The sequence below is a fragment of the Neopararhizobium haloflavum genome (assembly GCF_002750855.1).
GTDB classification, from domain to species: domain Bacteria; phylum Pseudomonadota; class Alphaproteobacteria; order Rhizobiales; family Rhizobiaceae; genus Georhizobium; species Georhizobium haloflavum.
The window spans coordinates 1-55,556 of record NZ_NWUC01000012.1; the positions used below are offsets into that span (position 1 = coordinate 1).

The 55,556-nt window shown below is 59.1% G+C and carries 63 protein-coding genes (1 of these 63 running past the window's edge); 28 read left to right on the plus strand and 35 right to left on the minus strand.

The genetic code is table 11. The features are described 5' to 3' along the window. The 4 genes from CN673_RS19045 to CN673_RS19070 all read left to right on the plus strand — a co-directional run. Positions 1-737 (plus strand): MFS transporter (locus tag CN673_RS19045; protein WP_503128308.1); only part of this gene is annotated, 737 nt, incomplete at its 5' end. A 530-nt stretch (positions 738-1,267) separates the two neighbouring features. Next, positions 1,268-2,803, plus strand: a complete 1,536-nt coding sequence (locus CN673_RS19055; protein WP_245410001.1) for an MFS transporter — start codon at positions 1,268-1,270, stop codon at positions 2,801-2,803. Positions 2,804-2,813: 10 nt separating this feature from the next. Further along, positions 2,814-3,356 (plus strand): TetR/AcrR family transcriptional regulator, encoded by a 543-nt coding sequence (locus CN673_RS19060; RefSeq protein ID WP_099868007.1) that lies wholly within the window; start codon positions 2,814-2,816, stop codon positions 3,354-3,356. Between the two features lie 357 nt (positions 3,357-3,713). Continuing rightward, positions 3,714-4,298, plus strand: coding sequence for a recombinase family protein (locus tag CN673_RS19070; RefSeq protein ID WP_099868008.1), 585 nt, complete (start codon positions 3,714-3,716; stop codon positions 4,296-4,298). 17 nt (positions 4,299-4,315) lie between these two features. On the opposite strand, the gene CN673_RS19075 is transcribed toward CN673_RS19070, so the two are convergent. The 6 genes from CN673_RS19075 to traA form a co-directional block, all read right to left on the minus strand. After that, a complete protein-coding gene (locus CN673_RS19075) occupies positions 4,316-4,618 on the minus strand; it encodes a hypothetical protein (RefSeq protein WP_157928959.1) in 303 nt (100 codons plus the stop codon). Beyond that, on the minus strand, positions 4,615-4,887 hold the full coding sequence (locus tag CN673_RS19080) for a thermonuclease family protein (protein WP_245410002.1): 273 nt from the start codon (positions 4,885-4,887) through the stop codon (positions 4,615-4,617). Before CN673_RS19080 ends, CN673_RS19075 begins: the two co-directional genes overlap by 4 nt. Positions 4,888-4,979: 92 nt before the next feature. Beyond that, complete coding sequence (locus CN673_RS19085) at positions 4,980-5,612, minus strand: lysozyme family protein (protein ID WP_099868011.1); 633 nt, start codon at positions 5,610-5,612, stop codon at positions 4,980-4,982. Between the two features lie 13 nt (positions 5,613-5,625). Further along, complete coding sequence (locus tag CN673_RS19090; protein ID WP_245410003.1) at positions 5,626-6,801, minus strand: conjugal transfer protein TraB; 1,176 nt, start codon at positions 6,799-6,801, stop codon at positions 5,626-5,628. Then, a complete protein-coding gene (traF, locus tag CN673_RS19095) occupies positions 6,770-7,303 on the minus strand; it encodes a conjugative transfer signal peptidase TraF (RefSeq protein WP_099868013.1) in 534 nt (177 codons plus the stop codon). The genes CN673_RS19090 and traF overlap by 32 nt, the downstream gene beginning before the upstream one ends. Next, positions 7,300-11,343, minus strand: coding sequence for a Ti-type conjugative transfer relaxase TraA (traA, locus tag CN673_RS19100; protein ID WP_099868014.1), 4,044 nt, complete (start codon positions 11,341-11,343; stop codon positions 7,300-7,302). The genes traF and traA overlap by 4 nt, the downstream gene beginning before the upstream one ends. A 113-nt stretch (positions 11,344-11,456) precedes the next feature. On the opposite strand from traA, the gene CN673_RS21380 reads away from it, so the two are divergent. Genes CN673_RS21380 through traG form a run of 3 tightly spaced genes read left to right on the plus strand, consistent with a single transcriptional unit; the run spans position 11,457 to position 13,984 of the window. After that, positions 11,457-11,810: a TraC family protein gene (locus CN673_RS21380; protein ID WP_245410004.1), complete on the plus strand. Its 354-nt coding sequence runs from the start codon at positions 11,457-11,459 to the stop codon at positions 11,808-11,810. Between the two features lie 16 nt (positions 11,811-11,826). Continuing rightward, a complete protein-coding gene (locus tag CN673_RS19110) occupies positions 11,827-12,114 on the plus strand; it encodes a conjugal transfer protein TraD (protein ID WP_099868015.1) in 288 nt (95 codons plus the stop codon). After that, positions 12,035-13,984: a Ti-type conjugative transfer system protein TraG gene (gene traG / locus CN673_RS19115; RefSeq protein WP_099868016.1), complete on the plus strand. Its 1,950-nt coding sequence runs from the start codon at positions 12,035-12,037 to the stop codon at positions 13,982-13,984. The genes CN673_RS19110 and traG overlap by 80 nt, the downstream gene beginning before the upstream one ends. A 135-nt stretch (positions 13,985-14,119) precedes the next feature. Here the strand turns inward: traG and CN673_RS19120 are convergent, their stop codons facing one another. The 7 genes from CN673_RS19120 to CN673_RS19150 all read right to left on the minus strand — a co-directional run bounded on the left by CN673_RS19120 (position 14,120) and on the right by CN673_RS19150 (position 20,564). Next, positions 14,120-15,214, minus strand: a complete 1,095-nt coding sequence (locus tag CN673_RS19120) for a flavin-containing monooxygenase (RefSeq protein WP_099868017.1) — start codon at positions 15,212-15,214, stop codon at positions 14,120-14,122. A gap of 95 nt (positions 15,215-15,309) precedes the next feature. Next, positions 15,310-15,783, minus strand: a complete 474-nt coding sequence (gene lspA, locus CN673_RS19125) for a signal peptidase II (protein ID WP_099868018.1) — start codon at positions 15,781-15,783, stop codon at positions 15,310-15,312. 2 nt (positions 15,784-15,785) lie between these two features. Beyond that, positions 15,786-16,529: a cytochrome c biogenesis CcdA family protein gene (locus tag CN673_RS19130; RefSeq protein WP_198586069.1), complete on the minus strand. Its 744-nt coding sequence runs from the start codon at positions 16,527-16,529 to the stop codon at positions 15,786-15,788. Positions 16,530-16,643: 114 nt separating this feature from the next. Beyond that, positions 16,644-17,258, minus strand: a complete 615-nt coding sequence (locus CN673_RS19135; RefSeq protein WP_099868019.1) for an SCO family protein — start codon at positions 17,256-17,258, stop codon at positions 16,644-16,646. After that, a complete protein-coding gene (locus tag CN673_RS19140; RefSeq protein ID WP_024587411.1) occupies positions 17,255-17,758 on the minus strand; it encodes a copper chaperone PCu(A)C in 504 nt (167 codons plus the stop codon). Before CN673_RS19140 ends, CN673_RS19135 begins: the two co-directional genes overlap by 4 nt. Beyond that, complete coding sequence (locus CN673_RS19145; protein WP_024587410.1) at positions 17,751-18,365, minus strand: cation efflux transmembrane domain-containing protein; 615 nt, start codon at positions 18,363-18,365, stop codon at positions 17,751-17,753. The genes CN673_RS19140 and CN673_RS19145 overlap by 8 nt, the downstream gene beginning before the upstream one ends. 66 nt (positions 18,366-18,431) lie before the next feature. Next, positions 18,432-20,564 carry a heavy metal translocating P-type ATPase gene (locus CN673_RS19150; protein ID WP_099868020.1) on the minus strand — a complete coding sequence of 711 codons (2,133 nt, stop codon included), beginning with the start codon at positions 20,562-20,564 and terminating at the stop codon, positions 18,432-18,434. 219 nt (positions 20,565-20,783) lie between these two features. Between CN673_RS19150 and CN673_RS19155 the strand changes: the two genes are divergently transcribed. From CN673_RS19155 to CN673_RS19165, 3 genes are all read left to right on the plus strand, one after another. Then, positions 20,784-21,224, plus strand: coding sequence for a disulfide bond formation protein B (locus tag CN673_RS19155; RefSeq protein ID WP_099868021.1), 441 nt, complete (start codon positions 20,784-20,786; stop codon positions 21,222-21,224). Further along, positions 21,221-21,880 carry a DsbA family protein gene (locus CN673_RS19160; protein WP_099868022.1) on the plus strand — a complete coding sequence of 220 codons (660 nt, stop codon included), beginning with the start codon at positions 21,221-21,223 and terminating at the stop codon, positions 21,878-21,880. The genes CN673_RS19155 and CN673_RS19160 overlap by 4 nt, the downstream gene beginning before the upstream one ends. Before the next feature lie 72 nt (positions 21,881-21,952). After that, the gene (locus CN673_RS19165) at positions 21,953-22,369 is read left to right on the plus strand and encodes a MerR family transcriptional regulator (protein WP_099868023.1); all 417 of its coding nucleotides are present in this window, start codon (positions 21,953-21,955) and stop codon (positions 22,367-22,369) included. Positions 22,370-22,620: 251 nt separating this feature from the next. Here the strand turns inward: CN673_RS19165 and CN673_RS21140 are convergent, their stop codons facing one another. The 4 genes from CN673_RS21140 to CN673_RS21145 all read right to left on the minus strand — a co-directional run bounded on the left by CN673_RS21140 (position 22,621) and on the right by CN673_RS21145 (position 25,449). Continuing rightward, on the minus strand, positions 22,621-22,779 hold the full coding sequence (locus CN673_RS21140; protein ID WP_198586070.1) for a hypothetical protein: 159 nt from the start codon (positions 22,777-22,779) through the stop codon (positions 22,621-22,623). 405 nt (positions 22,780-23,184) lie between these two features. After that, positions 23,185-23,382, minus strand: a complete 198-nt coding sequence (locus CN673_RS19170) for a hypothetical protein (protein ID WP_099868024.1) — start codon at positions 23,380-23,382, stop codon at positions 23,185-23,187. A gap of 66 nt (positions 23,383-23,448) precedes the next feature. Further along, positions 23,449-23,793 carry a DUF736 domain-containing protein gene (locus CN673_RS19175; RefSeq protein WP_099868025.1) on the minus strand — a complete coding sequence of 115 codons (345 nt, stop codon included), beginning with the start codon at positions 23,791-23,793 and terminating at the stop codon, positions 23,449-23,451. 270 nt (positions 23,794-24,063) lie between these two features. Then, the gene (locus tag CN673_RS21145; protein WP_198586071.1) at positions 24,064-25,449 is read right to left on the minus strand and encodes a BID domain-containing protein; all 1,386 of its coding nucleotides are present in this window, start codon (positions 25,447-25,449) and stop codon (positions 24,064-24,066) included. A gap of 32 nt (positions 25,450-25,481) precedes the next feature. On the opposite strand from CN673_RS21145, the gene CN673_RS20975 reads away from it, so the two are divergent. After that, the gene (locus CN673_RS20975; protein WP_157928960.1) at positions 25,482-25,712 is read left to right on the plus strand and encodes a hypothetical protein; all 231 of its coding nucleotides are present in this window, start codon (positions 25,482-25,484) and stop codon (positions 25,710-25,712) included. A 73-nt stretch (positions 25,713-25,785) separates the two neighbouring features. On the opposite strand, the gene CN673_RS19190 is transcribed toward CN673_RS20975, so the two are convergent. The 18 genes from CN673_RS19190 to repC (CN673_RS19270) all read right to left on the minus strand — a co-directional run bounded on the left by CN673_RS19190 (position 25,786) and on the right by repC (CN673_RS19270) (position 41,074). Next, complete coding sequence (locus CN673_RS19190) at positions 25,786-26,670, minus strand: ArdC family protein (protein WP_099868073.1); 885 nt, start codon at positions 26,668-26,670, stop codon at positions 25,786-25,788. Positions 26,671-27,137: 467 nt separating this feature from the next. Further along, a complete protein-coding gene (gene repC / locus CN673_RS19195) occupies positions 27,138-28,382 on the minus strand; it encodes a plasmid replication protein RepC (protein WP_099868027.1) in 1,245 nt (414 codons plus the stop codon). Between the two features lie 229 nt (positions 28,383-28,611). Then, positions 28,612-29,649, minus strand: a complete 1,038-nt coding sequence (gene repB, locus CN673_RS19200; RefSeq protein ID WP_099868028.1) for a plasmid partitioning protein RepB — start codon at positions 29,647-29,649, stop codon at positions 28,612-28,614. Continuing rightward, a complete protein-coding gene (gene repA / locus CN673_RS19205) occupies positions 29,646-30,866 on the minus strand; it encodes a plasmid partitioning protein RepA (RefSeq protein ID WP_099868074.1) in 1,221 nt (406 codons plus the stop codon). The genes repB and repA overlap by 4 nt, the downstream gene beginning before the upstream one ends. 145 nt (positions 30,867-31,011) lie before the next feature. Next, positions 31,012-31,221 carry a trans-acting factor B gene (locus CN673_RS19210; protein WP_099868029.1) on the minus strand — a complete coding sequence of 70 codons (210 nt, stop codon included), beginning with the start codon at positions 31,219-31,221 and terminating at the stop codon, positions 31,012-31,014. Between the two features lie 509 nt (positions 31,222-31,730). Continuing rightward, positions 31,731-31,958 carry a hypothetical protein gene (locus tag CN673_RS20980; RefSeq protein WP_157928961.1) on the minus strand — a complete coding sequence of 76 codons (228 nt, stop codon included), beginning with the start codon at positions 31,956-31,958 and terminating at the stop codon, positions 31,731-31,733. Between the two features lie 12 nt (positions 31,959-31,970). Beyond that, positions 31,971-32,744 (minus strand): methyltransferase, encoded by a 774-nt coding sequence (locus tag CN673_RS19220; RefSeq protein WP_245410005.1) that lies wholly within the window; start codon positions 32,742-32,744, stop codon positions 31,971-31,973. A gap of 349 nt (positions 32,745-33,093) precedes the next feature. Next, positions 33,094-33,363: a hypothetical protein gene (locus CN673_RS20985; protein ID WP_157928962.1), complete on the minus strand. Its 270-nt coding sequence runs from the start codon at positions 33,361-33,363 to the stop codon at positions 33,094-33,096. A 2-nt stretch (positions 33,364-33,365) separates the two neighbouring features. Beyond that, positions 33,366-33,824 carry a hypothetical protein gene (locus tag CN673_RS19225; RefSeq protein ID WP_157928963.1) on the minus strand — a complete coding sequence of 153 codons (459 nt, stop codon included), beginning with the start codon at positions 33,822-33,824 and terminating at the stop codon, positions 33,366-33,368. Positions 33,825-33,866: 42 nt separating this feature from the next. Beyond that, positions 33,867-34,301, minus strand: coding sequence for a type II toxin-antitoxin system VapC family toxin (locus CN673_RS19230; RefSeq protein ID WP_099868033.1), 435 nt, complete (start codon positions 34,299-34,301; stop codon positions 33,867-33,869). Continuing rightward, on the minus strand, positions 34,301-34,540 hold the full coding sequence (locus tag CN673_RS19235) for a type II toxin-antitoxin system VapB family antitoxin (protein ID WP_099868034.1): 240 nt from the start codon (positions 34,538-34,540) through the stop codon (positions 34,301-34,303). The genes CN673_RS19230 and CN673_RS19235 overlap by 1 nt, the downstream gene beginning before the upstream one ends. Positions 34,541-34,691: 151 nt before the next feature. Further along, entirely contained in the window at positions 34,692-34,982 is a 291-nt protein-coding gene (locus tag CN673_RS19240) for a type II toxin-antitoxin system RelE family toxin (protein WP_099868035.1), read from the minus strand. Continuing rightward, a complete protein-coding gene (locus tag CN673_RS19245) occupies positions 34,972-35,217 on the minus strand; it encodes a type II toxin-antitoxin system Phd/YefM family antitoxin (RefSeq protein WP_099868036.1) in 246 nt (81 codons plus the stop codon). The genes CN673_RS19240 and CN673_RS19245 overlap by 11 nt, the downstream gene beginning before the upstream one ends. Before the next feature lie 108 nt (positions 35,218-35,325). Beyond that, positions 35,326-37,428, minus strand: coding sequence for a ParB/RepB/Spo0J family partition protein (locus CN673_RS19250; protein ID WP_503128309.1), 2,103 nt, complete (start codon positions 37,426-37,428; stop codon positions 35,326-35,328). A gap of 158 nt (positions 37,429-37,586) precedes the next feature. Next, on the minus strand, positions 37,587-38,351 hold the full coding sequence (locus CN673_RS19255) for a hypothetical protein (protein ID WP_157928964.1): 765 nt from the start codon (positions 38,349-38,351) through the stop codon (positions 37,587-37,589). Positions 38,352-38,710: 359 nt separating this feature from the next. Then, positions 38,711-39,193, minus strand: coding sequence for a thermonuclease family protein (locus CN673_RS19260; RefSeq protein WP_157928965.1), 483 nt, complete (start codon positions 39,191-39,193; stop codon positions 38,711-38,713). 8 nt (positions 39,194-39,201) lie between these two features. Further along, positions 39,202-39,672 carry an RrF2 family transcriptional regulator gene (locus tag CN673_RS19265; protein WP_099868040.1) on the minus strand — a complete coding sequence of 157 codons (471 nt, stop codon included), beginning with the start codon at positions 39,670-39,672 and terminating at the stop codon, positions 39,202-39,204. Between the two features lie 22 nt (positions 39,673-39,694). Continuing rightward, positions 39,695-41,074 carry a plasmid replication protein RepC gene (gene repC, locus CN673_RS19270; RefSeq protein ID WP_099868041.1) on the minus strand — a complete coding sequence of 460 codons (1,380 nt, stop codon included), beginning with the start codon at positions 41,072-41,074 and terminating at the stop codon, positions 39,695-39,697. A gap of 785 nt (positions 41,075-41,859) precedes the next feature. Between repC (CN673_RS19270) and trbB the strand changes: the two genes are divergently transcribed. From trbB to CN673_RS19355, 17 genes are all read left to right on the plus strand, one after another. Continuing rightward, entirely contained in the window at positions 41,860-42,858 is a 999-nt protein-coding gene (gene trbB, locus CN673_RS19275; RefSeq protein ID WP_099868042.1) for a P-type conjugative transfer ATPase TrbB, read from the plus strand. Continuing rightward, positions 42,848-43,216, plus strand: a complete 369-nt coding sequence (locus CN673_RS19280; protein WP_099868043.1) for a TrbC/VirB2 family protein — start codon at positions 42,848-42,850, stop codon at positions 43,214-43,216. Before trbB ends, CN673_RS19280 begins: the two co-directional genes overlap by 11 nt. Next, a complete protein-coding gene (locus tag CN673_RS19285; RefSeq protein WP_099868044.1) occupies positions 43,209-43,508 on the plus strand; it encodes a conjugal transfer protein TrbD in 300 nt (99 codons plus the stop codon). Before CN673_RS19280 ends, CN673_RS19285 begins: the two co-directional genes overlap by 8 nt. 2 nt (positions 43,509-43,510) lie before the next feature. Continuing rightward, a complete protein-coding gene (locus CN673_RS19290) occupies positions 43,511-45,949 on the plus strand; it encodes a conjugal transfer protein TrbE (protein WP_099868045.1) in 2,439 nt (812 codons plus the stop codon). Next, positions 45,924-46,709: a P-type conjugative transfer protein TrbJ gene (gene trbJ / locus CN673_RS19295; protein ID WP_099868046.1), complete on the plus strand. Its 786-nt coding sequence runs from the start codon at positions 45,924-45,926 to the stop codon at positions 46,707-46,709. Before CN673_RS19290 ends, trbJ begins: the two co-directional genes overlap by 26 nt. A 2-nt stretch (positions 46,710-46,711) precedes the next feature. Next, on the plus strand, positions 46,712-46,972 hold the full coding sequence (locus CN673_RS19300) for a DUF2749 domain-containing protein (protein WP_099868047.1): 261 nt from the start codon (positions 46,712-46,714) through the stop codon (positions 46,970-46,972). Between the two features lie 10 nt (positions 46,973-46,982). After that, complete coding sequence (gene trbL / locus CN673_RS19305; RefSeq protein ID WP_099868048.1) at positions 46,983-48,152, plus strand: P-type conjugative transfer protein TrbL; 1,170 nt, start codon at positions 46,983-46,985, stop codon at positions 48,150-48,152. Positions 48,153-48,181: 29 nt separating this feature from the next. Continuing rightward, on the plus strand, positions 48,182-48,844 hold the full coding sequence (gene trbF, locus CN673_RS19310) for a conjugal transfer protein TrbF (protein WP_099868049.1): 663 nt from the start codon (positions 48,182-48,184) through the stop codon (positions 48,842-48,844). A gap of 23 nt (positions 48,845-48,867) precedes the next feature. Further along, a complete protein-coding gene (gene trbG / locus CN673_RS19315; RefSeq protein WP_099868050.1) occupies positions 48,868-49,692 on the plus strand; it encodes a P-type conjugative transfer protein TrbG in 825 nt (274 codons plus the stop codon). 2 nt (positions 49,693-49,694) lie between these two features. Next, positions 49,695-50,153: a conjugal transfer protein TrbH gene (trbH, locus tag CN673_RS19320; RefSeq protein WP_099868051.1), complete on the plus strand. Its 459-nt coding sequence runs from the start codon at positions 49,695-49,697 to the stop codon at positions 50,151-50,153. A 13-nt stretch (positions 50,154-50,166) separates the two neighbouring features. Continuing rightward, the gene (trbI, locus tag CN673_RS19325) at positions 50,167-51,534 is read left to right on the plus strand and encodes an IncP-type conjugal transfer protein TrbI (RefSeq protein WP_099868052.1); all 1,368 of its coding nucleotides are present in this window, start codon (positions 50,167-50,169) and stop codon (positions 51,532-51,534) included. Between the two features lie 208 nt (positions 51,535-51,742). Beyond that, a complete protein-coding gene (locus CN673_RS19330; RefSeq protein ID WP_157928967.1) occupies positions 51,743-52,198 on the plus strand; it encodes a hypothetical protein in 456 nt (151 codons plus the stop codon). Positions 52,199-52,224: 26 nt separating this feature from the next. Next, on the plus strand, positions 52,225-52,812 hold the full coding sequence (locus CN673_RS19335) for a MobA/MobL family protein (protein WP_157928968.1): 588 nt from the start codon (positions 52,225-52,227) through the stop codon (positions 52,810-52,812). 280 nt (positions 52,813-53,092) lie between these two features. Further along, positions 53,093-53,428 carry a DUF736 domain-containing protein gene (locus CN673_RS19340; protein ID WP_099868055.1) on the plus strand — a complete coding sequence of 112 codons (336 nt, stop codon included), beginning with the start codon at positions 53,093-53,095 and terminating at the stop codon, positions 53,426-53,428. A gap of 159 nt (positions 53,429-53,587) precedes the next feature. Beyond that, entirely contained in the window at positions 53,588-54,028 is a 441-nt protein-coding gene (locus CN673_RS19345) for a LexA family protein (RefSeq protein WP_099868056.1), read from the plus strand. Beyond that, the gene (locus CN673_RS19350) at positions 54,025-55,332 is read left to right on the plus strand and encodes a Y-family DNA polymerase (protein ID WP_099868057.1); all 1,308 of its coding nucleotides are present in this window, start codon (positions 54,025-54,027) and stop codon (positions 55,330-55,332) included. Before CN673_RS19345 ends, CN673_RS19350 begins: the two co-directional genes overlap by 4 nt. An 83-nt stretch (positions 55,333-55,415) precedes the next feature. Beyond that, a protein-coding gene (locus CN673_RS19355) for a hypothetical protein (protein ID WP_099868058.1) crosses the window boundary here: on the plus strand, positions 55,416-55,556 show its 5' end (the start). It continues 219 nt past the right edge of the window; only the first 141 of its 360 coding nucleotides appear in the window; it begins with the start codon at positions 55,416-55,418; the stop codon falls past the right edge of the window.

Below are 55,556 nucleotides of genomic sequence, written 5' to 3' on the forward strand. Positions count from 1 at the left end.
GCACGGTCTGCTGGCCGCTATCAGCCTTATTTCTCGAGCATTTAGGCTGGCGCGGGGCGTGTCTGACCTATGCTGGCATCCATCTAACAATCTGCCTGCCGCTCGTGATGCTGGTTCTTCCAAGCAACGGCAGGCCAAGGTCGACTGGCAGGAAAAACGAAACACCGCGCATCGACATGCACGGTCAAGAGCGCCGCGCCTATCTCACAGTGATGGCGATTACGGTACTGGCCGGGCTGGGCGTCACTATCATCTCTGTGCATCTGCTCACCCTGCTGCAGCAACGCGGCCTATCGCTGGCCGAAGCCGTTGCGCTCGGCGCGCTGATTGGCCCCGCGCAGGTCGCCGGCCGGATTTGCGAAATGGCGAGTGGGGGAAAACATCATCCGTTCTGGACGCTTTTGATCGCTTCCGTGCTGAGCGCGGCAGGGATGACGATGCTCGCGGCGGGCTTCCCCATCATCGGCCTATCGCTCATCCTCTATGGGGCCGGCAACGGCATCTTCTCGATCGCAAGGGGGGCGCTCCCGCTTGCCCTGTTTGGACCTTCCCGCTATGCGCCGATCATGGGACGGCTGGCCCGCCCCGGTCTTGTCGCCCAGGCTATTGGGCCAACATTAGGCGCGATTATGCTTTCAGTTGTTGGGACAGACCGAACACTTGTGGTGTTGGCAGCTCTCGCCGTTGCCAATCTTGTTCTCGTTGCGCTGCTGTGGAAGCCAGTCAAAGATAACTGAGCACCGACCGTGCGTTCTAAGCAACGGTCGCAAAAATCCTAAGTCGTGCGACGCCGCGCTATGGCAGCTTCCGACCCCATTTCGGCAGTTCCGAGATCAAAAGCGGCTTCCTGAAAGCGGTCGTTTCCACCGGGCTCGAGTGCTAGCATAGTCGGGGCCGACTGCTGACTGTCCGGTTCTGGCGATCGACCAGCGGTAAGCTGCCGCTCCGCACCCGACCCCTTCTCGGTCGCTCGGATGACTGCCGTCCCCACGCCAGAACCGGACATCAACGAACAGGTGTGGGTTCAGCGTCAACCACCTGCATGGCGACACGCTGCCTGCTGATCGCCAACCCGACGGTGACCAGGATGAGAACTACCCCGGCTACGAACAACGGCCCCATCCCAATGAGGCTACCGATTCCGGATTTGGCGGCGAGCCGGTGCGCCGAGTCCGGGATCCGAACGATGCCGTTCGCCTGGATCGACACGACGGGCGTCACACAGATTTCGCTTGAAACTTTACAAACTAGTTGGTAAAGTTTGGGGATGAACAACCCCGATGGCGTAACGATGACCTCCACCCATTCCAACCGGTGGCTCCTGCTCCTGACAGTCGGCGCGGGCCTCCTCCTCATCACTCTCGACAACTCGGTGCTCTACACCGCGCTGCCGACCCTCACACGCGAGCTCGGCGCATCCGCGGCTCAGGGCCTCTGGATCATCAACGCCTATCCGCTCGTCATGGCCGGGCTCCTGCTCGGCGCCGGCACGCTCGGCGATCGCGTCGGCCATCGGCGCATGTTCCTCGTCGGACTGGTCCTCTTCGGCCTAGCGTCGCTCTTCGCCGCGTTCGCGCCCTCGGCCGAGGCCCTGATCGCGGCACGAGCCTTCCTCGCCGTCGGCGCGGCGGCGATGATGCCTGCGACGCTCGCCCTGATCCGGGTGACGTTCGAGGACGAGCGCGAGCGCAACATCGCGATCGCCATCTGGGGCTCGCTGTCCGTCATCGGCGCCGCGCTCGGTCCGATCGTCGGCGGCTTCCTGCTCGGCCACTTCTGGTGGGGCTCCGTCTTCCTCATCAACGTGCCCGTCGTCGTCGTGGCGTTCTTCGCGACCCTCGTGGTGGCCCCGAAGATCGCGGGCGACCCGAGCCAGCCCTGGGACATCGTCTCCTCGCTCCAGGCGCTGGTGGCGCTCTCGGCGCTCGTCATCGCCATCAAGGAGATGGCCCACGCGGGCAGTTCCTGGGTCACGCCGGTCGTGGCGTTCGGCGTCGCGGTCGTCGCGGCCACGGTCTTCACGCGGCGCCAGTTCCGCATGACCTACCCGCTGCTGGACTTCTCCATCTTCCGCAACAACGCGTTCCTCTCGGGCACGTTCGCGGCCGCCTTCTCGCTCTTCGCCATCGGCGGCGTCGAGCTCGCGACCACGCAGCGCTTCCAGCTCGTCGAGGGTTGGACGCCGCTGGACGCGGGTCTCCTGGTGTCCGTCGCGGCTCTCGGCTCACTGCCGACCGCCATCCTGGGCGGCGCGTTCCTCCACGTCATCGGCTTGCGCTTCCTGATCGCGGGCGGCATGGCCGTCGGCTCGGTCTCGATCCTGCTGGCGACCTACGGCATCGACCACGGTCTCGGCTGGCTGATCGCCGGGCTGTTCCTGATGGGGGCGGGCGTCGGCGCCTGCATGTCGGTCGCCTCGACCGCCATCATGGGCAACGCTCCGGTCCATCGGGCGGGCATGGCCTCGTCGGTCGAGGAGGTCTCCTACGAGTTCGGGAGCCTGTTCGCCGTCACCATCCTCGGCAGCCTGCTGGCCTACCTCTACACGGTGAACGTCATTCTTCCCGACGGCTCGCCGATCATCGCCCGCGACAACATGGCGGCCGCGATCGAGGCGGCGAACGCGATGGCGGGCGACGGCGACAGTCTGCGCTCGGCCGCGAGCACGGCCTTCGACAACGCCTACATCGTCGTCCTCTATACGGCGGCGGCGGTCCTGGCGGCCGGATCGGTCGTGACGGCCGTTCTCCTGCGCAACTACGGGCCGGGGTCTGAATCCTCCGCCTACCAGACGGTCCATTGAGGAGCACGGGATGGCCAGAGCCAGCAAACGCGACGACGTCCTCGAAGCCGTCGTGACCATCATCGAGCGTGACGGCCTCACCGCCGTCACCCTCGACGCCGTGGCGGAGGAGATCGGCATGACTCGGGCCGGGCTCCTCTATCACTTCCCGTCGCGCGAAGCGCTGATCCGGGCCACGCACGAGCATCTGACGGGCCAATGGGAGCGGGAGCTGGTCGCGAGCGCCGGCAAGACCGCGGCCGAGGCCAGCGAGGCCGAGCGCCACCTGGCCTACGTCAACGTCTCTGTGAAGGCCGCGCGACGGGTCGAACTTCTACTCATGCTCGAGAGCTGCGAGAACAAGGAGCTCGGCGACCTCTGGCAGGACGTCATCGATCGCTGGGCGCCCCCCTTCCCGGTCCCGTGCGATGACGCCGCGATGAAGCGGTTCATCGCACGCCTCGCCGCGGACGGGCTCTGGATGCACGAGGCGCTTTCGTCGCGTCCGGTGTCGCGGGAGCTGCGCCGGGATGTCATCGCCCGCCTGACGGACCTTCTCGACGGCGATGCCTGAGGACGGCGTGGAGAACGAGCGCAGACCATCGAACACCGGAGGTCCCATGCCGATCTCGATCAACGGCAAAGCTTACGACGTGCCTGCCGACGCGCGGGTCTCGCTCCTGGACCTCCTTCGCGACAGGTACCCATCAACGTTGCCTGCCCTCCAGCCGGCTCATGAGAACGTCCGCTCATTCGCGTCCGACACCCGAAACGGACTGTCCGCTTTCCACCCCGTAGCCGCCATCGATGTCGCATAAATTGTAATTTATGCGACAGGTTTACCATCCCCGGAAAACCCAATGATGTTCCGTCGCATGTCTTTGTCGCAAGTGATATTAAACCTACGACATGATTTGCGACAGGAAGGCACATGAGCCGCCAACCACAATCAGATACCGACAGAGTTCTAATTGGATATGCACGCGTCTCGACAAGGGGCCAAGATTTAGACCAGCAGCGCGACACACTTCGGGCGGCTAACTGTACCCGCATTTTTGAAGAAAAGGCGTCAGGGGCGAAGCGTGACCGGCCCGAGCTGGTGCGGATGCTCGATCACCTACGCGCAGGCGACGTGGTGACCATTACCAGGCTGGATCGCCTTGCTAGATCCACGGCGGACCTGCTGGCAATAGCGGAGCGTATAAAGGAGGCCGGAGCGGGTCTGCGATCCCTAGCTGAGCCGTGGGCCGATACTACGACGCCTGCTGGGCGGATGGTGTTGACTGTTTTCGCCGGCATCGCCGATTTCGAGCGCAGCCTAATTGTTGAACGCACGAGCGTCGGACGGATGGCAGCAAAGGCTCGCGGCGTACGATTTGGGCCGCGCCCTGCCCTGTCGGGAGAACAGATCGCACACGCCAGACAGCTCATAAGCGACAACGAGAAATCAGTTTCAGAAGTAGCTCGCCTCTTAGGGGTCCATCGTGCAACGCTCTATAGGGCTCTGGCTTCGTAACGGTAAACATCCATGGGTCAGCGGCCATGCTTTCCTCCGGCGAGGCAGTCATGGCTCCACGCGAAGTCCACGCTCGGAAACGATGCTGCAAAAGCCGCCGCAACGGCGGCCATCTGATCGTCGGCAATCCAATCGTCCGCCATGTGAATGAGCCGCAGAGCGGGCAGCCGTCCAATCCATGCAAAAAGCTGATCGCGCTGCATCGACTGATAAAACCGCGCCCCAATATGCAGGGATTCGACTTGGCCCAAGTTCGCGGTGTCTCGCAGCTCTATAAATGCTTCCGGTGTGCCGATCACCAGAGTTGTGCTGTCGCTCAACACCATGCCTCGCGTCTGCCGCCCCACGTGCGGGCAAGCCCTTCACTGACCAGAACGTCGCCGGCGTCCACTCCGTTGACACTCACGGCGGCAAGTGTCCGGCCATATCGGTCGGTGCCCTGCCGGTGAATGACGATCTGTTGGCCCGCCATTAGCTCGGCCAGTCGATTCTTCGACTGCTGGGCGAGATCCGTTTCGTAAGCGCACTGCCCATCAATCTCAGGCGCGTCGATGTTGAAAATGCGGATCGCTTCTGCTTCGCTGGTCATGCCAAGCCGAAGTGAATCGCCATCCCAAACCCGGATTTCGGCCGGTTCGCATTGGAAGGTGCAAGGCAGGATGGTGACGATGATATGGCTGTTCATTGGTCCGATGTGTTCTCGCGATTGTGAGCGCCGATGCCTGTAAGATCGATCCGGATAGATGCGGAATTAGGGTCTTGCTCGCTAAATGGCGGCTCGGATGGCCCCGCCTCTGTTTCGACCTGGGCGGCTTCGGCCGTTCCCGGCTCGGCATGCGACGTCGAGCGTTCGGGGGTCATAACCTCAACGTCCGGATCATCGGCGTAGAACACGCGCTCGCCCTCGAACCAACCGGTTCGATAGGCAATGATCGCGTCCTCGAACGCTGGCTCTGCTGGGCCGCCATACCATTCGGTCACAACGCGCAGCACCTTGCCAAACAACTCGGTGCCCATGCGTAGATTTTCGCAGTTATCGAACAGGTCATAGCCGATCTGGCTGACCTCAGTGACGCCGAGGCCAGCCGGATATTGCGTCAGGCCGACGCGGACATTGGCCTGTCCCACCCATTCCTGAGTGGTTGCGACAGCCTGCTCGACCGTTTCAGGCTTCGGCACCAAAATGGTGCGATTGCCCTGTGACACGAATACGGTCAGGTGGTCGGACGCGTTCATTTCGGACACGAACTGCTGCACGATCTCGACCTCGAGGCGGGGATCGGCACACATCTGAATCAATTCGGGATCGATCATCGAACGCTCCGTTTCAGTGGTTGAAGGCCAGGACCAAAGGCAGGCCAAACAGCGAGGCCCACGCCTCGGCGCTCGCCTTCTGGATCGGGACAATGTTGGTATCGCCAGTCCACCATCCGTTGCCTGTTGCGACCATGACCTCGGGGTCAAAAAACATAGATTGCAGGACCGGCCAGATGATGAGTTGTTCGTAGCAAATGAGCGGCAGGATCGAAACACCGGCGAAGTCCACAACCGGATTTGCGAAGAAATGCGCGTTCGCCCCGCCTGTCGTCCAGGGTTGCCACATGGACACCGGGACCGGCATTCTCTCGCGATAGATGACCTCGGCCCCTGCCCCGCCAATTTCGACCATGACGTTATCGTAGCCTGTCTGGTCAATGACGATAGCGCCACCGTTGACCACCACGTCCAGCCCGGCCAGCTCCCGCGTCCAAAGCCGCTCGGTTGTGGCGGTCCAGATGCCTAGCGCGCTCTCGGGCAGAACTATGGTCTGTGCGCCCCGCCCTGCGGCCTCCTTCACCTTGGCGATCGTTGCCATGTGTTGGTCATAGTCGGCGTACTGGCCCGCCTCGGTGAACTGGAAACTGGTATTGATCCCCGCCCATCCTTCCGGCACGGTAGGCGGTGTCCAAGTTGCGGCGGACCAGAAAAACGCTCCTGCCCCCAGAAGCGTAGCGATCGGCCAGAATTTCGTCGTCATGACGAGTAGGCCGGTCGCTGTCGCGGCCAGCCCGAGCCACCCCCACCCCGGAAACAACACCCCCGCTGCCGTGATCGGGCTTGCCCAGCCGACAATACCGAATGGCGGCACGCTCATAAGGATGGCGGCGACGAGATACCGAACAGGGAGCTGCCAGTCCGTCCTTGCAGTCCAGAGCGCCGCGTGGACACCAACGAACATGAGCGAGGCAGCGAACCAGAGCGCCAGCCCCATCGACATGTCGGAACCATAGAATATCGCGGTGCCGACGGGCAGGCCTCGCGATGCGCCAAGAAAATGGGCGAGCGCAACGAGAGCGGCAACGCCGCGCGAGGGCGCGAAAGCCCATAGTGCCGGGAACAGAAATCCGACCGCTAGAGCGAGGGTGTGACCGCTCCAACCGATCGCACCGGTTACAACGCCGCCCGCGATGAAGGCCGCCGATAGCGTGATGCTATGGGGCGTAGGTGAGAACTTCCCGGGCAAGCCCAAGCGTCCCCTCGGCCGGGATCGGCCCGAAATAGCGTGAATCATAAGAACCAACGAAATCAGAGTGCAAAAACAGGGAGCCATCTGTCACTACGCCGCCGTCGTGGATCGGCATCGCGCGGCCCTCGGCGTCCGCATCGAGGACGGCAGAACGGGCAAGCGGTTCGCCGTCAATGATGACCTGGCCGTCGATCACAATGGACTGGCCGGGCAGAGCAGCAACGGTTTTGATGAGCGGGCCGGTGCCTGACGGACACAATCCGCGCGGCAAGTATCCGCGTTCCAACCCCAGCTGCGATGTGTCGCCCGCTGGCGGGCAGACAAAGAGGCGATCCCCTACCCTGATTTCGCGGTCCAGCGGCTCGATTTTCCATAGGCCGTACGCATAGCTTGGCGTGAAATTCACGCGATAGCCGCCAAGCGCGAAGGCGGCGGCCATGCAGGCGAGCAAAAGAGCGCTGGCGCCGATGACCGCGATAGCTGTGCGCCTTTTTGTCATCGGCTCATCCCCGGCCCGCGCGCAAGGGTTTGCGTCTGCGCTCTCGCCTGCGCGCGTTCCTGTCTTTGCTCATAAGCCGCCACTTGTTGGGCGGCGTGGAATAAGGGCCATGCCGTTGCGAGCTTGGACCGGTCGCCTTCGGCAACCTTGGCCGCTGCGGCTTCAAACGCCGGGCCGTTCGGTTCCTTTGAACCAAAGCTCCGCTTCCCGAACTTCTCGTCAAGGGACTTGTTGAGGCGGTCGATCTCGCCCTTGGCCATCTTATCGGAAAGCGCATAAGCCATGCCGGCGTCGATATCGTTGCGGTCAATGGCATCACGAACCCGCTCAAGCACGTTGTTGCCGACCGCTGATATCGCCGGCACGTCCACCCGTTGAAGATCTCGCTCGCGCGACAGCTCGACAGTGCGAAGATCGGCAATCTCGCCCCGGAGGCGAACGTAATTGCCGATCTGAGATTGCAACGCGGGCACATTGTTGACGGCACGCTCCCGCTCGGCCTTGGCAGCGCCGGAAGCGAACAGGCCCGTCTTGCCGCGCAATGCGCCGTAGGCTTCGGGGTCGCGGCCAAGCTGGTCGTTGATCGCCTTGGCCGCTGACTGGTCGCCCTGCAACGCCTTTTCGAGCTGCATGGACGCCATTGCTTCCTGCGGATTGTCATAGACGTTCTTCATCCGGTCCTGAATCTGCGACCAATGAATGGTGAGCTGGGCGTCCCCTTGCATTTTTGCCTCCACTGCTTGAGGGATCGAAAGCCGCCATGTCGCGCGCCCGCGCAACCATGGCTGCGAGGGTGCAGGCGATGCCTGCACGGCGGCGGGTTGTTGCCGACTGATGCGCTCGACAAAGGCGGCGAGCTTGCGGCTTACGCTGGCCAGTCGGTTCCGCTGACGGGCCAGCCAACGGGTCTGATTGAGCACCGCGGCCTTCATGACGCGGGCGCTTTGCAGGCCGCGTCGCGTCGCGTAAGCGACGGCCTGGCCATAAAGTTTAGTGCCGGCGAAATCGAGCGTCGTGGACTTGGCGGCCGACCGGGACAGACGGGAAACCAGTTGCCCGAACAGGGCAGACTTTTCCGGCTCACGCGCAAGACGAGCTGCACGCTCTGCGGCCAACTCCAGCCGGGTTGCCTCCCACACGTTGCGCTCGACAACGCGTTCCTCGAGGCGGTTCTTTCCCGTAACCGGATCTTTCGCCGTCACCTTCACGGTGACTTCCTCTGTCCCGCTGCGCTGCAATCTTACGGTATCACCAATCTCGACCCCTGCCCGCTCAAGGGCGGCGGGCAACGCCACGCCCCATAGCCGATGAATGATCCCATCGGGGGCTTTGATATCGGCATAGGGCGTGGGCTTGGCGTCAGGTTTGTCGCCAAAGCTTTCCTGGCCCGTGCCGATCAACTCGCCGGTCACGCCGGACGCGTGGTCGACCTTGCCAGTTTTGCCGAACAAGGCTTCGGCCCCAACGCGGGAAAGCGTCGGGTCGCCAGCCTCGACGATGCTGGCGGTCCAGACATTGCGCTCGGCAAGCCGGTCCTCAAACCGCTTTTCGCCGGTCGCGTCGTCCACGACTGCGACCTTGACCGTAACCTCGTCGGTTCCGTTGCGGCGAAGCGTTATCGTGTCGCCAATTTTAGCACCAGCATTCTCTACGGCTTTCGGAAGGCTGACGCCCCAAAGCCTGTGAGTGGTCCCGGTCGGGTCTTGCAGGTCAACATAGGGGCTGGGCTTGGCGTCGTCGGTATCGCGGAATTTTGCCTGACCCGCATCGACCATAAGACCGATTATTCCGGCGGCATGATCGACGCGAACGGTGCGTTTGAATTCGTCGGCGCCGGCGTAAAGCTGAACCGCGTCGCGGTGCCGGGTGAGCGCCACATAGGTCAGGTGGCGGTCAAACATGGATGAGGCGAGCACCTTCACCTTGTCGATCGTGACGCCCTGGGACTTATGGATTGTGGTCGCATACCCATGATCGAGCTGGGCATAGATATGCTGTTCGACCTCGACCCGTCGCCGGTCCTCTCCGACCTCTACAGTGACCTTGCCACGCTCTGCCTCCACCACACGCCCGATCATGCCATTCATGACACCAAGCGAGCCCTCGTTCTGCAGGAATACGATTTGATCGCCCGCCGCGAAGTTGCGAACGCCATTGGCTGTGCGGAACTCGTGACCGTCCTCGATTACGCCTTTGGCTTTAAGCCCTTCGCGGGCAAGCGCGTTCAGAGCGGCCACGTCTTTGCGCATGAACGCCATCATGAGCGTGGTGCGGTTCGGATCATAATCCGCCACCCAATCGGCAACCATGCTCGATATGGCCTCGTCCTTTGTGGCCGTCTCGATGACATGGCCACGAGCCTGATATGCGGCCAGAGCGTCGCTGACATTACCGCGCGCCAACGCCATGGAGGCGTCTCGCATCCACTGCTCTCGCTGCCGGTAAATGGTCGATAGCTCGGCAAATCCGATCTGTTCAGCCAGAGCGCGGAAGGCCCCGCCCGCCTCGATGGGTTGAAGTTGATCGGCGTCACCAACAAGAACGATCTTGGCCCCGGCATGAGCGACAGCCGATATGAAATCGGCCATCTGTCGCGACGACACCATTCCCGCCTCGTCCATCACGAACACGGTCTTATCGTCCAGGTGAAGCCGTCCCTGTTCCCATTGAAGCGCCCATGAGGCGAGCGTACGGCTCTCGATTCCGGCTTCTTGTTGCAGCCCCTCGGCCGCCTTGCCCGCAAGCGCACCACCCACGACGCGGTAGCCGGATGCCTCCCAAATCTCGCGCGCGGCTTTCATCATCGTGGTCTTGCCTGCGCCGGCACGACCGACGATCAGGGCCAAGCGTTCATTGCCAGTCGCAAGCTCAATGGCAATGCGCTGTTCGCCCGAAAGCTGGCTATGGGACGCCAGCACTTCATTGCGAATATGGCTTTGCGATCCGAAGCTGCCATGCGTGGCAAGGTGCTTGGCCTGCTGTGCCATCGTGTCTTCGATCCGCACCATTTCGCGGGTCGCGAACTGGCTCGGCCTAACCTGCCCAGTCTCGAAATCAACACCCTCGCCCGCCAGCATGACCAGCTCGGGGCTGGCCATTATGCGGGCAAGAACGTTCTGAAACTGCTGCCCATCGTCAATCCAGCGATGCAGATGCTTGGCAATATCGCGCTCATCAAAGACGCTCTTTTCGCGCGAAACGGCATCGATCACGATCTCGGGTCTGCGCGCTATTCGAGCGGCGTTGTCCCTTCGCAAATCCTCGTGCAGCGCCATGCGATCAAGGTCCGCTTCGCGCCCCTGCGCCTTGGCTTCTTTCGCGATATTGCGCGTGCGGACGCCGACCTTCCCCTGCGGCGTAAGCTCAATCCCCTGCTCTGCGTAGGAGTGATGGTCGACACGCGCATCTATGCCGTGTTGGGCAAGATGCGCGTTTTGAACCTGTGCCCAGGCGGCACGAATTTCGTTCAACGTCGCGCGGTCGCCTGCCCATAGTCGATACTGGATTTTGCCATCTTTACCGCGCTGCGGATTGCCGTCACCATCCAGAACGGCAACCTTCTTCGCGCCGAACCCTTCCTCGGTCAGCGGGCGCAACGTGGTCATGATGTGGACGTGAGGATTTGCCTCTACATCGTGATAGACCCAATCGGCCACCATGCCACGGGCTAGAATTTGCTGACCGATGAAGTCGCGAACCAGCTCGATATTCTGCGCCTCGGTCAACTCTTTCGGCAGCGCCAGGACAAACTCTTTGGCAAGCTGCGCGTCCATTCTGGCTTCGGACTGCTCGACCTTATTCCAGAACGCCTCTGCAACCTCCGATGCACTACGCCCTTCCATCATCTGATGCAGCCAGACCGGCGCATCATCGGGGGCCATGAACTCGGTATGACTGACATTCTTCTTGTTCGAAAAGTCCGCGATCCTATCTTCGCGTTCGAACTCCATCTTGGCGGCATGACGATAGGCAGCGGCGGCAACAACGCTGCGCCCGCCGCCCCGGCTGATGATCTGACTTTCCAGATGGTAGATCGCCACTAGTACCAACCCGGCGCATCAGCGCTCAAGAGTTGGAAATGGTGGTTTGGCGATCCGCCCAAGTGAGCCTCCCGGCCAACGTCGCAACGCGACGTATAAGCGCGCATTTAGAAATGAACCAAAAAAGCACCGGCAAGCCGGTTCAATCATTCTTTCTGCCCTTCGGGCACAGATATATTGCATATTTGGATATGGCTGCGCTACAATTAATCCACCTATTTGCGATCAAAGAAAGGATCATTGTGGCCAAGCGTTCAAAGACCCCAGCACAGATAAAGGCTGAAATAGCTAAGCTTTCAGCCGAATTGAAGCAGGCCGAAGCGCGCGAAGGTGAGCGTATCGGCGCAATAGCGATCAAGGCGGGGCTTCATGAAATAGATGTATCCGATGCTGACTTAACGCAGGCTTTTAAGGATATAGCCGCGCGATTTCAGTCCACGAAAAAAGAGCCTAAGCCGACGGCTTAAAGGTCGGATCAGACAAATGGAGCGGGAGCTTCAATCAGCCAGTTCGGCAGATCGCCGAAAAGACGCCCATGAAAAAATCCTCCTCGGCGGCCTGGTCGCCAAGGCGGGCCTTAGAGATGAGGACAAGGCCGTCATTCTTGGCCTTCTGGCTGAAGCTGCCGACGCATTGAAGGACAAAGAGACGCGCGAGCGATATCGACAGCGCGGGAAAGCAATCTTCGACAATGACAGGCAAGCGGCTACTAATGCTGGCAGCGCCGGCAGTCCTGATGATCGGAGCGTTCATCGCTCTACTCGGGAGTGAAAACTGGTTCGCGCAATTCGGGTCCACGGAATCGAGCTATCAAACATGGGGCCGCATTGGCCTCGCCGTGCCGTACATTCTTGCCGCCGTGCTCGGGGTGTTGTTCTTGTTCGGGTCGCGAGGCTCGCTTGCCGTGCAGGCAGCGGGCCAGGGCGTCATCATCGGCGCCCTAGCCCCTGCCCTCTTTGGGGTTGTTTCTGAATATCTGCGGTTGACCAGCATTGGCATTCCCGCTGACACACCCCTCGCCTTTCTCGACTATTACACCAGCGGCGGAATCCTCGCCTGTGCGTTCGTTGCGCTGTTCGCCACGCGCGTTGCGCTGCGGGGCAACGCGGCGTTCGGTGGCAGCGGTCCTCGGCGTCTGACGGGGAGCCGGGCAATCCATGGTGAAAGCGAATGGATGAGCGAGGCGGCCGCCAAGACGTTGTTTCCAGCGTCGGGCGGTATCGTTGTCGGTGAAGCGTATCGACCGGACAAAGATAGCGTCGGCTCCGTCAATTTCGATCCGCGCCGAAAAGAGACATGGGGCAAGGGTGGCACTAAGCCCCTGCTCGGCTTTGATGCAGGATTCGGCTCGACGCATGGTCTGGTTTTCGCAGGTTCGGGCGGATTCAAAACGACGTCTGTGGTGATCCCGACTGCGCTCAAATTCAAGGGATCGTTGATCGTTCTCGACCCATCTACCGAAATCGCGCCGATGGTCAGCGAGCATCGCGATCGTAACGGGCAGATGGTCTATACCCTTGATCCCAAGACCCCCCATTTCGGATTTAACGTCCTCGACTGGATTGGCCAGCACGGCAACACGCCAGAGGAAGATATCGCCTCGGTCGCGGCGTGGCTGATGAGCGAAAGGCCGCGTGTTACGTCTGGTTCTGATGACTTCTTCCGGACCTCGGCCGAACAGCTCATTACCGCGATCATTGCCGATGTAGTGCTGGGCGATAATCCAGAATGTGATGAAAACGAGGATGGGACGACTTCACGCGAACGGTCCTTGAGAACGGTTCGGCGTCGGCTGGCCGAACCGGAAGAAACGCTCAAAAACAAGCTCGAGGAACTGCATAACGAAACCTCTTCGCGCTTCGTGCGGGAGGTGGTCGCTCCCTTTACAAACATGACGCCACAAACCTTTTCCGGCGTTTATGCGACAGCCGCCAAGGAAACGCACTGGCTCTCCTATGAGAACTATGCGGCGGTCGTTTCGGGCAACTCATTTAAGACCGACGATGTAGCCGATGGGCGCTCCACGGTGTTCATCAACATCGACCTGTCCACGCTCGAAAATCATCCCGGCATGGCCAGGGTGATTATCGGCGCGTTCCTCAAGGCGATCTATAACCGCAATGGGGATATGCCTGAACGCGCCCTATTTCTACTCGATGAGGCGGCACGGCTGGGCTACATGCGGATCATCGAGACGGCGCGCGATGCGGGCCGAAAGTACGGTGTCACGCTGTTGATGCTGTTCCAGTCGCTTGGTCAGATGCGCGAGGCATTTGGCGGTCGCGATGCGACCAGCAAATGGTTCGAATCTGCATCGTGGGTTTCATTCTCCGCGATCAATGACCCCGAAACCGCCGAATACATATCCAAGCGCTGCGGCACGACGACGGTGGAAGTCGGCCAAGTTTCGCGCACGTCGCGCGACATGGGGTCGTCGCGCACGCGCTCGATGCAGCTTTCACAAAGGCCGCTGATCCTGCCCCACGAGATCACTCAAATGCGATCGGATGAACAGATCGTTTTGACGAGCGGCAACCCGCCTCTGCGCTGCGGGCGCGCGGTCTATTTCCGGCGACCGGAAATGCTGCGCGTTGTAGGTCAGAACAGTTTCGGGCCGACCAAAACGGGGACCAAGAGCTAAACGGAAGTGCACGCGCCCAAATTCTCACAGGCTCGACCGTCGCAATGCTGAGCGCACAACTCAGGGCAGGTATCGACCCCGTCCCAGTCGCTCGTGTGGTCGGTCATCACTCCTGAAACCGGACCTTCATCGTCATCAGCGCCTATCGCCGCCGAAGCAGTATTGCACGCATAAGGCGACAATTACGGAAGCATCTTCGCCGGCACCCATGACGAGGGCTGAAGCACGATTCCGCTGCCATGGGCGACCTAGATGAAAAAGGCCAGGTACTGGAGCTAACCCGCCCTCTTGCAGAAAGCTTCCGTTGGGATGCGTACTGCCTGGAATCTGGAGCCAAGCGCTGTCGTCGCGGTATCCAATGCACCAAATGACAGAATCAATCGCCCGTTTAGACTTATCGGAAAAGGTAGCGGTTCGGCCGTTTGCTGACACCAAGCGTCCCGAGATGGCCACGCCCATCCGTTGCAGGTCGCCAAGGCTGCGTCCCCGGTCAGGAAATGGGTCGGCGCGCCGCATCAGGCGGCCTATCGCCGAACCGGGCGTTGCTCTCATCAAGCCGAGTGCGCGCAGCCACCACCACGTGCTCTTGCCCAAAATACGCTCCGGAAACAGTCGTCGGCCGCGTCCAACAGCCAGTACGACGTCATGGGTAGCGGACAGTTCCGCCGCAATGTCGCGCCCGCTTGCTCCATCTCCCACGACGAGAACGGTGCCAGTCTGGACGTCAGCAGTATTGCGATAGCTCTCCGGTGTCAGTTGCGTAACTGCACTGTCGAACTCGGTACCGATCGTTGGGAGAATCGGTTCCTGAAACGCACCCGTCGCGACGATCACCGCCTTGGCGATTATGTGCCTGCCATCATCGAGTTGCGCGGCGAAACGCTCATCAGTTTGGCGTTCGAGCTGAGCCACGCCATTTCCGGAGAGCACGGGTAGGTCGAAATGGCTGGCGTAGGCTTCGAGATAGTCCGCAAACTCATCTCGCGCTGGATAGCCTTCCGGATCGCCGTCGAGCGTAAGACCGGGCAGCGTACTAAATGCGCGCGGGGTGAACAGGGTCAACGAATCGTAGCGACAGCGCCAACTGTCGCCAATGCGGGCATGGCGATCAACGATTACGAATGAAAGCTTTGTTCTGGCAAGATGGTAGCCGGCAGCGAGCCCCGCTTGACCAGCGCCGATCACCAGAACGTCTATTTCCTGCAAAGCTTGGGTCACGGATACCTGCAATCACGCTCCTGGTGGCCGGGACCATCGGAGCACCTTTGGGGTTGATTGTTGCCTGCCAGACGCCGGAGCTTGGATCTTTCCATTGGGCCGAGCCACTATGGGCGTGTCAGGAAACGCATTTCCCTCCTGAATGCATCGAATAATAAGAGCATAACCCCGAGCACGATCGCCGTGTCAGCAAGGTTGAAGGCAGGCCAATGAATTCCTCCGATATGAAAATCGAGGAAGTCGGTAACGCCGCTGTGACGTAGCCGGTCGAGCATATTGCCCAAGGCACCTCCAATTATGAGGCCCAGAGCCACGGCCGTTATCGGTTGTCTTTCCCGGCTCGCCCATACCAAAAGCATAAGCACGATTGCCAGGGTGATTCCGACAAGGAGCCAAGGCGGCGCTTCGTTGAAAAGTCCGAAACTGACACCCGTGTTGCGCCCCAGGACCAAGTTGAAGAAGCCCGTGACGGATATTTCCGTATGGCCTTCCATCACTTGGATCGCCCACCACTTGGATAACTGGTCAGCTCCGAAGGCGATGGCGGCCGCGAGCGATGTATATTTTAGAACTCCACGCATCGTCAGCCGATCTGACCCAAAGCGGGGAAAGTAATCAGGAGCCAAATAGCGAAGCGCGTGAGTTGACCGGTCATCATGGCAATTCCCATAACAATCATAATTACGCCCGCTAACACTCGTAAGTATCGGCCAGCCCAACGTAAGGTTGGCATGCCTGCAATGAAGCGCTGCATGAAAAGAGCTGCCAAGATAAATGGCACTCCGAGCCCCAAGGAGTACACAGTCAACAGGATTGCGCCGGTTCCGACAGTCGCATTTGCAGCTGAAAGTGTTAGAATAGAGCCTAGTACCGGCCCAATGCACGGGGTCCAGCCAAAGGCGAAGGCCAATCCAAGCAGGTAGCTCGTCCAAGGGCCAGCAACGTGCGGCCGGGGATGAAATCGCATTTCACGATCAAACCACGGGATAGGCACCAAACCTGTTGTTACCACACCGAAAATGATAACGACCGCGCCGCCTATTAGGTTGGCTTCGTACAGGTAGGAGCGAAATAAGGCCCCCAATGCAGTTGCAGTAGCCCCTAACAACACGAAGATCGTTGTGAACCCGAGGACAAAATAAAGACTGTTGACGAGAGCCTGCCAGTTTGCCCTCAGACGATTTTGAACAGCAGGCTCCATGCGCGCGCCACCAGTGACGAACGAAATATAGCCGGGAACAAGGGGCAGAACGCACGGCGAAAGAAAGGAGATCGCCCCCGCAGCAAACACCGTTAGTAGGCCGACAAACGTGAAATCCAAATCCATCTACTCCGAAGCGACTATCAGCGCCGCTGTCGCGGCGCTCGCTGAGATGAGCAGCGCAGAAGCCCCAAAGGCACCTCTGACAGTGGGCGTCATCATCACATCATCGTTCATGCGCTACCCCCCCGCCAAACGCCGGAGCTTCTGCAATCGGGTCTCGCGCGGCTCATGCATGTCGAGCGTGCCCACGAAATTGCTTTCGGCATCCATCATGTAGACGCCGGCGGTGTGATCCATCGTGTATTCGCCCCCCTCCAGAGGCACTTTTCGCGCATAGGCGGCAAAGGCCTTCACTACGGCGTCCGTTTCTTGTCGATTTCCCCGCAGTGCGAGGATGCGATCATCAAAGGCTGTCATGTATTGAGCCAGCAATTCTTGGGTGTCCCGTTCGGGATCGACGGTGAAGAACAGTACGTTGAACTGGTCAGCCACCGGCCCGAGCTCGTTCATGAGATCGCTTAGCTCAAAGAGCGTCGTCGGGCACACATCAGGACAATGGGTGAAGCCGAAGAAGGCAAGATAGGGTTTTCCAGCCAGCGCGGCATTGTCGATCGTCTCGCCTCGATGGGATGTGAGCTGGAACGGGCCGCCGATGGCTGCGATGCCGGTCGAGGACGCTACCGATACGGTTTGCTGTTGCCAGGGCTTGGACACAGACAGGCCGATGAAGAGCCCGCCGACGACGGCGACGGCAATCCAGGTAACGAGACGGAAGAGTTTGATGCCGCTCATTGCGCCGGCTCCCCGTGCCCGTCATGCTCGTTCGTTGTGGCCGGACCTGCACCCATACCCTGCACGGCAAACTCGACCTCGACGGTTCCGGCCTGCTCGAATGTGAGCTTCGCGGCAAACCGTTCCCCTTCCTTCAAAGGACGCGATGGCTTCATGAACATGATGTGCATACCGCCAGGCTGAAGCTCGACCGTCTCGCCCGCCCCGATCTCGACGCCATTTGGCACTGGCCTCATGCTAGCAACCCCATTGCTTACGGCCGACTCGTGGATCTCTACCCGTTCTGACAGGGACGATGAGATCGAAACCAGACGGTCGGCCATGCCGCCATCGTTTGTCAGCGTCAGATAGCCGCCTGCTACCGGCGCGACCGGCGGAGTCGCGCGCGACCACGGATGATTGATGGTGATCGAACCGGCCTGGAAGTCGTGACCCACAGCAGGAGAGATCGACACTGCAAGGGCAAGAAAGGCGGCGGATAGGGCTCGTGAACTAGTCATGTTGTTTACCTTTCTCTCCAGCTTCCCCGGCTTTTTCAAGGATTTCGAAGCCGCTTCTGACAACGACAATAACCACACCCAGGCCAATGATCAGGTCCGGGTAAGGCGAGTTGAAAAGGATCACGGCAAGACCCGAAACAGCGATCGCCGAGTTCACGAGCATGTCGTTTGTCGTGAAAATCCATGAGGCTTGCAGATGCACGCCGCCTTCCCGATGAGATTTCAGGAACCACATGCAGACCATGTTCGTAAGGGCGCTTGCGATTGCCACGGCAATCATGATCGGCCCTATAGGATCGGAGCCAGTGAAGAAGCGTCGGCCGACTTCAAGCAGAAGGAGACCGGCGAATACCATCAGGAGGATGCCCGACAACCGGGCAACGCGAATCTTCGCCGCCAAGCCGCGCCCTACAACGAAAAGACTGATGGCGTAGACACATGCATCGCCTAGATTGTCGAGCGCAGAGCCCATCAGCCCTGTTGATTGAGCCCACCAACCCAGGCCTCCTACAATGGCCGCCTGGGCAGTATTGATCGCAAGCACCCATGCGAGCGCCCATTGTTCGCTCTTCTCAGATGATTTTGCATTCCGGGGCTGATTGCTCATTATTTACACATCGGCTTTCTCGGCAGGAAGCAGAAGCCGCAACCTGCACGCGCTCACTGTTTAAGCTCATTTGTCGCGGGTGCCGCGCCACGTCAGCAGGCGCAGCGCATTGGCCGTAACGAGGACCGTAGCGCCCGTATCGGCAAGGATGGCCATCCAGAGCGTGGTAACTCCCAACAGAGTCGTCACGAGGAAAACAGCCTTCAGCCCAAGGGCTAATGCGATGTTTTGCCAGATATTGCCGAGCGTCGCCTGCGACAACCCGATGAGATCGGCGATACCCGTCACCCGGTTTTTGAGCAGCGCGGCATCGGCGGTTTCAAGCGCAACATCGGTGCCCGCGCCCATGGCAACGCCAACGGAAGCGGCAGCAAGCGCCGGCGCGTCATTGATACCGTCTCCCACCATGGCAATTGGCCCATCAGTCTTGAGGCGGCCGATCTCGGCAAGCTTGGCATCGGGCAGAAGTTCGGCTCTCGCCTCAAGGCCGAGGTGAGCCGCGATGGCGTCGGCCGTGCGCTTGTTATCGCCGGTCAGCATCAGAGGGCGCACACCGCGATCCATCAGCCGCTTCACACCTTCGACGGCGTCATCGCGTGGCTCGTCGCGCAACGCGATCAATCCCTCGACGGCCTTGCCCTTCATAAGCACGACGACCGTCTTGCCCTGGCTTTCCAGCGTGGTGATAGTCTGGGCGATGCTCTCTTCAAGGGCAGCCTGTTCGGCGGCGTGGCGGGGAGACCCGACCGAAGCGAAGCCGTCCTTCAACCGCGCTGTGACGGCCTTGCCGGGTGTGGCCATGCCGCCTCCGAAGGTGGCGGGCAATTCGAGCCGGCGCGCCTCTGCCGCCTCCACGATTGCAACCCCGAGCGGATGGCTGGTGCTGCGCTCGACAGCCGCCGCGATGGCGAGGACAGATTTCTCGTCACCTCTGATCGGCACAATGTCTGTCACCTGGGGACGGCCGCGCGTCAGCGTTCCCGTCTTGTCGAAGGCAACGGTTACGACTTTGCCAAGTGTTTCCAGTGCCGCGCCGCCCTTGATCAGCAGTCCCTGCCGCGCGCCGGCGGCAAGACCGGAAGCGATGGCCGCCGGCGTGGAAATCACGAGCGCGCAGGGGCACGCAATCAGCAGCGTCGCGAGGCCGCGATACACCCATGTCATCCAGTCACCATCGAAGGCGAGCGGCGGCACGACAACGATCAGAGCCGCCACAACCATCGCGCCTGGCGTATACCAGCGGCTGAAACGGTCGATCATGCGGGCTGTTGGAGCCTTTGATTCCTGGGCTTCCTCGACCATGTGGATGATGCGGGCAATGGTGTTGTCGGCCGCGACATGGCTGATCGACACCCGCAGCTCGCCATTGGCATTGATGCTGCCGGCATAGACAGTTGCGCCGGCTTCTTTCAGCACGGGCACGGATTCACCTGTTACAGGCGCCTCATCGACCTCAGATACACCGTCGATCACCGTGCCGTCAGACGGCACCCGGTCACCAGGCCGCACAACGACGACATCGCCGATGGCCAGCTCTTCGGCAGCGACCTTCTCAACGGCACCATCACGCTCGCGGAAAGCGACTCGGGGCACGAGATCAATCAACGCCTCAATGCCTGCCCGCGCGCGGCCAGCCGCGACGGTTTCAAGCAGTTCGCCCACTGCGAACAGGAAGATTACGACAGCAGCTTCTTCCGCCTCACCGATGGCGACCGCGCCCAGTGCTGCCACCGTCATTAGTGTCTCGATGGTGAAGGGCGAACCAGACATCGCGCCGGCGATCGCACGCCTCGCGAACGGGATGACGCTGATCAACGCCGCGCCTGAATAGAGCCATTGTTCCCATTCCGGCAGGATACGTGCGAGAGCGAAGGCAAGGACGAACAGCCCGCCGGTAAGAAGGACAAGCCGACCCTTGCTGCCTTTCCACCATGCCTCTGTGATGCGCTTCCGAGGCGGGCTCGCCTTTGGCTCGGCCTGCTCGATCACTGGGCTATAGCCGAGCGCTCGGATCTTTTGCTCAATGGCGGCGAGGGGCGTGCGGTCCTCGTCCAGGTGCAATGCAAGCGTCTCGTTGGCGTAGCTGACATTGATGCCGCTAACGCCCGGCAGGCGTTGCATCGCCGTTTCGATTTTCAACGCGCAAGATGCACAGTCCATGCCTTCTACACGCAGTCTATAGGGGCTCGCTGCCGTCATGGTGTCACCTCGAACATTAGATGTGACACCGCAGATAGACCCTGTAGCAACTACAGGGTCAAGAGCCGACCCTGTTTAATCCTTTTTGCGCGGCAATCCGTGCGAATTCGCCGCACCGCTTCATGCAAGAGACTTGACCCTGTAGTGGGTATAGGGTGCAGAAAGGCTCGATAAGCAAGCTTGATTGGAGCGAAACAGAACGATGCGAAAGCGAGTGCTATGACCACCGGGGCGGGCACGGCTGCAAATAGCTGGGCTTTCGTGTTTCTGGCATGGCTCATCGCGCTTGCCGCCTCGCTCGGCGCTTTGTTCATTGGCGAGATCATGGGGCAGACGCCGTGCAATCTGTGCTGGCATCAGCGCGCTTTCATGTTCCCGCTGGCGATCATCCTGGCCGTTGCTAGCTTAAGAGGCGATGCCAGCGTTTCTTGGTACGGACTTCCATTGGCCGCCCTTGGCGCGGCGGTCGCGGCATTCCACTCTCTGCTTTATGCGGGCATCATTCCCGCAGCCATCGAGCCATGTGGACAAGACGGCCCATCCTGTTCGAGCGCGGATATGACGATCCTCGGCGTTTTGCCGCTCCCTTACCTATCGCTCGCCGCCTTCTTGAGCATCGCCCTTCTTCTCCTTCTCGCGCGCCGGAGGCGTTCAGCATGACCAGACGGTCCATCGTTCTTCTCACTGGCCTTGTCGCATTGATCGTCTTTGCCGGCGGTGCCTTTTTTTACGACCGCTACGGCGGCCACCCGGCACAGCCGGTTGCAGCGGCGCAAGACGATGCGCTTGTCAGGGCGCATTCACCGATCATCGGCCCGGTGGATGCCTCCGTTACGATAGTGGAATTCTTCGATCCGTCCTGCGAGGCGTGCCGGGCTTTCTATCCAGCCGTAAAGCAGATCATGGCGAATTTCCCAGACGAAACGCGCCTTGTCATCCGATACACGCCCTTCCATGAGGGATCGGAGGAAGCCGTCAGGATTCTGGAAACGGCCCGTCTTCAGGACCGTTACGAACCCGTGCTGGAAGCCCTGCTGGCGCGGCAGCCGGAATGGGCCGTGCATGGTGCGCCCGATCTCGAAAAAGCCTGGGAGATTGCGGGGGCGGCGGGACTGGACGTCGAGCAGGCACGGCGTGAGATGTCATCGGCCGAGATCGACGCCGTTCTTGAGCAGGACTTGGCCGATGTCCAAAGCAATAACGTCCGCCAGACGCCGACGTTTTTCGTGAATGGAAGGCTACTGGAATCCTTCGGTCCGCAGCAACTCTACGATCTGGTGCGTGAAGAGGTGGAGAGCGCCAGAGCGGCGCAATAGGCGCGCCCCTCAAGATCGACAGACGTGCAGACCGAGCCTATATTGACCCTGTATTCGCTACAGGGTCACACAATGAGTTCTTCCATTCTGACGATCGGTCATCTTGCGAGGCAAACCGGTACCAAGGTCGAGACGATCCGGTTTTACGAGAAAAATGGCCTCCTGCCGCAACCCTCCCGCACCGAAGGTAACTACCGCTCCTACGAGGAAGTTCACCTGAATCGACTAAGCTTTATTCGACGCGCCCGTGATCTCGGTTTCTCGCTCGATCAGATCAGGGAATTTCTGAATTTGGCTGACGATCGTTCGCAATCCTGCGCTGCCGTCGATGCGATCGCTAAGGAACACCGGAAGGAAGTTGAGCGAAAAATCCAAGACCTGATTGCACTCAAGTCGGAATTGGACAGGATGATCGACCAATGTGGATGCGGTCTGGTCGCAGATTGCAGGATAATTGAGAGCCTGTCTCCGATGCGAACGAGGACCTGATAAACTGCGCCTTGCGCAGCTTACATCCAACGTCCGCTTGGAAGGGTTGACCGCTGGTAGCTGCCGTTCGGCTTCCCACCCCAAAGCGGAAGCCAGTCCGCCCCCGTTTACCACAGGCTCGGCCATCACTACGGCGCTATATGGAAAGCGCGTTCTGGCCTCGCCTGCTCCGCCCGGTTTCCTTGAAACCGGGCTTCGGCCCTCTGGGCTGGAAAACGGGAGCGGCCAGGAAGTTATGATGAAGAGCCGCCCTATTGGGGCGGCTCGAAAAGCGCATTGAGGGCCGCTTCTTCGCTAGCGAGTTCGGCTCGGGCTGCGTCCAATTCGGCTCGGATCGTAGCCATTTCGCCAGCATCCATCGATGTCGCCAATTCCGCCCGAAGCTCCTGAATGTGATCGTAGATCGTCATCGTCGTTACTCCTGTTTGAAAACAGGGTCCGCCCATCGAGAACGTTCGGCTGGGTCCATAACGGCCGAAGGCCGCCAACGGGGATCGGGGGAGCCGATTTTGTTTCGGTGCCAAGGGCGCGGAAACAAAATCGGGGGAACCGATCATCATGGACGCAGATGGACGGTCTCGGTTAAATAGGTCCATGTTGAGAGAGGCACTGCCACAGTGCTCGCCCAGGGCAAGGGGTAGGTTCTCCCCATCCTCGCCGCTGCGCGCCTGCGCGTGGGACCGATCCCGGCATAGCCGCCCTTGCCCTCGGCTGCGCGCTGCGGCCATGCTGAAAGCATCGGGACAAAGGGCATCGCCCCTCGCCCCGCTCGATAAAGTTCGACCCGCCTCCGGCGCGGATCGAACTAGGGGCATCTAAATCGGTGTGCTGACTTTCTCGATCAGCTGGTCCAGCTCGTCAGCTTCCAGCAATGCGACTTCACCGCAATTTCCGGCCAGATACGTAAGTTCTTCAGGGCGGCGATCGAGATTGCGCCAGTGGATCAACGCCGCTTTGATGGTGGCCTGCTCGCTTGTATCAAGCGTGACGCCAAAGGAATGAAGCTTTACCATGTCGGTCTCCCTTGTTGCTCAACCGGGGGCGGCGCTACCGCCGCCGCCCTATTCCGGGCCGGTCCCTTAGGACCGGCGTTCGGTGTTGAGGTATTCGTTGGGGATGACTGCGTAGAGCGCGTCGTCGTCCTGGCCGGGATAGCGGCCAAGGTTCGCGTAGAACCGTGAGTGGCCGGTGTTGATGGTGAGCGTAAAGTAGGGCTGGTCTTCCCGGTTGAGGCGTTCCCAGATGCCACCGATTTCGACGCGGCGGCCGCGCGGGCTCTTTGTGAAAAGCCGGAATTTGGGGGCCTTCTCGTTGTCGCTGGTGACAGGTTCGCCAGTGATGTCGATGTCGAAGGCGATCGTTGCTATATTGCCGATGAGGCTCTTGGTATCGATCTGGATGAAGTTGGAGAGGTTGTCGGTCATCGTTCTGCTCCTTTGATTTCGATTTGCCGATGGGAGCGAAAAAAGAGCGGATACGGCCCTGACCGCACCCGGAGGGCCGAAGCGAAGCGAAGGGCTGAATGACGACGCGATTTTGATGCGCGAGGAGGCCGTAAGGCCGGGGAAAATCGTGGCGGCGTGAGGTTGCTGGCGGGGCCGCCGCTCTTAGCTTCCCATGTCGGCTAATCGATGCAAAACAAAGGGGCCGTCGCTCATGACCGCCCCATCCGATTCATTGCCTGGGATCGATGCTTACCGGATCGGCCCGTTGCGATCTGGTGCTTTCTGGTTGACCTGGGCGCGTTCTTGCTCGCGCAACTGAGCCACGCCCTTATCCAGTTTTCGCACAGTGTTCCGCGCTTCTTGCAGCGTCGATTGGTCGACACCGTGTTTTTCGGCAAGACCGGGCTTGAGCTTGACCAGCGTTCGCAAATGACCAGCATCATCGCCAAATCGCTGATCGAACGCCTTCACTGCGGCTTTCAGCTCGGATGCCTGCTGATCGGTCAATGGCTTTCCCAAACGGATCGCTTCGGACAGGGATTCCGACGGCAGTGGGACGGCCTGTAGGCCACGGCGGGCCAGGTCGTGCTTATCGTGGCTGATCTGCTCGCGGACCGAATGGATGAGAGCAACATACTCGCGAAGCTGCGATTTCAAAGCATATTGCATGGCAACTGCGTTGCGATGCTCCTGACGTTCCTCCCGTCCAGAAAACCGCCCGTCCTTGCCACGGAACTCTCCGAACTGGCTGGGATCGGTGGCCAGTGCTTCGGCAACGGAATTTGTGCCGATGCGGCCAGTGAATGCCGCTTGTTCAGTGGCGGCAAGGATTTTGGCTGAATCTGCAAAAACCTGCTGCGCAACATTATGAAGGCTGGTTTTTAGACGCTCGTAGCAGCGATTATTTGCCGCTGCCGCATTGATTTCCGCGAGGGTGACAGTGGCGTCGATCTCTCGAGCCGGTATTAGGATATTGGATGCAGGGGTAGTCATAGTCTCTGGCCCGAGGCCGGCGATCGTCTGTAACCGCATGACGTTGGCGCTGCGATCTAATGCGCCATCGCGGACAAAGGGTGAAAGGTAGGAATCGAGATGCCCCTTGACGGGGCTCTGCAATTCGTTGGTGAGGGCCGATAGATATGCCGATTTCTCGGTTTGCGACCAATCAATATGGATGCCTGCCCGCCGACAAAGCTCGGCGTGAACAGTCATGATGGCCCGGCCATTTCCGTCAATAAAGGGATGGGCGTGGGCGAGATAGCCCATGATTTCACCGGGGCGATCTCGCATGACCGCTGCATTTTGTCCGCGATCGAGCGCATGATTGGCGGCGAGCTCGATGTCGAACGGATGGCTGAACAGTCCATTGATGCCGGCTTTGGTTATTTCCAAATCAGGCGCGTTCACGCGCCGATCTTCACCAGCCCAAGGGTAGATCTCGGAGAACAGGATCGAGTGAACCTGTTGCAAGTCAGCGTATTCGAGGTGATCGCGCGATGCCAAAGCATCCATAGCTCGCGCGACATTGCCGCGAAAAGCGGAATGTTCGAGTTGCTTGACCTTCTCTAAATCTGATTGCGCTGCGTGGTTTCGTAAGTATCCGCGGCTCGCAAAGTCGCCGAACGGATCGAACATCAGCGAGGTGAACGCTCGTCAAGATATCGGGAATGCAGACGGGTCAGCTCGATGCCGTCGACCTGACCGGACTTGCGCAAACCGACGATCAATTCTTCAACCTCGTCGAGTGTCACATCGTCACCGGCAAGGCGCGTCACATCATCCGCCCAATCGTCCAATTGAGTACGGACGACACCTATTTCGTGCTTCAAGGCAAGATCGCGAACAACCTGCTCAGCGCTGTCATGCCTGATTTTCTCGGCTACCTGAGCCATGCTTGAACCTCATATTTGTTTAGAGTTATAGCACATATAAACTGGCAAATCGACAGCTCCTTAGGGGTATTAGGGTGGCCTAAGCGGCCACCCTGCCCTCCTGCTGCTGATGCAGATAATCAGCGGCGGCCTGTGCCCGCGATGCGGCCCGGAAGATGGCCTTCTTGTCCTCTTTGAGACATTTCAGCCAGCTCGCCAGATACGATGCGCTCTCATCCCTAACGCTAACCGCAAGCGAAAGGTCGCTGCAAATAAAGCAGGCGGTAATTTCAGCGATTAATTCTTCGAACGCATAGCCCTTGGTCTGCATATTGGTGCTGCTGATGCGATCGAGGCGACTTTTGCCACCTGTCCAGTGGGCCAACTCGTGGAAGAGCGTCCCATAGTACGCCTCGGGGCTGACAAAGGCCGCGAAGGGCGGCATCTGGATTTGGTCGGTTGCGGGAATGTAGCAAGCGCGATTTCCGCCGTGGCTGATCGCGGCTCGGGTATTGGTGGCAAAATCGTCAGCACGTTTGATGCGCTGTTCGACAGGGAGCGGCGTGTGTGCGGCGTAATGTTCGTCCGCTAGCCCGTCGATCTGGCTGAGATTGAAAACGGTGTAGCCCTTCACGTACGGAATTTCGCGGTCCTCGTCCTCGGCGGCCTCGCCCTTCTTGGTGATGGTGCCGTACTTGACGATGAGGGTTCCCCGCTCTCCCTTGCGGACCTGGCCGCCAAGTTCCTGCGCCTGCCGGTAGGTCATGAACCGCTCGTACTCAAACCCGTGTTCGGCTGTCGCCAGCCAGAGCAGAAGCACATTGATCCCGCGATATGGCTCGCCATTGGAGCGAAGTGGGCGGGGGAAATTGGAGCCGATATGGCTGGCATTCCAAGGCTTGACCCAGGGCCGTGTCCCAGCCTCAAGGGCCGAAACGATCGTGTTTGTAATGCGCTGATAGGTATCGATGCGTGTCTCGCTCATGGTTGCCTCCTTGGCCTCGTCTTGCTGACGGAGGCTCGTGAGACGGGCCCTTGAGCTGCCCGCGCACCCGAAGGGCCGCAACGCAGTGAAGGGCATCGGCGGACGGAAAATTTGCTGCGCGAGGAAGGCCGAAGGCCGGGGAAATTTTTCGGACTAGATGCTGCGCGGGCCGCGTGGCCTGTCAGCCATCCGTCCGAAAAGCAAGGCGAAGCCAAGGTGGCCAGATGCGACCGCCTCAAAACTCGTCAGCTCATGCCACCCATGTTTATCCACATCTGGGCAAGCATGGTCGTACTGCAATTGTGCGGGGACTAGCTGTAACACCCCTGCCCCAGCTCGCGGACAACCGCTTGTTATGCAAAAGCATCAAATTCCTCGCGGTTGGCCCTCATCACAGCGGATTTGCACGAAGCGTTCTGGCGTAATGCAGTAAAATCAACACTTTAGGCCCGTTACAACTGTAACGCTCAGTGGAAATTTCGATTTGCAAGGCCATAAAGTGTGCGGTCGAGATGAAGATTCCCGGAAACTGTTCTGTCGATCATGGCCCGGAAATATCCGCCTGGACTGCTGAGGTCGCTGCCTTTGCGGTACGTCTTTTCCATAACGGTCGCAAGGATTGCGGCGGCCACTGCCGGTCCGACCCGGCCTGTCGCATCTAGCCAACCCGCCTCACTTAGTCCGACCATGACGCGCATGACTTTTGCGCTGTCGATAACGTCGTTCCAACTCCTGAAATCACGGCTTAAGGTGGACTGCGTTTCGCGTGTTGCAGCGCTTAGAAGCCCTAATGGCACCGGCTTTGGATCACTTGCCCGCTCAGCCCCTACCGACATTGCCTCATCGGGTTGGGTACTCCGCCCTACCCTCTTCTCCTGCTTTATTTCCAAAGCAGAATCGGCGGCGTAGCCGACGTTCTTAGAAACGTCTCGCTCGTTAGAGCGAGTCCGCATCTGATTACTCTTACGATGATTTTCTGGGGTTGTATTAGTATAGGAGGTGACGCTGATGTCACCCTCGGGTGGCATTTCATGGTGACTATCATCGATCATGGCCAAGGTCTCGATGTAGAGATCTTCCAGCTTTTCAGCCTTAGCATGGATGTCTTCCGAGCTCTCAAGGACCGCATCGCGCAGCTCCAGCACCCGATCCGCTATCGTCTCGTCCAATAAGCCAATCGCATCCGCAATTGCGCGCGCTCGCCGCGTTACCGTTCTCTGGCTTTCTCGCCGCCGATCGAGGTCGGCTTTGAATGCGTCCGCACGAGCCTTTAGTTCTGCAAACCTTATTCTGGCCGGTGTGAAGTCCAGGCCATAGGCTGCCAAGGGTGCACCGTCTTCGCCACGATAGACATAGCGCCGGCCTGTCGGACTATCGCGGTAAGCGACAATGCCGGCCTCTACGAGCTTGCGAATGCACCTGATTACGGTTCTCTGAGACCGCATTGTGTATTCAGCGAGCTTTTGGTTCGAAATAGCGACTACCGGACGGGCTTCTCCAATCCAGTCTGACGACCTGGATAAGCCCAGAAGGATATCGAGAATTTGATAAGCTGTGCCATCAATACCCAAAACGGGCGCGGCTTTCTTCAATGTAATTGCCACCTCGGCTTTTGAAACATCCGGAGCAGCTTCGCTTTGTGCGAGCTTGGCGCTGGCGAGGATAGCAGGGGTGACTGCCCTAAAATTTGCCACTGAAGGGGTCGATTGCATAAGCGAGCTCCATCCCGCTCGCGACAGCGGCAGGAAATTAGTGTCTGGGGATGGGCCTGCTTGAAATCGCGCGCACGAATTCACGCGCTGCCAGAAGGCAACGCTTGATTCGGAACGAAACTCGCCGTAGATTGAGGGTGCTTAGGGTCTAGACGAGTGCGAACTCTGAAGGCCAGGGATCTAAAGGGCTTGCCGATTGCCGTCGGTAAGCCCTTTCCTTATTTCTTAGTCATTGTCTTTCCTCCTCGAACTGAGCGATGATCTCCGCCATTCGGCCTTCAAGCCATTGGGCGAGGCCCGGTGACACCTTCTCGTCAATTGTGATGTGCGTCTTGCCTTTTGCACGCCTCCAATCGATGCCCGGAGCAAGTTGGGTCGCCTCCGGTTTGCTAGGCTTATCCCGGCTCTCAAACATGCGTCTGGCAAGATCGAGACGCCGGTCACTGGCTGCGCGTTTCCACGCATCACTTTCAGCAAGCTGGGCAAAGAGCTTCTTTTGCGTTTCGTTCATTGCCGCGTTTCGGATTTGCTTTGCCAGTGCTTCCCACTTTGGTCGACCGCTATTGGTCGCGGGACCAATGGCTCTCACGAGCTCCTGCGGGAGAGCTGCTGCCAGCCCAGTTAGGATGGAGATATACGCCAGCCCTTTTTCATCCCCGCGCCCCAGCGATGCAGCTATTGTGGCCCGCTGAAACTTCTTTTCCTTGAGCGTTAAGGCGAACAGCGCTTGCTCAATGAAGGAAAGGTTGGCTCGTTCAGAGTTTTCCTTGCCTTGTGCAACGACTAGCTCGTCGTCAGACAAAGAACGCACGATCGCTTTGACCGGGCGACCCAGTCTTTTGGCCGCCTTCAGCCGGCGGTGTCCGTAGGCAACCTGATATCTGCCCGGCGTGGTGGGGGATGGCCGAACCAGTATGGCGACTTGTTGTCCGCTCTGGTTGATCGATTCTACGAAAGCATCGAATTCCGGATCGTTATCTACGGCAATGCGATCGCTCACGAATGACGGATCGATCTCACCTGGATCGATGTCGACAACCTGTTCGGTGTCCAGAAGCTGCTGACGCAACTTATCATTTTCAGATTCGATTGCTGAAAAAGCGCCTTGCATCGAGCGCACAGCGCCAGATGATACACGTTTTTCAGCTGGGGCAGGATTGGGGGTAGGGCGCGGCACCACATCATCAGATGCTTGCTGCGCCAGTGTTTGCGGGTCGAGCCCACCAAACATTGCCCTCATCTTCTTATTTCGATCTGCAGCGGTCATTTGCGCCCCCAAACAGCTTCAATGTGAGCTAAAATTTCGGCGTTTACTGCGTCGACAGACTCGAGAGCACGGTTAAGCGTGTCTCTGACGACGCTGCCTCGGTCCATTTCGTACAAGGTCTTCTTTTCCAGCCCCGCACTGGCAATTGCGGTCGTTTCGACAACAGCGGCCGTCAAAACGTCGGTTGTGAACATTGAGCGCAGCAAGGCGGCGACATTGACCTGGGGCACATCGTGAGGATTGTGGCGCGTCATCACATAACGGATGAAATCGTGCTCTAGCGACCCGCCCGCATCTTCAATGACGCTCAGTATATCGCTCGTCATAGCCAAAAATTGGTTCATGCTTGCAACATCAAGCATGGCCGGGTGTACCGTAATGAGCAGTCCAGTAGCCGCAAAGATCGCGCCAAGTGTGAGATATCCGAGCTGCGGAGGCGCATCGATGAGAACCACGTCATAACGGTCTTCAACTTCGGCCAGTACCGTTTTGACCCGCCTGAAAAACATGCCATCGCCGCGCGCGCGCCCAGCTGCAATTGCTTGGGGGGTCTCGTGCTCATACTCCATGAGTTCGAGGTTGCCCGGGACAATGTCGATTCCATCAAAATACGTTTGGCGGATTACGTCAGATAGGGCGCGTCGCTCTTCGTCTTCGTATCTGATTGCTGCATAGAGCGTCTGGTTCGGATTGACGTCAAATTCGGGCTGGTAACCGAACATCGTCGAGAGAGATGCTTGGGGATCTAGGTCAATGACCAATACCCGAAGACCTTTCAGCGCAAGGTAGTGCGCCAGATGCACGGTCGTCGTGGTCTTTGCCGAGCCACCCTTGAAATTGGCAACCGCAAGCACTTGAAGCTTATCGCCCGCGGTTCTTCTCGGATTAAAGCGCTTAGCCTCGGACGGGCGTTTTGCTGCAAGATGCTGCCGCAACTTGTTGATCTGCGCGAGTGTGTATACTCTACGCCCGTTATCCTTGCGATCGGGGATGGCACCTTCGCCATCAATTGACATCTGGCGAAGGGTGGATTCAGCTATGCCCAACAGCGTCGCGACTTCGCGTGACGTGAAAGTTTTAAGCGACTTCATCGCTTCCGGTGGATACATCTGCTGCCGGAGGCTCTGTAGCTGTGCACTTAAAAGCTCAGAATGCCGTCGTATTTTTTCGGATGACGATCCAGAGTTCGACAGATTATGCTGCTCTAATGCCGACATTTCGCCCCGACGGAAATTTGCTATCAATCGCTCAAAAAGCGTCGGAAGCACCTTTGCCCGATTCAGTATGAGCGTCAATAAGTTTTGAGTTAACGGGAAGTTAACAGTCGCCGTCACGTACCGCCCATTTGAGGCGGCCATCCTGTCAGCCGGTTTCGCTGATCTTGGTGTTGTCGTTGTCGGCCTTGCCGCTGAATTTAACGTCATAGCCGAAGGTGATCGAGACAAAGGGCGGGATTCCAACAGTGATCCCGATACGTAGGCGACCCTCGTGGGTAGCCTTGCCGAGCAGCCGCTTAAGGTAATCCGAGACGCGTCGACCAGTGCGGCGCAAGTAGGTGATGATCTGTTTCATAGCAGTCCTCCAAATGATGGTTTCGCTTGGTGCGAAGCAGGGCCACGCGCTGAACGGGCCGAAACTGCACCGCGTAGCGGTCGAAATGGAGCGCAGCAGAATGGAGAACCCCTTGCGGGTTGCTGTATCGGACTAAGCGCGTAGCTTGGCGAAGCAGACCATGCGCAAAACCATTATTGGACTGCGGAGAAACCGATTAGCACCGGTGATAAGCAACGTCGCGTTTTGGATTTGCGGCTGATCGGCAAGGCGGGGGAGGGCACATTGCGAATGGCGAGACAGATCCCGCCCGATCGTTGGAATGGCGTTGATGTGAGCCAGGCCGATGACTTGCCTTATGCGACCGGCTGACAGGATCGTCGTCGCAAAGCGACGGCATTTTTTCATGCGGGGGAAGGGGAGCGCGAGGGGAGGGGCTTTGGGGCTCCCCTCGTACCAGCCTGCGGGCCGCTCGATGCGGCCAAAGGCTGGCGGCGGCTGAGCCGGGGCCAATCATTGGCCCCAGACTATCATTTGAAAAGGCTCAACTGCCGCTTGTTTGTAAGCTTGTCGCGGGTCGTTTCGAATGTGTAGCCATCCCAATCCGGCCAGCGTTCCCAACCGTTGTGCGTGGCTCGGCCGTACCAGACACAAACACGAATCCGGTACGCGTCGAGCTGGTCGATGATCTCCACTGTATAAGAACCGCCCAAGCCCGACGGCGTGTCAAAAACCTCAACTGATCGGCGTTTAGACATTGGCCGCGCCTCCTAAATTAATTCGAGCTGGGTGGCGGGAAAGGCGCTGTGAACCGGCAATGGCTTTGCAGCCAGGCGGGCACATTCCGCCTCTCGCCGCTCGCGGGCGGCGGCGAAGTCAAAACATGCGATTTCGCAGATGATTGACGTATCTTTCCAGTCGTCGCGGAAAAGCGCGGTATCGACCCCGGCCCCGGCGTCCATTTCCAGCCCGGTCTTTTGCTCGAACTCGTATCCTCGCCCGCTCGCGCGTCGTTCAAAGCAATGGGAGCCAGAATATTTGAACGTCGCGGACTGCTGGGGAATGATGAATGCGCCATGGTCGGCAAGCTCGGCGGCAATATCGATTATGTGAAATTCAAACTCAGGGCCACGATAGCGGGGCCCGTTGGCGCTGCGGCGCACACGGCCAAATGGCGGATTGCCTATGGCATGATCGAAGCGGCCTAGATCAAGCTCGCGCCAATCGAACACATCGGCATTGATCCAACGGGCCTCCGGCAAGAGCTTGCGCCCGACCTCGACATAGCGAGGGTTTTGTTCAACGCAGGTAATATCGGCAACTTGGGTGCCCCAACGGCTTCGATGATGAACGAAATAGCTCAAGATGCCGATGCCCGCGCAAAGGTCGATGATGCGGCCTGAACCGGCATCGAGGGCGAAATCTGCGGCAAGGCCCCAAGGTGTGAAAAACGCGCCCGCTGCGCCGTTGATGTGGTTCGCGCCTTCGTGCCAGTTCTGGAAAACGAAATCGCGTTCGTCCTCGGTCAGCCGGTCCTTGGTCAAGATCGCCTCGGCTTCGGCATGGGCTTTGCGCTGTGCTTTTGTGAGTTTTGCCACGGTGTTTGCTCCTTTTTCCGTTCCCGCGAAGCGGCTCTGTCCCGCAAGGGGCAGGGGCTTCCGCTCCTGCTCCCGAGCAATCGGCGAACCGATCAGGGGAGAGGGGGGCAGGCTTCAAAAGGGCAGGGGGGACCACCCACGCGCAGCGCGCCCAAGAGCGGATCCGCGACAGCTAATCCGCGCCTGGGCGTCCTGCACCGAACGAGTAGTGAGGGAAGGATGGGGGATGCCCGATTGGGGCTTGCTGGGGAGAGGGGGCAGCGCCCTCTTTCCCCACGGAAAATGGGAGTGGTCGCTAGCGACCTCTATTTTTGTCGGGGTATTGACCCAGCTCGATCATCAGCAAGGCGCGACGGATGGCCTGATCTGTATCGAGGTTGGCTTGTGCCCCCTTCATCCGCGCAAGGGCGAGGTTGAGTAGGGCAAGCTCGACCTCGTTGGGATGCCAGCCCTTGCCAATGGCCTCGTCTGCGAGGGCGGTAAACGCTGGCTCAAGCGCAAATTCACAATCGAGCGTTCTATCGGGATGGTCGGGGCCAGTGATTGGACCTTTGATCCCGACCACGATCAGAACTCGGTGCGATTGATATAGACCGTACGATTTTGCTCGACCGATCCGGCCCGCGACCGGCTCCCGCCGCCTCCCGGGACACCGCCAAACACGGCAATAATGGCGAGCAATGCAAGTGCCCCGCTGAAATGCCATGCAATGGCTATTTGAAGCGCCGAGCCGAGTACGGCCCAGGTCCATTTGGTGTTGGTGAAATTGCGCCAGATGATGGCCAGGGCGAGGGCACCGGCAACGGCGACCAGCCCATAGCCATAATTTTCATTCTGGCCCGATTGCGCGGCGGCGCTCTGCCACCACCAGCCGCCCCACCAGAACACGGACGCGACGGCCATGGTGCCGACAACGCCGAAGCTCAGGAAGGGTTTACCGGCCTTCTTTTCGAGCCAGCCGTCGATGAAGAACAAGGCAATGAGGCCCACCACCAGCACGGCAATACCGGTGGCGATCGTCACCATGATATTTCCGAGCGAGTCTAGCATTGGGCCTCCTTTTGGCTGTCACCAGCCTAGATCAGTATGGGTAAAGTCCTCACCCTTGTACGCGATTTTAGTCCGATATGCTCTGGCGCAGGCATAGGCGAAACAATCACCCATGTTCAAACTGGCCGGGTGGTTGACGATCTTGCCGAACTGCTGTGCAGCGTCGAGCGCCTTGCTCGCCACATCGGCGGTAATCATGGTGTCCTTGGCCTCAAGGTCGAGGATGAATTGATCGACCATGGCCCGCGCGCGGGCCAGCATTTCCTTGGTAGCTGGTTTGTCCTTGCCCGCCAATCTGCGGGTTATCGACAATGCCGCTTCCACTCTCACCACTGGCGAGACGTATAGCTGGCGGTTGTCGGCAATGGCTGTTTCAAGCCGCGCCATCAACTCGTCGGCGTCTGTTTCATTGGTCAATATGGCGACGATGACCGACGCATCTACGAAAAGCATCAATCCTCGCCCCACATTTCATCGGTTTCGGCCTTGTGATCGCCGGGCGCGAACGGACCGGCCTCGCGGGCCATGGCGAGGGACTTAGCCAACCTATCGCGGATCGGCAGATTCCGCCTATGATTGGCAATCTCGTGTTTGAGCGCGGCTTTTACGGCCTCGACTTTAGACGTTCTGGTCAGGCCGATCAGCTCTTCGGCCAGCTTGTCGACCTCAGGGTCTTTGATATAGAGCGGCATCGGTGCATATCCTTTTTCGGATATTAATATATCCTCGATTTCATATCCACGCAATGCAAGTCGCCCCGCAAGCAAAAGCCAGCGAGGCGGGAGGGGAGTTTGAGGGGAGGGGCCTTGGGGCTCCCCTCAATGGCAGCGACGATTAGGGTACTTACTCACCACTACGGGAACGGGCGGCTTTATAGACTTCACTGCGCTCTCGCCGCCCTATCGCGACCAGCGTTACGGTCACGGTCTGATCTTCCACCCGATAGACAAGCCGATAACCCGCGCTGCGCAGCTTGATTTTGTAATGATCGTCCATGCCGTGCAGTGCATCGGCCGGCACGCGTGGGTTTGTCAGGCGTTCTGCCAGTTTCTTGCGCATTTGCTCGCGGATCGTCGCGCCGAGTTTTTTCCACTCTTTGAGAGCGGATGGCAGAAACTGTAGTTCAAAGCTCATCGAGATTGACGCGAACAGGCGTTTCGTCGGCGCGCTCTTTGGCTATCCTGACCAGATCGAGGTCATCGAGCCGTTCAATCATGGCTTCGTAAATCTCGGCTGGGACCATATAGGCCATGACGCGGTTATGATTAAGGACAGCCACGGCTTCGCCGTGGGCCTGATCGAGAACGCCAGAGGGACTTTTCTTAAGCTCCGAGACGCTTACCGCCACCTGGGCCTCTACGCGCTGCATGTTCGATACTCCATTAGGTGCCGTATTAGGTACTATATTTCGCACACAATATCAAGTGGGAAGCCGGTCGCGCCGGAGAGAGACTGGCGCGACCGGCGACGGCTGGAATTAATCAGCCGCGACGGGGAACTGGTGGATTTCGGCGCTTTCGTTGTCCTCGGCCTCTGGTGCGGTTACCCGAATGGGGGCGGGGAGCCAGCCGGACTCCTTGACCGCTTTATGGGCATAGTCGACCGCTTCGGGCTTCTTCATCGCGGCAATGCCATCAGCGAAGTCAGACCCGCGCACCTCGGCAACTGCGGCTTGGATCGAAGTGCGATTGAGGTGCATGAAATAGCTGCCCCCGGTCGTCTCGAACCAATCGCGCATATCGACGTTGAGCGCCTTGCCGATCTGATTGGCGTGGGCAACGCCTTTCGTGCGGCCATGGAATTTTGGCTCCATCGCATTGAGGCTATGGGACGCGGCAAAGGCCAGAAGGCTAAGAAGCTGCTCACGGTGCTGATCGAGGCACCATTCCCAAAGGTCTGCCGGGTTGCCCGGAATCTGGTGTCCGAACGTTTCCTGCAGCTCGGCAAAGGCGATTGCGGCCTTATTGTTTTCCGGCTGTTTCATAGCCCCTTCGTGGCGCTCGTAGGTGAGCGAGATTTGAAGGGCGGAATGCTCGCTGGCATGACGAAAAACACTACCCAGCAAAAGAGCATGAACCACGGCGGCCAGAGCAATATCGGGATTGTCGGCAAGCTCGACGCGGAGCGCGGCTGTCTTTTGTGCGATCAAATCCTCGATCAGCGTGGCAGAGTGTTTTAGAACGATAGGCGCGGGGCCGCTGGCTTCTTCTCCCTCGACTTCGGTGGTGGAGCTGGGGTTCGTGGTCGCGGTGTCCTCCCGGCGTACCAAACCCCTTTCCACGGTCGCGCGGCCATAATAGTCGATAAAGACCATTGCGCCGGACGTGGCGAGGTTATCAGCGCTGAACGCTTCCTGCTTGTTCTGCAAGGCATCCATTTCCGCCTGAACCGCTTCAAGGCGCGGCTCTGCATTTTCGTCAGCCGCATCAGCCTCGATCAATTCGGCAAGGCTGTCGTGTTCTTCCGAAAGCTGGTCCAAACGGGCCTGATCGGCTTCGGGAAGGGGGGTCTGGTCGGGATAGACTCGGCCAAAACTGAAAATGTCGTCTGGCCGCTCGGTGTGGACCTCTACCCATTTCCAGCCCTCGGCCCTGACCGGATCGGCATGGGCTTCGAGTTTTGCCAAGACCAGTTTATCAACCAGCCCGGAATCGGTCGCGTAGCCACCATCTTCGGGGTCGAACAGGTCACGTCGCACGGAGCCGCCAGCCGCCTCGTAGGCGTCCAGCCCGCCAATGAACTGCACCCGCTTATCGTTGGCTGGGACTTCTTCACTGGCCAGCATCCGCTTGATGGTGTTGGCGTGGCGGCTATAGGTGGGCAGGCTTTCCCACACTTCGACCTGACGGGCATGGTCATCGGTGATGGTGAAAGCGGTTAGCTGCTCAAAGCTGATTTCATTGCCACGATAGAGCGCGAAAATTTCCGGAGCCACGCGGGCAAGAGCCAAGCGGCGGTTGACGATCAATTCAGACACGCCGAACCGTTCCGCGATGTGGCTGGGGGTTTGACCAGCCTCGGCCAGCGTCAAAAATGCTTCGAACTCGTCGGCCCGGTGCATGGTTTCGCGCATGACGTTTTCGGCAAGGCTGATTTCGGTGGCGTCCTCGGCGGCGCGTTCCTTGCACTCGATAGGCAGGTCTTTGGCGATCTTGCCGGTTTCGGCCAGATGCTGAAAAGCCTTGAGGCGGCGACCGCCAGCGGTGACATAGAACCGGCCCTTTTTGTCGCCCGTCCGCACGATGATATTTTGCAACTGGCCTTTGGCCAGAAGGGATGCGGCAAGCTGCTCCACGCCTTCGGCGCTATAGGTTTTGCGCACGTTCTTGGGGTCGGCATCGAGCTTGTTTAAGGGGATGAATTTGCTCTCGGTCATGGGTTTTCTCTCCTGTTTTTCCCGTTTCCCGCGAAGCGGTTTTCCTGCCCGCAAGGGGCAGGAGCCCGCTCCTGCTCCCGAGCAATCGGCGATCCGATCGGGGGAGAGGGGGGCAAGCCAAAATCGGGGAGGGGGGACCACCCACGCGCAGCGCGCCCGGGCCGTGGATCCGCGAAGCAAATCCACGTCCTGGGCGTCCTGCACCGAACGGAACTGACGTCGGCAGCGCCGGCGGCATGGAGAGAGGGAAGGATGGGGGATACGCGATTTTGGCTTGCTGGGGAGAGGGGGTCAGCGCCCTCTTTCCCCGCCAGACAAGCAAAGTACGCGCGGCACGCGCGTTCTATCCGATAGACTGATTTCTAATCGAGCCGCGACAGAGGCGCATAGATTTCGCCCCGGTCCGTCTGAAGCTTACGGCGAAGATCGGTCGCCATCTGCCTTAAACTGGCTGCTTCCTCCCAGCCCTCCTGCATGACCTGCTTCCACAATTGCAACATGGAGCGGTTTGCATGGACGATGATCGGCCGCGGAATTTCGATACGATATTCCCGCGCATTGCTGACCTTTGATCTTTGCTCGTGAATCTCGATCAGATCATTGCGCTGCAAATATTCGATATGCCCGGTCAGGGCATGGGCTGTCATATCCAGGCGCTTCGCAAGAAGGGCCTTCGTCACTTCGACATTGGAGCCGGCGATCCGCGCTATGATGTTCAAAAGCCCCATACATTGCAGCACTTTCGCGGATGTATCACCTTCTCTGCGACCATTGAGAAGGCTTTCGTAGGCCATATGCCACATGGCCGGCGCGTCACGGTGATGGAGCGAGTTGGCGGTTCGATAGGTCAGTGGATCGCCGTAGTCGCGGCGGATTTCCTCGCAGCGTTTGATCGCCTTCTGCTTGTGCTTGATGAAGGGCTTGGCAACGGTGAGTTTGTTGGCGCCAACCAGTTCAATTCGCTCGAGGAAACGCATGGTGGGCAGAATGCCCTGATACGTCATGCCAATTTCGCGAGCGATCGTGGAAATTGCCGCATCGTTATCGTGTGCCAGCAGGTGTGTAATGACGTTGTAAAGGCCGATTGCTTTGAGCGCGCGAGTCGGCGTTTCGTCTTCGCCCCGCATGTATAAAATGCGGTCGTAGGCGTGCTGATAGAATGCGGGAACGAGATGAACGGGGATCGCTTCTAGCCGTCGCATCTATCCTCCTAAACGCGATGAACCGAACGGTGATTTTGGCTCTTGAGCCGCGCAAGGGATAGTCCCCGGACGGCAGAGACGCCCCGAAGGGCAAGGTTGGCATTCTTGTGCTGGCACTGGCTCAGAGAGACAGTTCCGGCCCTAGATTGCCCCATAGCCCAAGGAAAGGTGGCTCGGTGCCCGTAGGGCAGGATTAGCCCGGTCGGGCAATTGCCCGATGCGTCATCAATTATTCAACTATGACATGTCGCCAGTGATGTAAAAAGTTCGTTACTTAGGGACCGCTACGGCCGATATAGCTGATTTCCCAGCATAAAATTTGATGACCACAACCCGCGCTTCTGCCCTTTGGCTTCCTGTTCTAGAGGGCCATATTCGCGAACTACTGGCTCGCCATCCTCATAGACCGCCCATGCGAGCCCTTCTTCAAGCGCAAGCCTTGCAATATCTTCGCCCGTTGGCAGGAAGCATCTTGCTAAGATTGTAGCATACTGATCTGGCGCTCGACCTTCCTCCAGGCATTCAATCCGGTAGCCCAAGGTAAGCTGGGTCAACCATCCTGTTGCAACCGCCCCACATGGCCAGGCTACACCGTTCAAATGGGCCACCTGGCTCGCTGCGCAGGTCTGGATTCCGTAAAGCTGATAATCGAGCGTTCCGTCCACCATCCGAAAAGAAACTCCTGTTCGCACCGATATCAAACCGGTTTTAACCTCAGCAGTGGTGACAGGAATACTGGTAAAGGCGGCCAGGAAGCCGACGGTCAAAGCAAAAGCTATTCGTGAGGATTTGGATTGCGCTCGGACCATTCCATAGCCTTTCTTTGCGCGTTTTCGACGACGTGTTCGTTGAGCAAATCGCTCATGTTCCAGCCTTCGGCCATTTGCATAAAGCTCGCCTGAAACTGGCGAAACATGGCGTTCAGCGTGCAATCGCCGGCCATCAGGCAATTGCAGTCGGCGCGGCGGTCGCACTCGGTAAATTGCCAGCCTTCGCTTTCGCCCAAGGCGATCAGCTCGGCCACATTCACGTGCTTGAGTTGGCGGGCGAGTCGAGTGCCGCCGTACCGGCCACGCCGGGCTTCGACAACGTTTGCCTCGGCAAGATCTGCCAACAATCGCTGCACGGTTGCATGGCCCAAATCGATCGCGTGGGCAATTTCGAACCGGCTGACCAGCCGTTCTCGATGGACCTCAAGATAGAGGCAGATTTTCATGGCGGCATCGGTTTGGGTTGAGAATTTCATTTTTGGGGCGCTCTGGTTCGCTTCAGGGTCGATTATGATCAATGGGTTTTTTATCGCGGCTCGTCGCGTTTTTTCGCGGCTTTCGCCAGTGGAACAGGGAACTTGGGAGGTCGAGTTTGCCCTTTTGCGCCCGGTCGATCATCCCGTTCAGGTAAGCACCGGGGCTGTCGATAAGCCCATCATTGTGCTTTTCAAATATCAATGCGACGGCGGCCGCGGCCCTTTCCCGGCCTAGCAGCCGGCATGCCGTTTTCCACGTCGACGGCGGAATTTTCATCATCGGCCCGATCGCCCTCTCGGCGGCGTCTATAATTTCCGGCCAGGCTTTTGGCGACTGGACGAACTCTGCGTAATCGGGGCAAAGCGCCATCAGTGTTCGGGAGTCTATGGGCTGCGCCAGTTTTTGCGGCTCTTGCTCGGCGCTCGCCTCGCGCTCAGGCTTTATTCCAAAGCCCTCTTCACTGGCGGAGCCAGTGTTAAGTAGATTTAATTGTTCGGCGTTAGCCGAACGCCGTTCATCTTCGTACAGATAATGTATATTTCTGGGGCTTGTATTCTGTATGGGGGGTTCACTGGTGGACCCCACGGGGTCCATTTTATCTGCATAATCGACCTGTCGCGTGGATGCAGCCCGAGCCATTTCCACATCATCGGCCGTAGGCTTGGCCGGAAAATCTTTAGCTGCGTCGGCGTAAGCGGAATTGGCACGCTCGAGAACGGCAATGAGCTGATCGTGCAGATAGGAAAGGGTGGTCAGCGCACCGCTGTTGCGCAGACCTTCGCGCTGCGCCTGAAGGCGGCGAAGCTCAAGGTTTAACTCTTCCCATGGCCCGGGAATGGCTTCGGCCAAGCCGGCCTCAAGGATGGAAACCAGCCTGCGGCGATCGCGCGTATATTGCGCCACGAGGTCGCGCCATTCGATTTGCTGGTTCTTTTGCATGGATACGATCATTTCCAGCTCGGGCGTTTTGAGGCCCAGGGGGGAAAGGTCGATGCCATAGGTCCGGTCGAGCACGATCCGGCCGTCATGGTTGTTGCGATGGCCGATACGGCGACCAGTCGGACTATCCTTGAACGCTATAAGTCCGGCTTCGGCCAAGGCGCGCAAAGACCGTTTGAGTGCTGACAATGATCCGAGGGCGCATTGCTCTAGCAAGCGCTGATTGTCCGGCCAGACGATCGGGCGCGATGTGCCATCCCAATCGATCTCTTTCGAAAAGCTGAGAAGCTTGTTCATCAGCTCGATCAGGTGCGAGCGCAGCCCGAGATACTTGGTGCAGGAATTAAAGGCGGTATGAGCGCGCTTCTTGGTTACGGCTGTCTGTGGTCCCCACAGATCGGCCGTCTCATAGGCTCTGAATATTCCGGGCGTCATTGCGCGGAAGCCGGTAGGTCGCGGCATGGGATCTCCTTTCGATAGGACAAGCGATCCCGTTCGCCAAAGCGGCGTTTTGTATTGACAGAACTGTCGGAGAAAACTATCTTCTGAGCCAAGGTTTGATGCGGCTCTCGGGTTGGCGCCCGATGGTTGTGAAGATAGGCTCCGTGCTCCGGCTACGGGGCCTTTATCTTTTCTGGGCTATTGCATGTCGTTGCGAATCTCCAATTGTCTAATCACCTTATCCATTTAGCTTGACAACGAGCTGTCTCTCAACCCCTGAATTCTCGGGCTAAACGTTCATGAGGTTTGAACCTCACGCATGTTCAACAGTTCGATGCCTGCACCGTTTGCAACTCGTGTTGGATCGCCGAGTGTAACGGTCCGTGAAACCGACTCGTTTGTAGGCTCCACCCACTCGATGATATCCGATTCCAAACCGTGACAAGGCTGCTGGTGGAGCGAAGAGTGAGTCGCACCCAGCTTTCAGCACCAAATCCCTAAAATGTTCCGCCTTTGCCGAGTTTATGCGTGCAGGGGACGGCGTCATGTTGCTCAGGCGGCACTGTTTCGACAGGGCTACTGCGTACAGCGACGTTCAAGGCGTCCAGCGCCGTGAAGACACCTGAAGCTAACCGAATGTCCTTTGCGGTTTAGAGGTGACACGGACCAAACCGTGCTCTTGTGGCCATGATTGCGAAAACCTGCAGACGATTTTGCCGGTCAGGGGGTTGACCGGATAACTATCCTTATTGGATACAGGCCCTAGTACTTAACTCATATGACTTTGGGGGAAGGGGCCAACAACAATGGCCATAGACAGGGGCGCGGAATCCCTCAGGAGGTTGGTCAACAACCTCAAATCATCGCTCGGTGAAACGATCGTTGCGGCTTTGCAAGATCCCACCGTTGTCGAAGTCATGCTCAATCCGAACGGCAATCTTTTCATCGAGCGCATTGGCAAGGGCATCGAGCTTGCCGGCCATATGAGCGCCGAGGACGCCGAAATCGTCATCGGCAAGGTTGCTCACGCACTCAAAACCGAAGTCACGCCCGAACGCCCGATTATCTCGGGTGAGCTTCCGCCCGACGGCAATCGGTTCGAAGGCATACTTCCTCCGGCCGCGCCATCCCCGGTTTTCAATATCCGCAAGCGGGCCTCGATGCTGATCCGGCTCGACCAATATGTGAGCGACGGGATCATGACAGACCGGCAGGTCCAGGTGATCCGCGAGGCGATAGCCCAGCGGCTCAACATCGTCGTTTCTGGCGGCACGGGGACGGGCAAAACGACGCTGACCAACGCCATTTTGGCGGAGTTGGTAGAAGTTGCACCCGACCATCGGCTCGTGATCCTTGAGGACACGGCCGAGATTCAATGTTCGGCGGAAAACCACGTATCTCTGCACACAACCGATGCGGTCGACATGGGCCGCCTTTTGAAATCGACGATGCGTCTGCGTCCAGATCGTATCATCGTGGGCGAGGTTCGCGACGGCGCGGCCCTGACGCTCTTGAAGGCGTGGAACACCGGCCATCCGGGCGGCGTGACAACCGTTCACTCCAATTCGGCTTTCGCCGCGCTGACGCGCCTCGAGCAGCTTGTTGCGGAAGTGTCCACGCAACCGATGCCCGAAGTCATTGGTGAGGCGGTCGACTTGATCGTGTCTATCGAGCGCGCCCCGAAAGGCCGCGTGGTTCGGGAAATCCTACGGGTCGATGGGTTCCGCGATGGAGCCTACAGAACCGAGAAAATTGGCAATTCTCAATCCTCCGACAGCATGCAGGGAAAGCTCCATGTCGCGTAAAATCCTTTCGGTAACGCTCGGCCTCGCCGCAGCGTCTCTTTTCATGATCGACCCAGCACTTGCCGGTGGTGGCGGTGGCGGCGGCTTGCCGTGGGAGGCGCCGCTTCAACAAATTCAGCAATCCATTACCGGGCCAGTCGCGGGCGCGATTGCCTTGGCAGCCGTGGCTATTGCAGGCGGTATGCTGATCTTTGGCGGCGAGCTGAACGATTTCGCGCGTCGCCTGATGTACGTCGTTCTGGTCGCCGGCATCCTGCTCGGCGCAACGCAGATCGTCGGTCTCTTCGGTGCTGGTGGGGCGTCTATTGGCGTGCCGCAGAGTGCCGGCATCGAAACTGTGGTTCCAGCGGATGGCTGAGGTTGGCGACAACCTTGAACGGGCGCGGATACACCGCGCCCTTTCCCGCCCGACGCTTCTGTTCGGCGCGGATCGCGAGCTGGTGCTGTTCACCGGCTTGCTGGCAGTGATCCTCGTATTTGTGGTGCTGACGCTGGTTTCTGCCGTGCTGGGGGCGGTCCTGTGGATCGTTATCGTCGGCATTTTGCGCATGATGGCCAAAGCCGATCCGCTGCTACGCCACGTCTATGTGCGGCACATCAAGTACCGGTCCTTTTACCGGCCAACTTCGACACCCTGGCGGAAATACTGAACATGGTTGCGCTCAAGAAATTTCGGCACTCGGGGCCGTCATTCTCCGATCTTTTGCCTTATGCTGCCTTGGTAGAGAACGGCATTATGCTGCTCAAGGACGGCTCGCTCATGGCGGGCTGGTATTTTGCTGGCCCCGACAGCGAAAGCTCCACCGATTTTGAGCGCAACGAGGTGTCGCGCCAGATCAACACAATCCTCGCCCGCCTTGGTTCTGGCTGGATGATCCAGGTCGAGGCAGTTCGGGTTCCGACCACATCGTACCCGACGCGCGAGCAATGCCACTTTCCCGACCCTGTGTCGGCGCTTATCGATGATGAGCGCCGCAAGAGGTTTGAGCGCGCTGACGGTCACTATGAGAGCCAACACGCGATTGTCCTGACCTATCGCGAGCCGGAACAGCGCAAATCGGGGCTGGTTAAATACGTCTATTCGGACGCGGACTCCCGGCGCGAAACGAACGCTGACCGCATCCTCTCCAAGTTCAAGACCGCCATCCGCGAATTTGAACAGTACCTGGCCAATGTCGTTCAGGTGCGGCGCATGGTAACGCACGAGGTCGAGGAACGCGGCGGCTACAGGGTCGCCAAGTATGACGACCTGCTGCAATTCGCCCGCTTCTGTATCGTGGGCGAGAACCATCCGGTTCGGCTCCCCGATATCCCGATGTATCTCGACTATATCGCGACGGCCGAGTTTCATCACGGCCTCTCGCCTCTGGTCGACAACCGTTATGTCGGTGTCGTCGCCATTGACGGATTTCCGGCCGAAAGCTGGCCCGGCATCCTCAATTCACTCGATCTGATGCCGCTGACCTATCGCTGGTCCAGCCGCTTCATGTTCCTCGATCCCGTCGAGGCGCGGCAAAAGCTCGAGCGGACCCGCAAAAAGTGGATTCAGAAGGTTCGGCCTTTCATGGATCAGCTTTTCCAGACCAATTCCGGCGCCATCGATCAGGATGCGGCGCTGATGGTGGCTGAAAGCGAAGACGCCATTGCGGCGGCGAACTCCCAGCTTGTCGCCTATGGCTACTACACACCGGTCATCATCATTTTTGAGACCGATGATGCCCGCCTTCGCGAAAAGTGCGAAGGGGTGCGCCGTCTGATCCAGGCCGAAGGCTTTTCAGCGCGGATCGAAACGCTCAATTCGACCGAAGCCTTTCTCGGGAGCCTTCCGGGGAACTGGTACGCCAATATCCGCGAACCGCTGATCCATACGCGCAACCTGGCCGATCTGGTGCCCCTCAATTCTGTTTGGTCGGGCGAGACGGAATGTCCATGCCCGTTTTATCCAGCCGGCTCACCGCCGCTCATGCAGGTGGCCTCCGGGTCCACCCCGTTTCGCCTTAACCTCCATGTGGGGGACGTTGGCCATACGCTGATCTTTGGGCCGACCGGTTCGGGTAAATCGACGCTTCTCGCGCTGATCGCGGCACAATTCCGCCGCTATGAAAACGCGCAGATATTTGCCTTCGACAAGGGCAAGTCGATGTATCCGCTCACGGTCGCGGTTGGTGGCGATCACTACGATGTGGGATCGACCGACACGCTCGCCTTCGCGCCGCTGTCCGAACTGGATACGGATGGCGATAAGGCATGGGCCTCTGAGTGGATCGAAACCCTGATTACGATGCAGGGGGTCAAGGTCGATCCCGATCATCGCAACGCGATCAGTCGTCAAATCGACCTCATGGCCGCTTCGGACCATCGGTCGTTGTCCGACTTCGTGTCGGGTGTGCAGAAGCGCGACATCAAGGACGCGCTGCAACACTACACGGTCGACGGGCCGATGGGCGCGCTGCTCGATGCGGAACGCGACGGCCTCAAGCTGTCCTCGTTTCAGACATTCGAGATCGAAGAACTCATGAATATGGGCGAGCGCAATCTTGTGCCGGTGCTGCTCTACCTGTTTCGTCGCATTGAAAAGCGGCTGACGGGCGAGCCCAGCCTTATCATTCTCGATGAGGCGTGGCTGATGCTCGGCCATCCAGCATTCCGTGACAAAATCCGCGAATGGCTCAAGGTGCTGCGCAAGGCCAACTGTGCCGTGATCCTTGCCACGCAGTCGATTTCCGACGCTACGGGTTCGGGGATCATCGACGTTCTAAAGGAAAGCTGCCCGACAAAAATCTGCCTGCCCAACGGGGCGGCACGGGAATCCGGTACGCGCGAATTTTACGAGCGCATCGGGTTCAACGAGCGGCAGATCGAGATCGTCGCGACGGCCACGCCAAAGCGCGAATATTATGTCGCTTCGCCCGATGGGCGGCGGCTGTTCGACATGGCCCTTGGGCCGATCACCCTGTCTTTCGTAGGTGCGTCCGGCAAGGACGATATCAAGCGGATCAACGATCTGCGCCACGCCTACGGCGACGACTGGACCACCCATTGGCTTGAATCGAGAGGAGTCGAAGATGCGACACAACGCCTTGCTTCGTAGTGCGGCGATCGCCGGCATTCTTGTCGCCGGTTTCACTGGCGCTGCCCATGCCGGGGCCGCGGCGGGCGGCGCGACCGAATGGACGCAGATACTCAACAACGTGCAGTTGATCGATCTGGCAGGGACCAACATCGAACAGGTTGGCCAAAACGCCCAGCAAATCGCCCATCAAATCACGCAGATCGAAAACCAGCTCGCGCAATACCAAACGATGCTGCAGAACCTCGAACGCTTGCCCGATAATATTTGGGGCGATGCGGTCAACGACCTCAACCGTCTGCAAAGCCTCGTGCAGCAAGGCGAAGGCATCGCCTTCTCCATGGGCGGCCTCGATGACGTTCTCAGAGACCGATTCGGCTCATATGCCGACTTTTCGGGAAATCTCCCTGAGGACTTTTCGTCCATGTGGGATTCGTGGTCGCAAACCAATCGCGACACCATCGCGGGCACGCTCGCCGGCGCAAACCTGACGGCTCAACAGTTCCAGACCGAATCCGACACCATGGCCCAATTGCAGCGCCAGTCGGAATCCTCGGTTGGTCAGATGCAGGCGCTACAGGTTGGCCACTCGATCGCCAGCCAACAGGTCGAGCAGATGCAAAAGCTACGTGGGCTTCTGTCTCAGCAAACGACGATGATGGGCACTTGGTATCAGTCCCAGCAAGCCGAAGCCGATCTTGCCCAGGCGCGCCGCGATAGCTTCTTTGACAGCACCGCACCATCGACTTCTGGCGGGCAGGAAATGGAGCCTCGCTGGTAGTGATGCCGTCCATTTCGCTTCCCATCGTTCTCGCAATAGCGCTCGCCTCGGCGGTAGTCGGCGGAGCGATCACCTATGTGGTCGTGCCCAATGATGATCCCGCTGCGCGAGAGCTTTTGGCGCGACAGGTCGAATTGCTTGAACAGGAAGCGGCCGCTCGCGAAGCGGCGTCGCAACGTCGCCAGGACTTCTTTGGGTCCAACTCCGACAATTTCCCGACTTCGGGCGGCCAGGAAATGGCCCCTCGCTTCGACACGAACTGAGGGGCATGTGATGCGCGCCACAACATTCATGCGTTTTTCCGTCGTCTTGGTCGGCCTGGCCGTCCTGATCGACCCGGCAATGGCTCAAGACGGCTCGGTTCTCACCGAAATGGAGAACCAAGTCATCCAAGCGACGCGAGGGTGGCAGGATCGCGTCATGCAGGCGGCCACATCATTGTTCTGGATTCTCGCCGGCATTGAAGTTGGCATTGCCGCCGTAATGCTGGCGATATCGGCGCCCGCGCTCGACGCATGGTTCGGCGAGCTGGTTCGCCGCATCCTGTTCATCGGCTTTTTTCTGTTCGTCCTGCAAGTCGGGCCGGAGTTCGCCCGCGCTGTAGTCGATAGCCTCTTTCAGATTGGCGCTGACGGTGGCTCGGCCTCGCCCGCGAACGTTTTCAATGCCGGCGTTAGGGTTGCATCTGAACTGTCCAATCAGGTCCGCTTTGGTATTTTCGAGGACAACGCCATGGCTATGGCGGCGGTCTTTGCCATGATCGTCGTGGTGATCTGCTTCGCGCTCGTTGCGGCGATCTTCATTTCCGTACTGGTCGAAATGTATGTCGGCCTCTTGGCCGGCATGATTATGCTCGGCCTTGGCGGCTCGTCCTTCACTAAGGACTTCGCGGTTCGCTATCTCGTCTATGCGTTTTCCGTCGGCATGAAGCTGATGGCGCTCGTCATGATCGCCCGCATCGGCTCGGAAGTGCTGATAGGCATGTCGAACAACACCACGTCCGACGATCAGTTTTTGACCACGCTGACCATCGCCGGGATTTCGGTCGTCGTGTTCATGATCGCAATGTACGTGCCCAACATCATTCAAGGCGTGGTGCAAGGCGTATCCGTGGGCAGCGGAATGGAAGCATTCCGCTCCGGTGCCCAAGTGGCAGGATTCGCCGCTGCGGGTGCTGGAATGGCCCTCGGCGGGGCTGGTGTCATCAAAGGCGGCATGGCCGCCGCGAGTGCTGCCAAAGGTGCCGGTGCTGGTTTCGGCGGACAGGCCGGAGCTGCCATGAAGGCCATGGGCGGGTCGGTCGGGTCAGCGGCAGCAGACAAAATGATGGGCATCCCCGGCGCGCGCATGGGGTCCACCCTCGGCCTCGCCAACCAGAAGCTCCGCGACAGCCAGAGCGGCGGCGGAAGATCCAACAACAAACCTATGGACGACGGTAAATGATTGTCCGCGTCAGCATCGAGGCATAGCGCATGGCTAGACGAGTCCCCGACAACCCCTATCTCGCCGCGCGTTATGAGTGGAATGAGCGTTATGGCAATTATGCCCGTTCTGCCCTCGCATGGCGCACGGTCGGGCTCATTTCGATGACCATGGCGGTGATCGGCTTCGGCTATGCGCTGTATCAGTCAACGCAGGTTCGCCTTGTCCCTTACATTGTCGAGGTCGACCAGCTCGGCAACTCGGCCACGGGCGGTTTTCCCGCGCAGATCGAATATGCTGACGAGCGCGTGGTCCGCGCCATGCTCGGCCAGTGGGTGACGAATTTCCGTTCGATCACGCCCGATACGGTCGTGCAGACTGGCTACATCAATCGCACATACGCGATGTTGCGCCGGCAGGACCCCTCGACCGAAAAGGTCAATGCGTGGTTCCGCAATCAGTCACCATTCGATGCGGCGCGCGAAAAGACCGTTTCGGTCGAAATCAACAACGTCGTCGCGCTTTCAAACCAGTCCTATCAGATCGATTGGACCGAGATTGAGCGCGACAGGTCGGGCCGTGAAACGGCCACGCGTCGCTGGCGCGGAGTGGCGACCGTTACCCTATCGCCTCCCCAGGACGAGACTATCATTCGACTAAACCCGATCGGTCTGTATCTCGCAGACTTCGATTGGACGGCCCAGCTCACGTAATCCCATCGCTCGCGGAGAGAGTAATGTTCAACACGAGATTTATGCGCGCGGGCGTGTGTGTGTTTGCCTTGTCGGCATCCAGCCTCGCCCCCACGACAACCCTTGCAGCCGACCAGAACGCCCAACGGGGCACAACTCTGTCGGGTCAATGGCAGAACCAGACGGCGGTTATGACGCGCGGCGCCGATGGCACGGTGATCTATCTCTATGGCGAAACACAGCCCACCGTCGTTTGTTCCCCACTCCAGCTCTGCGAAATCGCATTGCAGGCCGGAGAAGCCGTGCGCGATGTTCTGGTAGGTGACACCGTTCGTTGGCAAGTCGAACCGGCGTCCTCTGGATCGCCCGAAGGCCCGCGTATCCACCTTGTCGTCAAGCCCGCCGAAGCGGGGCTTTCAACGTCGATGGTGGTGACGACTTCGCGCCGGACTTACCATATCAACCTCCGCTCCCAGCAAACCGGCTATATGGCCCGCGTGGCGTTCTCCTATCCCGAGGACATTCGCCAGCAGATCGCGGCCGTCAATCAGCAGATTCAGGACAGCATCATTCCCGGCGCGGGCGTCCCGGCCGAGAACCTGAATTTCAATTTCACGATGAGCGGCAACGCTCGCTGGAAGCCGACGCGGATCTATACCGATGGCATGAAAACCTACATTCAGTTCCCCGGCCATTTGGGTAGCGGCGATGCGCCGATCCTGTTCGTCCAGTCAGGTGGTCAGCAGCAGATCGTAAATTACCGGCTCAACAACAACATGATGGTCGTCGACTACCTGATTGACCGTGCGGTCCTCGTCAACGGCGTGGGCAACAACCAGCAACGCATCACTATCCAGAGAAGGGGTTAGTCATGGCTGGCGTCTCCAAGTTCGCTCGCGCCCTTTCTGTGGCGCTCATTTCACTGTCGCTTGCCGGGTGCATGACCACCGGTAGCGGGTACTTCGCCGCTGGTTCCAGCACCGACACTGCCAACCTTGATGCTTTCGCCGCCAATGCAGTCGCCGGCGACATGGTTGCGCAACTGGCGGAGCATGTCGGGCCGGGCACCGGTACGATCGCGCTCAAGACGGACGGTTCGCTTATGTCGGCCGCGCTCGAGGAACAATTGCGCGGCTGGGGTTATGCCGTTGATCCGTCCGCCAGCGGTCAGGGCGCTATTCCTCTGGCCTTCACGGTCAGCGCGTTTGAGGGCCAGGTCCTCACGCGTATATCGACGCCCTCGGTCGAACTGGCCCGCACCTATGCCGTGACCTCAGCGGGTGCGCAGCCTGCCAGCCCGCTTTCGGTCATGCGTCGCACCACAACGTAAGGGAGAGTGCACGGTGAGTTCGATCGATCTCGATGGCGCCGGCGATGATCGGCCGAAAATCCGTCGCCTGAACCGCTTGCCCATCATCGCCTTCATCGTTCTGGTGGTGGTGTTTATAGGCGTCGTCTTTTGGGGCCTTTCGCAACGTGGTTTTCGCCCCGGCGACGGCGGGCCGGGAACGTCCAGCGGACAGCCGGCATCCGATCTGGCCGATGAACTGACGCGGGGCGTCCCGCCCGGCATCATCGGTGAACCGGCGCGGCCAACGACGCCCACGATTCCCCAGGTTGATGAGGATGGCCAGCCCATCATCACCAATCCCTTCCAGCCTCAACCGACGCAAACGCCACAACGGCCACAGGTCCAGCAAATCCAGACCCAGCAACAGGCGAGCGAAAGCGAAGCTGAATGGCGCGCTCGACTGCAACGCGAGTTTGAGGAAGCCCGGCTTCGCGAAGAGCATCGCCAGGAAATGGCCCAGATTCAGGCGCGGCCCACGGCGGCCAATAGCCCCATGTCGATCGACCTGAGCAATGTCGAGGCCGCGCAAGGGGGCCAACAGGGAGGCCAGCCTGCCGGGGGAGCCGGGCAACGCGCCGGCTTTGGCGGCGCTGCGGGCAATCCTGCCGTGCAGGATCTCTACGCAGCGGCGATGCAGGCCGGATTGGGCGGGCAGGGCGCTCGACCCGATTCGAATAATCAGGCAGGCAAGGACGCCTTTTTCAATCAGGAAATTACCGACCTCGGCTATCTGCCCAATCAGGTCGTTCCGCAAATGTCGCGCTACGAGCTAAAGCGCGGTTCGGTCATCCCCGCAACGCTGCAAACCGGCATCAATTCCGATCTTCCCGGCCGCATCACGGCCCAGGTTCGACAGAACGTATTTGATAGCGCGACAGGCCACCGGCTTCTGATTCCGCAGGGAACACGGCTCATTGGGCGCTACGATTCCAACGTCTCATTTGGGCAAAGCCGCGTTCTGGTTATATGGACCGATCTTGTGTTCCCGAACGGGTCAACGCTGCAAATCGGCGGCATGCCCGGCATGGATTCCGAAGGCTATAGCGGCTTCCGCGATCAGGTGAATAATCGCTATCTCGAAACGTTCGGGTCCGCGATCCTGATTGCATTGATCGGGACTGGCATCGATGCGGCGCTACCGCAATCGAACACCTCGCCTTTCCAGCAAAACCAGAACAGCCTTGAGGACGCAGCGCGCCGCAATTTCGCGGAAACCTTTGGTCGCGTGGCCGATCAAACGATCACCCGCAATCTCGACGTCCAGCCTACGCTCGAAATCCGGCCAGGCTATCAGTTCAACGTCTTTGTTGAGCAGGACATTATTTTCCCCGGCTCGTTCAATTCGCCTTGGGGACGCTAACCAACGGCGGCTTAGGCCGCCGTTTTTCTATGAGTAGGAGTTCATCGTGAAGCTAACGAAAGCTGGCGTCCGATTGCCATTCATCCTAAGCGCGACGGTTTTTCTGACTGGCTGCTTAGCCCCCGAAACCATCAATGCCGACATAACGACAAACGGTAACGACTATACGCTGCGAATCGAAAGCACGATGGCCGACGCTCGCGCTGCCATGGCGGCCGCCGAAGGGAGGCTTTCGGCCCAGGATGACGAGGGCGCGCGTCGAATGGCTGCAAATGACGCGGACATGCCCGGCTTCGAGCGCTTTGAATATATCGGTGAGGGGCGGTTTGAGCTTGTGGTCGATCTCGCCGGTACGCTTGCCGAGGGCGAAAGCATCGGCTTTCCGAACACGCGCACCAATACCGACAACTATCTGCGCCTCGAGCGACTCGAGGATGGCACGATTGAAATTAGCTCGCCCGAAATTCCGGCCAATAATCTCGCCCAGCTTGAGCAATTGCCGTTCACGCCGACGGGAACCGTAAGAGTGACGCCGGCAGCCAATGATCGCGTCCTCGACCACAATGCCGATCGCGCGCCTGCAATGCTCGATCGCGCGTACGTTTGGAATGTGGAGGCCTGGGAGGACCGAATTTTCATTCGGATCGAACCAAACGGGGGGTAAATTGGGCAGTGACCGGACCAAATCAATTGCGCGTACAGCGCATCAGTCGCAGCAAGTTTAAAACGATCTATCAGGTGGTGGCCGACCATTGTGGGCAACCCATAACAGTCGATGGCCTGACATATGAGCCGCAGAACGATTTCAATCCGTCTCATGACGAGTTGATTTTCCCCTCGGGCGTTAGCTGTCCTGCGCTCGCCACAAGAAACCGGCTATGGCCGGCTGTCGAGGCGGCCGAGCTTCGCGCGGATGCGAACCTTGCAACCCATTGGCAGGGCGTCATTCCAGCCGAGTTGCATGGTATAAGCGGCAACGCCTTATCGGTCGAGTTCGGCAAGCATCTTGCCGATTACCTCGGATCGGTTGTGCATCTTGTCGTCCTGCCTCCTTCGATGGCCGAGAATGCACGACTTCGGGCACTTTGCACCACGCGGGAAGTCGGCCCGGAAGGCTTCGGGCTGAAGAACCGTTTCAACCTGAGCGTCGCGCAGCGCCGAAAGCGCGGATTCCCGATATCGCCCCGGACGGAGCTTAGCGATCTCCGCGCGGCTTGGGACAGGTTGTGTTCCGGCTATGTCGGTCGCAGAAACGCTACCCTGGCAGCGGCCTCATAATTGAAAACCGGGACGGACATAGCGAGGGCCTGCCATCTTCCTGCTGGTTCAAGTGCGGCCATGACTGACTGGCTCGCGTTTGCGGGTGTGCTGCAAGCTAAGTCCGGGTCGCTTCTGGCAACCACGTCACCCCCGAATTTCCCCGGCCTAGTGCCTTCCTCGCGCTGCAAATTCGGGTCTGGCGCGGTCCTCTGCTTTGCGTCGGCCGTCCCGGTGCCAGCGGCGCTTTTCCCCGGCCATCGTCTGTTTGCATCACCAACGCGAACCCAGGAGTTCTCAAATGACCGATCTCACTAACTTCGTCAGGATCGATGAAAACAAGCTCATCGGCAATGTTGCCACGCTGACTTTCGATATCGACTTCACCGGCGAGCCGGTCGATAGCGACAATCCCGACGCACCGAAATATCGCATCTTTGCGAAAAGCCCTCGTGGCAGAAAGATCGAAGTAGGGGCGATCTGGCAGAACACCAATCGCGAGGATAAGCCCTACTATTCGCTCTCGATGAACACGGGTCATTCGCGGTTCTATGCCAACCTGGGTCGCTATCCCGGCCAGGAAGAGGAAAATGTGTTCGCTGTCATCGAGCAGCAGCGGCGAGGGCAGGGGGCTTAGGCCCCCTTTTCCCATGCTTCGCCTCAGCGGTTCAAGCTAGGCGCCGTCCGGTATCGCTCGTTCAATTTTTCCTCCCGGCGCAACATTGAGCTTGACCGGAACTTCCAAGCATGTTCCTGCTTTGTTCCTTTCGCTGAAATCGAAAGGATACCTTTTTGAATGTTCATCCGGCTCAAATTCGAGGCCGAAATCTCGGTCCCCATGTTCGAACATGGGCTATGCGCCGGCTTTCCAAGCCCTGCTGACGACTTTCTGGACGAATCTATCGACCTCAATGTCCTGCTGGTCCGCAACCGACCGGCGACATTCCTTTGGCGCGTCGACGGCAGCTCTATGCGTGATGTCGGTATTTTCCACGGCGATATTTTGGTGGTTGATCGATCTCTGACGCCCATTGATGGCGATGTCGTTGTGGCGATCGTACACGGCGAACGCTCGCTCAAGCGCCTGCGCCTCGACGGAAAGCGACCGCGGCTGATGTTTGAGAACGCTGATATGCCGCTTTTTGAGCTGCCAGAGATTGCCGAAATCGAGATTTGGGGGGTTGTCGTCTGCAACATTCACTGGCTGCGCCGTCAGCCGGGCAGGGGCGTGCAATGAGCCGTGCCCTGGCCCTTGTCGACGGCAACAGCTTCTATTGTAGCTGCGAGCGTGTGTTCGATCCCAAAATCGCGACCAGGCCGGTGATTGTGCTTTCCAACAATGACGGTTGCGCCGTGGCGCGAACGGCAGAGGCGAAAGCCTTGGGCATCGGAATGGGAGAACCGTATTTTAAGATCCGCGAGCTGTGCGAACAGAACAAGGTGGCGGTTTTCTCGTCCAACTACACCCTGTACGGCGACATGAGCGCACGGCTCAACGCGATCTATCGCGAATGGGCTCCGGAAGTCGAAATCTACTCGATCGATGAGAGCTTTCTCGATTTTACGACAATTCCAGAACGGGACCGCTTGGCCTACGGGCGCGATCTCCGCGCGACCGTGCGCCAATGGACGGGGATTCCGACCTGTGTTGGCATCGGCCCGACGAAAACGCTCGCCAAACTGGCCAATCATATCGCGAAAAAGAACGACGATCTGGGGGGCGTCTGTGACCTGACCGACCCCGCCGTGCGCGATCGCTGGTTGCCCAAGATCGAGGTGGGCGAGGTGTGGGGAATAGGCGGGGCTTCTGAACGTAAGCTGCTGCAACTTGGCATCGAAACCGTCGGCGACCTGCGCGATATGCCGGCGCGATCAGCACGCCAGTTGATGACTGTCGTTGGCGAAAAAACCGTCCTTGAACTGCGCGGGATCTCGTGCATGGAGCTGGAAGAATTGCCGCCCCAGCGCAAGGGGTGCGCTGTGACGCGCAGTTTCGGCAAGCCAGTGAAGACGCTCGATGCAATGCTCGAGGCCGTTTCCGCCTATGCGACCCGCGCTGGTGAAAAGCTGCGTCGGCATGGGCTGGAAACCTCGCATATGGTGGTATTCATGCACACATCGCGATTCAATCAGCGCGACCCGTCTCATAGCGCGTCAAAGACGATCCACCTTGCCGAAAGCTCGGCTGACACGCTCGATCTGATTGATGCGGCCAAACGCGGCGCGCGCGCCGTGTTTCGTGAGGGCTTTGCCTACGCCAAGGCTGGCATCATCATGGATGATCTGATCGTCGCTGGCAGTGGGTCGCGTCCGCTGTTCGATGCGCACGATCGGGAAAAGTCCGCCGCGCTGATGACCGCTCTCGATGCGATCAATGGCAAATACGGCCGGGGGGCTTTGGTGCCAGCCGCGGCCGGGATCAAAAGACGGGAGTGGCAGACGAAATTCGACCGCCGTTCTCCGCGCTATACGACACGGCTGGAAGCGCTACCCACTGCGCTGAGTGGATGGACGACAGGTGCAGAAAATTCAATGGTGTGAGCGGTTTCCCACCCGGGTTCGGGTTGTTCAGTAACTCGATTGCCGCTTACTATCTAATCGATTTAAACGATTAGGAGGCCAGGATGCCGATTAAACGAGGGTCGGGACCGCTCTTTTGGTGGAACTGCGCAGCTTTCCTCGCCTGCTTTACTCCGGCGTGGTTCTTCTATCATCAGTATGACCAAATCGCTGTTGGCAGCGGGCTTTTGGCTCTTGCTATCACT

Excerpts from the sequence above, each read along its gene's own strand:
- CN673_RS20975 (WP_157928960.1), top strand. The coding sequence starts at position 25,482 with ATGCAGACGGGTCAGCTCGATGCCGTCGACCTGACCGGACTTGCGCAA.
- CN673_RS19135 (WP_099868019.1), bottom strand. The coding sequence starts at position 17,258 with ATGAGCGGCATCAAACTCTTCCGTCTCGTTACCTGGATTGCCGTCGCC.
- CN673_RS19230 (WP_099868033.1), bottom strand. The coding sequence starts at position 34,301 with ATGCTTTTCGTAGATGCGTCGGTCATCGTCGCCATATTGACCAATGAA.
- CN673_RS19225 (WP_157928963.1), bottom strand. The coding sequence starts at position 33,824 with ATGGTGACGATCGCCACCGGTATTGCCGTGCTGGTGGTGGGCCTCATT.
- CN673_RS19285 (WP_099868044.1), top strand. The coding sequence starts at position 43,209 with ATGGCTGAGGTTGGCGACAACCTTGAACGGGCGCGGATACACCGCGCC.
- CN673_RS19280 (WP_099868043.1), top strand. The coding sequence starts at position 42,848 with ATGTCGCGTAAAATCCTTTCGGTAACGCTCGGCCTCGCCGCAGCGTCT.
- CN673_RS19290 (WP_099868045.1), top strand. The coding sequence starts at position 43,511 with ATGGTTGCGCTCAAGAAATTTCGGCACTCGGGGCCGTCATTCTCCGAT.
- CN673_RS19080 (WP_245410002.1), bottom strand. The coding sequence starts at position 4,887 with ATGACCAGCGAAGCAGAAGCGATCCGCATTTTCAACATCGACGCGCCT.
- CN673_RS19055 (WP_245410001.1), top strand. The coding sequence starts at position 1,268 with ATGAACAACCCCGATGGCGTAACGATGACCTCCACCCATTCCAACCGG.
- CN673_RS19155 (WP_099868021.1), top strand. The coding sequence starts at position 20,784 with ATGACCACCGGGGCGGGCACGGCTGCAAATAGCTGGGCTTTCGTGTTT.
- CN673_RS19175 (WP_099868025.1), bottom strand. The coding sequence starts at position 23,793 with ATGACCGACAACCTCTCCAACTTCATCCAGATCGATACCAAGAGCCTC.
- lspA (WP_099868018.1), bottom strand. The coding sequence starts at position 15,783 with ATGCGTGGAGTTCTAAAATATACATCGCTCGCGGCCGCCATCGCCTTC.
- CN673_RS19130 (WP_198586069.1), bottom strand. The coding sequence starts at position 16,529 with ATGGATTTGGATTTCACGTTTGTCGGCCTACTAACGGTGTTTGCTGCG.
- CN673_RS20980 (WP_157928961.1), bottom strand. The coding sequence starts at position 31,958 with ATGTCTAAACGCCGATCAGTTGAGGTTTTTGACACGCCGTCGGGCTTG.
- CN673_RS19265 (WP_099868040.1), bottom strand. The coding sequence starts at position 39,672 with ATGAAATTCTCAACCCAAACCGATGCCGCCATGAAAATCTGCCTCTAT.
- CN673_RS19060 (WP_099868007.1), top strand. The coding sequence starts at position 2,814 with ATGGCCAGAGCCAGCAAACGCGACGACGTCCTCGAAGCCGTCGTGACC.
- repC (WP_099868027.1), bottom strand. The coding sequence starts at position 28,382 with ATGCAATCGACCCCTTCAGTGGCAAATTTTAGGGCAGTCACCCCTGCT.
- CN673_RS19350 (WP_099868057.1), top strand. The coding sequence starts at position 54,025 with ATGAGCCGTGCCCTGGCCCTTGTCGACGGCAACAGCTTCTATTGTAGC.
- repA (WP_099868074.1), bottom strand. The coding sequence starts at position 30,866 with ATGTCGGCATTAGAGCAGCATAATCTGTCGAACTCTGGATCGTCATCC.
- repB (WP_099868028.1), bottom strand. The coding sequence starts at position 29,649 with ATGACCGCTGCAGATCGAAATAAGAAGATGAGGGCAATGTTTGGTGGG.
- CN673_RS19110 (WP_099868015.1), top strand. The coding sequence starts at position 11,827 with ATGGAGCGGGAGCTTCAATCAGCCAGTTCGGCAGATCGCCGAAAAGAC.
- trbG (WP_099868050.1), top strand. The coding sequence starts at position 48,868 with ATGTTCAACACGAGATTTATGCGCGCGGGCGTGTGTGTGTTTGCCTTG.
- CN673_RS19085 (WP_099868011.1), bottom strand. The coding sequence starts at position 5,612 with ATGATCGATCCCGAATTGATTCAGATGTGTGCCGATCCCCGCCTCGAG.
- traG (WP_099868016.1), top strand. The coding sequence starts at position 12,035 with ATGACAGGCAAGCGGCTACTAATGCTGGCAGCGCCGGCAGTCCTGATG.
- CN673_RS19170 (WP_099868024.1), bottom strand. The coding sequence starts at position 23,382 with ATGGTAAAGCTTCATTCCTTTGGCGTCACGCTTGATACAAGCGAGCAG.
- trbJ (WP_099868046.1), top strand. The coding sequence starts at position 45,924 with ATGCGACACAACGCCTTGCTTCGTAGTGCGGCGATCGCCGGCATTCTT.
- CN673_RS21380 (WP_245410004.1), top strand. The coding sequence starts at position 11,457 with ATGAACCAAAAAAGCACCGGCAAGCCGGTTCAATCATTCTTTCTGCCC.
- repC (WP_099868041.1), bottom strand. The coding sequence starts at position 41,074 with ATGCCGCGACCTACCGGCTTCCGCGCAATGACGCCCGGAATATTCAGA.
- trbL (WP_099868048.1), top strand. The coding sequence starts at position 46,983 with ATGCGCGCCACAACATTCATGCGTTTTTCCGTCGTCTTGGTCGGCCTG.
- trbH (WP_099868051.1), top strand. The coding sequence starts at position 49,695 with ATGGCTGGCGTCTCCAAGTTCGCTCGCGCCCTTTCTGTGGCGCTCATT.
- CN673_RS19070 (WP_099868008.1), top strand. The coding sequence starts at position 3,714 with ATGAGCCGCCAACCACAATCAGATACCGACAGAGTTCTAATTGGATAT.
- CN673_RS19255 (WP_157928964.1), bottom strand. The coding sequence starts at position 38,351 with ATGCGGGGCGAAGACGAAACGCCGACTCGCGCGCTCAAAGCAATCGGC.
- CN673_RS19345 (WP_099868056.1), top strand. The coding sequence starts at position 53,588 with ATGTTCATCCGGCTCAAATTCGAGGCCGAAATCTCGGTCCCCATGTTC.
- CN673_RS19160 (WP_099868022.1), top strand. The coding sequence starts at position 21,221 with ATGACCAGACGGTCCATCGTTCTTCTCACTGGCCTTGTCGCATTGATC.
- CN673_RS19330 (WP_157928967.1), top strand. The coding sequence starts at position 51,743 with ATGGCGGCCGCCGAAGGGAGGCTTTCGGCCCAGGATGACGAGGGCGCG.
- traF (WP_099868013.1), bottom strand. The coding sequence starts at position 7,303 with ATGACAAAAAGGCGCACAGCTATCGCGGTCATCGGCGCCAGCGCTCTT.
- CN673_RS21145 (WP_198586071.1), bottom strand. The coding sequence starts at position 25,449 with ATGTTCGATCCGTTCGGCGACTTTGCGAGCCGCGGATACTTACGAAAC.
- CN673_RS19245 (WP_099868036.1), bottom strand. The coding sequence starts at position 35,217 with ATGCAGCGCGTAGAGGCCCAGGTGGCGGTAAGCGTCTCGGAGCTTAAG.
- CN673_RS19165 (WP_099868023.1), top strand. The coding sequence starts at position 21,953 with ATGAGTTCTTCCATTCTGACGATCGGTCATCTTGCGAGGCAAACCGGT.
- CN673_RS19340 (WP_099868055.1), top strand. The coding sequence starts at position 53,093 with ATGACCGATCTCACTAACTTCGTCAGGATCGATGAAAACAAGCTCATC.
- CN673_RS21140 (WP_198586070.1), bottom strand. The coding sequence starts at position 22,779 with ATGACGATCTACGATCACATTCAGGAGCTTCGGGCGGAATTGGCGACA.
- CN673_RS19235 (WP_099868034.1), bottom strand. The coding sequence starts at position 34,540 with ATGCCGCTCTATATCAAAGACCCTGAGGTCGACAAGCTGGCCGAAGAG.
- CN673_RS19140 (WP_024587411.1), bottom strand. The coding sequence starts at position 17,758 with ATGACTAGTTCACGAGCCCTATCCGCCGCCTTTCTTGCCCTTGCAGTG.
- trbB (WP_099868042.1), top strand. The coding sequence starts at position 41,860 with ATGGCCATAGACAGGGGCGCGGAATCCCTCAGGAGGTTGGTCAACAAC.
- CN673_RS19300 (WP_099868047.1), top strand. The coding sequence starts at position 46,712 with ATGCCGTCCATTTCGCTTCCCATCGTTCTCGCAATAGCGCTCGCCTCG.
- CN673_RS19190 (WP_099868073.1), bottom strand. The coding sequence starts at position 26,670 with ATGAGCGAGACACGCATCGATACCTATCAGCGCATTACAAACACGATC.
- CN673_RS19210 (WP_099868029.1), bottom strand. The coding sequence starts at position 31,221 with ATGAAACAGATCATCACCTACTTGCGCCGCACTGGTCGACGCGTCTCG.
- trbF (WP_099868049.1), top strand. The coding sequence starts at position 48,182 with ATGGCTAGACGAGTCCCCGACAACCCCTATCTCGCCGCGCGTTATGAG.
- CN673_RS19150 (WP_099868020.1), bottom strand. The coding sequence starts at position 20,564 with ATGACGGCAGCGAGCCCCTATAGACTGCGTGTAGAAGGCATGGACTGT.
- CN673_RS19145 (WP_024587410.1), bottom strand. The coding sequence starts at position 18,365 with ATGAGCAATCAGCCCCGGAATGCAAAATCATCTGAGAAGAGCGAACAA.
- CN673_RS19240 (WP_099868035.1), bottom strand. The coding sequence starts at position 34,982 with ATGAGCTTTGAACTACAGTTTCTGCCATCCGCTCTCAAAGAGTGGAAA.